The sequence below is a fragment of the Paenibacillus sp. NPDC057967 genome (assembly GCF_042887015.1).
Lineage (GTDB): Bacteria > Bacillota > Bacilli > Paenibacillales > Paenibacillaceae > Pristimantibacillus.
Map to the genome: position 1 here is coordinate 115,344 of NZ_JBHVQB010000002.1, position 56,557 is coordinate 171,900.

The following is a 56,557-nucleotide window of genomic DNA, read 5'->3' on the forward strand; positions in this document are numbered from 1 at the left end:
ATATCCTTGAAGCCCGCCGCTCCAGCTTGCAGGCCATTCTTGAACAGATACGACAGGCCTTGCTCGAAGCCGTCCGCCCATACGTTCATGGAGTGGCCTCCGTTCACGATGCGCAGCTCAGCCGGGCTGCCGGGGACATCCTCCCATTTCTCAAATGGATAGCCGAACACATTCGACCGGTGAAGCTGCTGATACAGCGACACGGCTTGCACTTCCATGTTGTAGCGGTTGGCATCCCTCGGCAAATCCTCTTGTTCGCTGAGATGGTTCCAATCGTCATCGCCTGCGATAATGTACATTGGCACAGGCAGCTTTTTCGACGCGTAGGCCTTCAACGCTTGCGGGTAATTCAGCTCCGCCCAGCGCACCGGATCGAACGGTTCGCCGAAGGAACCGCGTTCCACAGCACCCGACGTCGCAGGAGCTTCGCCGTCTTGAATCGCCGGGCTCAGCAAGGCAGCGCCGCCGAACAGCTCCGGATAGACGAGAGAATAGCGAAGCGCGCCGTATCCGCCCATGGAGAAACCGACCAGCCCGCGTCCTTCGCGGGATGCAAGGGTAGGGTAGTTGTCGTCGATGAGAGGGATAAGATCCTCTATAACAGCAGACTCGACATCTCCGAACTTGCCCGAATCGACCCAGTAGCTGTTGCCTGTGACAGGCGCTACCGCAATGACGGGCGGGATCTTCTTGGCTTCAATCATCGAATCGAGAATCGGCCAGAACTTATCCCAGCTTGTCTCCGTTCCGCCGCTGCCATGCAGCAGGTACATGACCGGATAGCGGGTTATCGCATCTTCGTTATAGCCATTCGGCAAGTAGAGCCGGTAGCTTAGCTCGGTCCCAATCGTGCCGTCTGCGTTGCCGGCTAGGCTATCCAGCCTTGCCGTCTCGGTTGTAACGGTGCCTTGGCGCATAGGCGCGTAGGCTTCCGCTTTGTAGGAAGGACTAAGTTCAGCGCTCTCGGGCTTGCCCATCATATAACGGAGGCCGTCCCGGAAGCCGGTCAGCCACAGGTCCGTATCATGGCCGCCATCGATAATGCGAAGCTCGGCAGGGCTGCCCGGCACGTCTTCCCATTTCTCGAATGGCAGTCCGAACAGATTCTTCCGGTGCAGCTCCTGGTATAGCAGGGCGGCTTGCACCTCCATGTTGTATTTATAGGCATCCGCAGGCAGGTCTTCCTTCTCGCTCAGATGGTTCCAATCATCATCCCCGGCGAAAATATAGACAGGCACACGATGAGGCTGCTTCACATAGCTTTCGATCGCTGTTGGATAATTGTTGGCTGTCCAGAGCGACGGGTCATACGGATCGCCGAACGAACCGCGCTCCACAGCGCCGGAAGTTACAGGAGGCTCATTCTTCTGAATAGCCGGACTGAGCAGCGTTACGGCTCCGAACAGGTCGGGGTAGGCCATCCCATAACGCAGCGCGCCATAACCGCCCATAGAGTAGCCCATGAGAAACCGTCCGCTGCGTTCCGCAATCGTGTTATGCTCGTTGTCGATCTTGGCGATCAGATCCTTCGTGACAGCTGATTCATATGCGCCGAACTTGTCGGAATCGACCCAATAGCTGTTGCCGGAAGCGGGAGCTACGGCAATGACCGGATCGATGGAACCGCTTTCAATCATGTCATCAAGCGTGCCCCAGAAATCGTCCCAGCCCTTTTCGTCTCCCCAGCTGCCATGAAGCAGATAGAGGACGGGATATCCTTCCTTGCGGTTTTCATCATAGCCTTTCGGAAGATAGAGCTTGTAAGTCAGTTCATCGTTGCCGGGCATACGGTCGCGGGTCAGCGCATCCGAGGCGAACGTGACGACTTCCGTCGTACGGCCGGTCTGTCCTGCGGCTTGCGCAGGGTTAACCTGGCCGACAACGGTGAACGTCATGACGGCTGCCAATAGCGTAGCCGCGAGCTTCTTCTTGCTGCGATACATGAACATCCCTCCAGTTGGCATTGTGGCATAATTGGGTCACCCAATTGTCCGATTACTATACTAATATGGCGAATATCTTCTGTCAACATGAAATGAAAGCGCTACATTTTAACTTGACAGGACAGGTAAGGAGCGTTTATTCTAGGGTTGCGGTTAATTGGGTGATCCAATTATGGACCAATCACCGCAAGGCGCATTACGAAGTGAGAGGGAATTCATATGACCATTAAACGGATTAAATACCATAGGGTGTACGAGGATGTTATCGAGCAGATCAAAAATCTCATTCTGGAAGGAAACCTGGCTCCGGGCGACGTGCTGCCGACGGAGCGGGAACTGGCTCAGGCTTTCGGCATCAGCCGGGGGACGCTGCGCGAGGCATTCCGCATTCTGGAGCGGGAAGGCTTGATCGACGCCAAGCCAGGCGGAGGAAGGTTCCTCAGCAAGGCGCTCGACGTTGCGGAAGATAAGAACCGGATTATGGACAATATCGAACGGGCGACCATTATGGAGCTGCTAGAAGCAAGGGAATTGTTCGAGACGGGAATTGTCGAGCTGGCAGCGAAACGCGCTACAGCGGAGGATATCGAGGAGATCGAGGCGGCTTTCGAGAAGTGGGGCCAGATCGATCAGGAGAGCGAAGACCGCTCCAAGCCGGATCAGGCGTTCCACTTGTCCATCGCCAAGGCGACCCATAACGTCGTATTGGTCAATATGATCGAACTGCACATGGATTTGCTGCAAAGAACGTTAAGCAAGACAGCGAAGATTCCGGGTCGCAAGAGCGAGGTATACGAGGAGCATCTGCTGATCGTTCAGGCGATCAAGGAAAGAGACCCCGTCAAAGCCAAGCTCGCTCTGCTTCATCATCTGGGCAAGGTTAAGGAGAATATTCAGAAAAACTACGTTCATGCTTGAGTAGGGGGAAATACGGCCCTCTCTTCATTTAATTGGATCACCCAATTATCCAAATATTGCATGAATGAATACGAAGCATAAAAGAGGGATTGCACATGAACACAGACATTCGGATTTTATCGCCATGCGGCATGCTGGGATACGGATTCCCGGAGCAATCCTTTTTAAGAGGCATGGAACAGGAGATTCACGGCATCGTCGTCGATGCGGGATCGACAGACGCAGGTCCTCATAAGCTGGGAGCCGGTGTATCTATTGTAAGCAAGCGCGCGGCGAAGAAAGACCTGGATATCATGATTGCCAGCGGCGTACCCCGGGGCATCCCGATTATTATCGGATCGGCCGGAGGTTCGGGCGCGGAGAAGCATGTGAACTGGACGCTGGACATTATACAGGAAATTTTGCAGGAGAGGGGCTTGCAAGCGGCAATCGCTGTCATCTGGGCGGATTTTACGCAGGAGGAAGTGTTGCAAGCGACCCGCGAGGGGCGCATTCACGCGCTAAGCCCCAACATTCCTCCGCTCGATGAAGCGGCCATTCGTGAGACGAACAGCATCGTCGCCCAGATGGGCCATGAGCCCATCGTGGAAGCGCTGCGCCAAGGAGCGGACATTATCGTATGCGGCCGCGCTTATGATCCTTCGCCGTTCGCGGCGATCGGCATCTATCACGGGAAGGACCCGGGGCTTTCCTATCACTTGGGCAAAATCCTGGAATGCGGCGCGTTATGCGCAGAGCCTGGCACGACTAAGGACAGCATTCTCGGCACGATTACCGATGATGCGTTCCTGGTACAGTCGCTGAATCCGGCGCGGAAGTGCAGCCCGACGAGCGTAGCGGCTCATACCTTTTACGAGAAAGAGCATCCCTACATCCTTCATGGACCGGGCTTCACGCTGGATCTGGAGCATTGCCGGTTCGAGGAGCAGGAGGAAGGCGTCGTACGAGTAACGGGCAGCCGGTACATCCCGGCTGAGACCTACAGGATCAAGCTGGAAGGCGCCAGGCTGGTTGCTTATCGCACCTTCGTCGTCGCCGGCATCCGCGATCCGATTCTGATCGGCAAGCTGGAGGAAGTAGAGGCGCTGGTGAAGCAAGGCGCGCAGGACTATTACAATGACATTCCTGAATCCGATTACAGCATTCATTTCTATAATTACGGCATGAATGGCGTGCTGGGGGACAAAGAGTCCGAGCGCTTCCGCGGCCATGAAGTTGGCGTCATGTTCGAAGTAGTCGCGAAGACGCAGGAGCTGGCAAGCAGCTTATGCGCCACTGTCCGGTCCACCTTCCTGCATTACGGCTACGAAGGACGGAAGTCGACGGCAGGCAATCTGGCCTTTCCATTCGCGCCTAGCGATATCGAATTTGGCCCGGTGTACGAGTTTTCGGTGTACCACCTGATGGAGATGACCAAGGAAAGCTTCCGCATCGAGCGGATTTGAGATTAAGGATTATGCTTACGAAGTAAATTTTGCCGTTGCAAAATTTTTTAGGAGTGAATAGAACATGACCCAACTCGGCCAGCTTGCGAAGGTGCTGAGGAGTAAAAACTCCGGCCCCTTCGAGCTCACATTAGACGTATTGTTCGATTCCGAAGAGAACTACCGAATGGTCAAGGCATCCGGGCGCATTACGAAAGAAACCGTCTGCGAGCTGTACGGTATTACGGAGGAGCAGATTCACCACCTGGTCTTTTTCGATCAGGCGCTTGGCTTTAAGATCACCATCTCCCGGGACATCTCATCCGGCACAGTCGGCGATCGTGACGTATACGGCGCCCAGCAGCATGCGCCTCTTATGATGCTTGCCATCGACACCGTAGAGGAGGGATAGACATGAAAGCTCTAAGACGCATGCGGCAGGATTGGGTGCTGTATGCCATGCTCGCTTTGCCCATGCTTTATTTTGTCATATTTCATCTCATACCGCTGTACGGCATGAAGCTGGCATTCCAGGATTACCGCATCCTTGGCGATCATGTCTGGGTCGGCTGGAAGCACTTTAACGTCCTGTTCAGCTCTCCCGCCTTCGCATCGGTGATGCAGAACACCATCATTATCAGCTTGATGAAAATCATCTTCGTCTTCCCGATTCCAATTGCGCTGTCGCTCTTGATTAACGAGGTGCGAAGCTCGAAGTATCGGAAGTATGTCCAGTCCGTCGTGTATCTGCCTCACTTTCTGTCGTGGGTCGTTATCGCGGGCATCTGGATCAGCCTGCTGAATCCGTCCGAAGGCGGCGTGAACCTGATCGGCAATTTCTTCGGTCTTCCGTCCGTCGACTATATGACAAGCAAAGACCATATTCGCTGGGTATTCGTCGTATCGGAAATTTGGAGAAGTGCCGGCTGGGACTCCATTATCTATCTCGCGGCGATCATGAAGATCAGCCCGGGGCTGTATGAAGCGGCGAAGATCGACGGAGCGACCAGGCTCCAGCAGATGACATTCATTACGCTCCCGCATCTATACAGCACAATTGTAACCGTCTTCATTTTGAACCTGGGCTTCTTCATGAATGCGGGCTTTGACCAAGTGTTCAACTTCATGAACGATTCCGTCATCAGCGTCGTCGATATTCTGGATACGTACGTCTACCGGATCGGTATCGGCAATGGCCAGTTCGCTTATGCGACGGCGGCCAGCTTGTTCAAAGGCGTTATCGGTATCGTACTTATTCTCGGCACACATTTTATCTCAAAACGCATCTCGGGCAAAGGCGTCTGGTAAAGGAGGGACTATGCAATGAGACGACTGGAACTATCGAAAATTATCATCTACGTCATTCTGTTTCTGTCCACGCTCGCCGTGCTGGTTCCGATCCTGAACCTGCTGGCGCTGTCTTTGACCGCACCTGGAAGAGCCCATCTGATGAGCGGCCTCGACATTATACCGAAGGGCTTCTCGCTCATGAACTACGAGCTGCTCCTGTCCAACCCGCTCATTACGGGAAGTATCGTCAATTCGGTCTGGATTACGGGCGTCGGCACCTTGCTTAACCTGATCCTGACGTCGATGGCGGCCTATGTGCTGGCCAGAACGAACTTTATCGGGAAGAAGTTCGTGCTGCTCTTCCTGATTGTCATCATGGTATTCGAGCCGGGTCTTATTCCAGAATACTTGCTGGTGAAAGACCTTGGGCTGATGAACAAACTAACGGCGCTTATCCTGTACAAAGCCGTGAACGTGTACTACCTGTTCATCCTCATGCGGTTCTTCCAGGACATTCCGGAGGAGATCATGGAGGCGGCACGAATCGACGGAGCGGGTCACTTCCGCATGTACACCAGAATCTTGCTGCCGTTATCCAAGCCGGGACTTGCGACGATGGGTCTGTTCTACGGCGTATTCCGCTGGAACGAATATTTCAGAGCTACCATCTACATCTCCGAGCCAAGCAAGTGGCCGCTGCAGGTGGTGCTGAGGCAGTTCGTTGTCCGGAAGGACAATACGTCCATTATCGGCAACCAGAACAATCTGTTCGACAGCTCCGTTGCCTTTGATTTTGCTTCCCTGCAAGCCGGTACGATAATGATTGCGATTGTGCCGCTGCTGATCCTATATCCGTTTATTCTGAAGTATTACGCGAAAGGAGCGCTTGAAGGAGGGGTGAAGGATTAGTAGCTCGGGAAGACTCTGCGAAAGCAGGAATGGAAGTGCCAATTTATTAAAGGGGAGAATCAACCATGAAAAAAGTAAGCCTGGTACTCATCATCGCAATGCTGGTTACGGTTATAGCCGCTTGCAGCTCCAACTCGAACTCGCCTGGCAGCAACCAACCGTCGAATGAACCCGGAACCGCTTCACCGAATCCTAGCGCCGATCCCGTAACGCTGAAGATCGTATACAAAGATGAAGGAACAGCTATCCCGGTGTCGGTCAAGTTTTTCGAGACGCTAGAGAAAGCGCTTAAGGAGGACGAAGGGCTGAACGTGAAGTTCGAGCTGGTCGACCTGGCGCAAGGCAGCTATGCCGAAAACCTGAATCTGCTCCTGCTCGGCGGCACAATCCCTGATGTTATCTACTTCCAAGGCGGTGATCAGCAAATCTCCGAGCAAGGGCTGCTGGAGGACCTGACGCCATATATCGAAAATTCCAAGTATGTCAAAGACATCATCGAGCCGCATAACGCAACAAGAATGGCGAGCTATCCGTACCTGATGTGGATCAAGCCGCTTGCGTCGAAGACGCCGGTCGTGCGCGCGGATTGGCTGAACGCGATGGACAGCTCCAAGGCGCTGCTCGAGAATCCGACAGTCGACAATTACTATGCCTTCTTCAAGGAGCTTGTAGAGAAGAAGCCTGGCGGCGACAAGCCTGGCTATGCGCTGACCGCTGCTGGCGATATCGCCGAGATAAACTTCATCTTCAACTCCGCATTCGGTCTGGATACCACTTGGCTGAAGAAGGAAGACGGCACATACGAATATTCCAAAGTATCGCAAAACGAAAAAGAAAAGCTGGCGTTCTACAACAAGCTGTACAACGAAGGTCTGCTGGACCCGCAATTCATCACGAAGCAATGGGATACGAAGGAAGACGCGTTCTACAAAGGCGATGCGGCAGTGATTACAGGCACAGCGGGCAAAATCATCGACCTGTATGACGGCAGAATGACAGAGCTGAACGGCGACGGCGCGAAGCTGGTTGTATTGCCGCCAGCCAAAGGCGAAGCGCAAGGCTTCGGTGCAACTGACGTAACGAAGGAATCCAGAGGTCTGGCCATCTCTTCGCAGTCGAAGCATAAGGACGTTGCGTTCAAAGTATTCGATTACCTCGCCAGCCCGAAAGGCCAAATGCTGGACCGTCTCGGCTTTGAGAACGAGCACTACACGGTGGTTGACGGGCAAATCGAGCTGAACGACAAATATTACAGCGAGTGGTACGCGCGCTTCTGGGAGCCGCTGGAGATGAAATCCGAAACTCCGCTGAAGACGCCATTGCTGGGCGAGCCAGGATCGAACTCGTTGCAGGCTGCATCTGACTTCTATACAGAAGACAATAACTTTATTATTCCGGAGCAATTCATTGCGAATTGGGATGCGATGAACAACCTGTACAAGGAATATGCGACCGACTTCATTACCGGCAAGAAAAACCTGTCCGAGTTCGACAAGTTCGTAGAAGCTTGGAATGCAGCCGGCGGAACAGACGTTACAAAATACGCTAACGAAAACATCAAGTAAGGAGCTAATGCCATGACTTCGTTTCGTGACCGAGTGAGAGGCGTGGTCGCATCGACCGCGCTGGGCGACGCAATGGGAGCGCCGATCGAGAAGCTGACCTATGAGGGGATCAAGTCGCAGTATGGCCGAGTGGAGTCGATTATGACCCGCTGGCATAAGATGGACCTGCCCGCAGACGTCCGGCTTGGGCGAGTGAGAGGCGACGGCATTGTAACCGACGATACACTCATGACGGTTGCGCTGATGAATGTGTATCTGACGGAAGGCCGTCATCTGGACGCCTACGACATGGGCAATGAATTCGTGAAGGAGATCGCCTTCCGGAAGACATTTGTGCCGGAGCTGAATCAGGAGACATACATTATCGACCGACTGTTTTACCCGGAAAAATATATCTTTATGCGCCACGTGCTTGCAAACTGCGATCCCAGAGAGGGCGGCATGGGTAATATGGTGAACTGCGGGGCGGCGATGTATATCGCCCCTATCGGGATCGTGAACGCAGGTCATCCGAAGGCGGCTTATGATGAAGCGATTCTGTTCGCCATGGGGCATCAGAACAGCTATGGGCTGGAGGCGGCGGGCGTACTCGCCGCTTGCGTAGCCAAGGCGTTCGAGCCGGGCGTGACGGTAGACGATATCGTAGAGACGGCGGTAAGCCTGGCAAAGGACGGCACGAAGGCTGCGATCAAGGAGCTGACAGTTAAGGCCAGAGCGTTGCGCGCCGAGCGGGACAATATGGACAAGGTGATCACCGAATTCCAGGCGATTATGCTTAAGTATTCGCCTATGGGCGACGATGTGAGCCGCCATATCGACAAGGTCGGCGTGCCGAGCAATCACTATACGCCAAGCCGCCTCTGGTCGATTGAGGAACTGCCGATGGCGCTTGCTTTTATCGTGCTCAATGACGGCGACTATTACCGCTCCATTCTGGACGGGGTCAATTCCGGCCGCGACACGGACTCCATAGGCGTGATGGCAGGCGTCATATTGGGAGCGATGTATGGGCATGAAGTCATCCAGGTATCCGATATTGAGCAGCTGAACAAGGTGAACCGGCTGGACCTGTTCGCCATTGCCGATCGATTCAGCGACATGGCGGCGAATATCATCAAGGACGATCTCCGTGCGCATGAAGCCAGAAGAGTCATACTGGATTAGAAGCTGATACCAGTGACAAAGAGGTTGGGGCTAACGCAAGAGGGACGGGAGTGAGAGAAATGATACCGAACAATTATGTAGAAACGATCTATGCCGGCTTTCTCGGCATGAATGTCGGCATCCGGCTGGGAGCGCCGATCGAGCCTGTCGTATGGACGCATGACCGCATTCGCGACGTATATGGAGATATCCGCAACTATGTGAAGGATTACAAGACATTTTCCGCGGATGACGACGCGAACGGGCCGGTCTTCTTCCTTCGCGCGTTATACGACGATGCTGTCGACCGCGAGCTGGAGCCTGATGATGTCGGAAAGGCGTGGCTGAATTACGCCAGGGAGGGCATTGGCATGTTCTGGTGGGGCGGTGAGAACGTCAGCACCGAGCATACCGCTTATCTGAATTTGCAAAGGGGCATTCCCGCCCCGCGTTCCGGCTCTATTGAGGTGAACGGGCTGGAGATGGCGGAGCAGATCGGCGGCCAGATCTTTATCGATTCCTGGGGCCTCCTGTTCCCGGGCAATGTTCAGAAAGCAGCGGACTATGCGGAAAAGGCCGCCAGCGTATCCCATGCCGGCAATGGTCTCTATGGCGCGCGGTTCATGGCCGCCTGTATTGCGAAGGCCTTCGAGACCAAGTCGATCGATGACGTCATCGAAGCCGGACTGAGCGTCATTCCGGCGGACTCTACCTATGCCAAAGTGGTGCATGCCGTAATGGAGTTCCATCGCGACAACCCGGCGGACTTCCGGGCGTGCTGGTACTACCTGGATGAGCATTGGGGCTATGACAAATATACGGGTGTCTGCCATATCATCCCGAATGCGGGCGTCTGCGTGCTGGCGATGCTGTACGGCGAAGGGGACTTCGCGCGTACGGTGGAGATTGCTTCGATGTGCGGCTGGGACACGGATTGCAATGCGGGCAATGTAGGAACTATACTGGGCGTAATGGCGGGGCTGGATGGCATTCCGGCGCATTACCGCAAGCCGATCAATGACTTTATCGTTGCCTCCAGCGTCTCGGGCTACCTCAATCTGGTCGACTTCCCGACGTTTTCGAAGGAGCTGGCGCTGCTCGGCTATCGGGTGAACGGCGTGGAAGCGCCGGAGCAGCTGGCCCAGCGAGTGAAGCCGGGAGAGGTCTGCTTCGACTTCGATCTGCCGGGCTCGACGCACGGGTTCCGTACAAGCAACAGCTTCAAGACGCCGGTCGTCCGTCATTCGGCGCAGCATACGAAGGATAGCCGCGGCTCGCTTGAGGTGGTGTTCGACCGCCTCGTAACGGGCGACAGCAGCAAGCTGTACTTCAAGCCGTTCCACCGCCGCGAGGAGTTCAACGACGAGAAGTACAAGCCGACCTTTGCGCCGCTTATCGCTGCGGGTCAGCAAGTATCGGCGACGTTCTACCTCGATCAATGGGAGGGAGAGCCGCTGAGGCTGACGCCTTACGTGCGGAATACGCATACGAAGGAAGAAGTAAAGCTTGCCTCGTTCGCGCCTGCATGCGGAGCGTGGACGGATGTTGTCTTTACTGTACCGGATACCGATGGAGCCGTGATTGACGAGATCGGCTGGGTGCTGGAGAGCGATTCTCCGCTCTTGAACCGCGCGATCGGCAGCCTGTTCCTGGGACGGTTCCATGTGACGGGAGCAGCAGAGTACGCCATAGATTTTGCGAAGCAATATAAGGAGTTTGGCTCGGTCACGCCATTCGCCCAGCACCGCGGCAAGTGGGAGCTGAAGGATGGGGCGCTGTATCGCGCCAGTGAGACGGACTGCTCCGCTTACTCCGGCAACTACTATGCCGGCAAGATTATTGTGGAAGCGACGGTTAAGCCGCTTGCCGGGGAAAGCCACATGCTTATTACGCGGGCGCAGGGCATTAAGCGACACTATCTGGCCGGTTTTGACGGAGCGGGCAAGGTCTCCTTCATCCGCGAGGACTTCGGGCAGGAGCGCTTGATTAGCGCAGCCTATGATTGGAGCCACGGTGAGGAATACCGGATGAAGCTGGTGGCGGACGAGGAGCATTTTACCCTGTACATTAATGGGATTAATGTGCTGGAATGCCGGGATAGCTACTTCGGAAGAGGCATGTTCGGATTCGGCAGTCTGGGTCCGGTCGAAAGTGAAATTCGTGATGTGAAGGTATATACAGAAGTAGAATAATAGGAATAAAGAGCAATAGGCTTAAGGAGAAAGGAGCATTGCAACGTTGCAGAAGCTGCTAGTTATCGGAAGCGTAAATATGGATGTCGTTAGCAACGTGAAGCAATTCCCGCTGCCGGGAGAGACCATTCACAGCAGCGGCACGAAGTTTGTACCGGGCGGCAAAGGAGCCAACCAGGCTGTTGCTGCCGCCAGAGCGGGAGCGGCGTGCGCCATGGTCGGTGCTGTCGGGCTTGATCCGTTCGGAGATACGCTCGTCGCTTCTCTCACAGAGAAGGGCGTGCTGGCAGAATCCGTCCTGCGCAAGGATGGGACGTCGGGCATTGCACTCATCACCGTAAATGAGGAAGGCGAGAATAATATCATTTTGTCCGCTGGCGCGAACGGGAAGGTGACAGAAGAGGATATCGTTTCTTCTGTGCAGAGGGACGGCGCTTATGCGGTACTGCTGCAGAATGAGATTCCGTGGGAGACGACAGTTGCCGCGATTCGCAGCGCGAATGCGCAGGCCGTACGCGTCTTCCTGAATCCTGCGCCGGCAAGAGAGCTGCCGGATGATCTGTTTCCGCTACTCGATACGCTGATTGTCAACGAGACGGAGGCGGCTGTCATCACTGGCGTGAAGGTGAGCGATGCTGCTACCGCTGAAGCATCGGCAGAATGGGCATTAGCCAAAGGCGCTGCCAGCGTCATTGTGACGCTGGGCGAGCAGGGCTGCTTCTACGCCAGCGCCTCAGGGGCTCGCGCGGCTGTTCCGGCGTTCCGCGTAAAGGCGGTTGATACGACGGCTGCGGGCGACACGTTCATCGGCGCTTATGCCGCGGCGTGCGCGGACGGCCTTGCGACGGAGGAAGCGCTCCGCTTCGCCGCCGCTGCTGCCGCAATCGCCGTCACCCGGCCGGGCGCGCAATCCTCCATCCCGGACAAAGCGGAGATTGAAGCGTTTTTGGCGAGCCAATCTTAACGATACGTATAGCAGCACTTATGAGAAGAAGCCTCCGAGCCTGCGTGAAGCAGACGGGAGGCTTCTTTAATTTGTTGGTGCATCCGTTAATTAATGAGCTTAAGGAAAGATTGCTCGATGTAGGAGATGTCCGCCGATCCGACGATAGCATCGATGGTTTCGCCATTCGGCGTAATGAAAAACATCGAGGGGAAGCCGTGGCTGCCGTAATTTGTATAAAGCTGATTCGATTGATCCAGCAGAACAGGATAATCGATGCTATGCTCCTCAACGTAGTCGATGACTTCAGAGAGTTCGTCCCGCTGAATGACATTTATACCGTACACGTTAATGAATTCCTTGTATTTATCGTGCAGCTCAACAATCTTCGGAGCGTCCTCGTTGCAGTAAGGACACCAGGACGTGAAGAACAGAAGCACAGTTGGCTTTTCGGAATAATCGATGGTCACTTGGCTGAGGTTGCTCAGGTCTTGCAGGATAATGGATTCGTCCAATTGGTAGGCGTATGCGGGAGCATAATTTTCAGTAAACTGATAGACAAGCACTCCTATTCCGCCTATGGCGAGAAACAATAGAGCATAAGTGACCCAAAAACGCAGCTTTTTCATGAATTTCGCACCCTGGCTTCAAGATTAAAAGCACTTTTACTATAAACGATAAAGGGAAGAAAATATAGCTTTTCCAGCTGGATTTTTCCAGATAAGGAGTCGTATAATAGTGGCAAGTCATTCAGGTAGAGGTGATTATTTGTTCAATCCCAAAGTCTTCTTCTATTAGTTGTGCCGATATCCATGGCCCTGCCATAATCTAACCCGGCACGACGGGGATGAAGATTGAATGTTGAGCAAACAGGTCTGACTGCATTTTTACTGAGAAAGCGTACGGGCACACAATCCACGCGGCTGAAGGAGCCGAGAGCCGAGAAGCTGAGAGAGCATCGGAAAGGCATTAAGGCGATTCACCGGGACAAAGAATTGAAGCCTGCCCGAAAGGCGGATTACCGGAATTACCGCACGATCATGAAGCGATTAATGCGCGCCGAGAAGTACGATCTGCTTCGCAAGCATCAGCATACCGGCGGCTGGATTACATGGTAATAGAATAAGAATATCAGCCTGCAACTAGGGCCAAGGGGAACCCGTTGTCTTGCGAGACATCGGGTTTCTTGCGCTTATTCGCCGCAAACTTGAAATCTGCCAAACTAGCTGATACGTTAATAGGAAAACTGGCTTAAGGAATGCGGGGAATGCAGGCATGAAGGTATATGGAGCGATAGAAGGCGGAGGAACCAAATTTGTATGCGGCATCGGCATGGAGGACGGAACGATACGAGAAACGGTGACGATCCCGACGACCACGCCGGAGGAAACGATGGGCAAGGCGATGGCTTACTTTGCAGACAAAAGGATTGAAGCGATCGGAATCGGGACGTTCGGGCCCGTCGATGTGAACGTTGACAGTCCCGCATACGGTTCCGTTACGAGCACGCCGAAGCCGCATTGGAGCGGCTTTGACATTGTTGGCTATGTGAAGCGGGAGCTGAACGTGCCGGTTGGCTTTGATACGGACGTCAATGCGGCAGCGCTGGGCGAGCTATTATGGGGAGCGGCACAAGGGCTGCAGAGCTGCCTCTACATGACGATTGGCACGGGTATAGGCGCAGGAGCCGTAGCGGAGGGTAAGCTCCTCCATGGCCTCACGCATCCGGAGATGGGGCATATTATCGTACGCCGCCATCCGGAAGACCGATACGAGGGGAAATGCCCGTTCCATGGGGATTGCCTGGAAGGGCTTGCCGCAGGACCAGCTGTAGAGGCGCGTTGGGGTGTGAAGGCGTCCGAGCTTGGCGAAGATCATGCCGCATGGCGCATGCAAAGCTATTATATGGCTCAGGCGCTCGTGAACTATATATTGATTTTGTCGCCGGAGAGGCTGATCCTGGGAGGGGGCGTCATGCATCAGTCGCATCTGTTCCCTCTCATTCGAGAGCAAGTAAAGGGGCTCTTGAAGGGATATGTCCATCATCCTGCTCTGGAGCAAGACATTGATAGCTACATTGTAAAACCCGGTCTTGGCGACAAGGCGGGGATTAGCGGCGCTCTGGCGCTGGCTGTGAAAGCGGCGAAGGCTTGAAGAAGCTAGCGAGCAGCCGCACGCTAGTCCAAGTCTATTGAACTCAAGAAGCCTCCGATACCGCAAGTTCAAGCGGGCTTGGAGGCTTCTGATTTGTGATGGCAGGTCGGTGCGGCAGGGTGGTTAGTAGCGGAACAGGCTTTCCGCCAAGCGGTCCGCCGCGAGCGATGTAGGTATGCCCTGGGCTTCGGCAAGGTCGTATATGCTGAATAGCGTACGGTAGATGGACTCTACGTTGCGCTTCGCCTCCGCAGCGTCTCCACCGCTCAGTTCCGAAGCGGTTACGATAATGCCGCCCGCATTAATGACATAGTCAGGGGCATACAGAATGCCGCGCTTCTGGAGCTTGCTGCCATGCCGTTCCTCCGCCAGCTGGTTGTTGGCTGCTCCTGCGACGATTCGGCAATTCAGTCTGCCGATTGCCCCATCGTCGAGCACGCCTCCGAGTGCACAAGGAGCGAGAACATCACACGGTGCCGAGACAATATGTTCCGGTCGGGCGACGGACGCTCCGAATTCCTTTGCGGCCATTCGGACTCGTCCGGCATCAATGTCCGCTACCGTGAGTCTGGCTCCAGCATCCTTTAAGTAACGGCAGAGGTGATAGCCTACCTTGCCTAGTCCCTGCACGGCGACACTTCGGTGCAGCAGCGATTCGGAGCCGAAGAGGCGCTTCAGCGATGCCTGGATGCCGAGACATACCCCGTAGGCAGTCATCTTGGCGGTCAGATCCCCGACTGCCCCCAGTGAGCCGCTGACGTCCGTGACGAAGGCCGTCTCTTCAAGCACCGTATCCATGTCTGCGACGGTTGAGCCCAGGTCCATGCCGGTAATGTATTGCCCCTGCAGCTTCTGGATATGCTTTCCTAATGTACGAAACAGAGCCTCGCGAGGTCCTGCTTCAGGGGAATCCAGAATAACAGCCTTGCCGCCTCCATAAGGAACTCCGGCCAGTGCGGATTTATAGGTCATGCTCCGGGCCAGTCTGAGCGCGTCTTCGACGGCTTCCTTATCGCTCGCGTATTGCCGAATCCGGCACCCGCCAAGCGCTGGGCCGAGCCTCGTATTATGAATGGCGACGATGGCTTTGAACCCGATCGATCGGTCCTGAAGGAATAGAAGCTGCTCATATTCGTCTCTCCATGCGTTCATACTCTCGCCCCTTTCGATATCCTACAGCTTATTCCGGCGGGCGAATCCTGGTTTGGACACGGACGCCCGGGCGTGGAGGGAGCGGTTCTTTTTTGGAGAGAAAGCTTTCTTTAATAGAGGGTGAAGATTCGTTTTTACAATAGAAGGGTTGGACAGGCATTGGACGAAGCTGCGATCTATGATTTATTCTATAGGTCTGATTGTTCAATGTTCGAGAGAAGGAGTTCATGCTATGGTATCATTCCTCTTAACCGTGAAGCGCCTGCTTAGCGGTCTCTGGCGGTCATTCAAGCTGAAAAACTTTCAAGCTTTGTTTATATTGGTCGTCGTCATGCTTTTGTCGGGTACGGTGTTTTTTGTCAGGAACGAAGGCTTGTCCATCATCGACGCGCTGTATGTCTGCGTCCTGACGCTCAGCACAGTAGGCCACCCTACATTTGAGCCTCAGACGGTTCTAGGTAAGTTGTTCATGATGCTCTACGTTATCGTAGGAACGGGACTGTTCCTTGGATTGATCGGGCACATCGCTTACTCGCTTATTAAGCAGCCTGAGCGCAAGCCGGGGAAGAAAGAAGAGGAATAAGCCGTAGGCGCCATGCCGGGGATATATCCATTATGCAGAAACAACAGGCACGCAATCCCGGATTGCGTGCCTGTTGTTTGAGGGCTAATGGTCTTGCGTTTTCTTCAGTTCGTTCATAATGGCGATAAGCGCATTGAAGCTCGGGCGCATGGCCGCGTCGGAGCCGAAGTTGAGCGCGATATGGGTATCGCTTGCAGGATCATAGTGAAGATGGGCGGCAGTAATGCCGAGATGTCCTCTTAGCCGGGGGTATCCCCGCAGCAGAAAAAATAACCTTTCGAAACGGATCTCCATCATCCCGAGCCCATAATAGATGCCGGGACGGAATTGATAGGGGAACGCCGCTAATTGCTGCAGCGTGGAGGGGGCGATCAGTTTCCCTCCATGGAGTGCTTTGCTGAAAGTGAGCAGATCGTCTGTCGTCGAGACGATTCCTCCCCCTGACCAGTCGCAGCTCAGGCTGTTGAAGCCGCTTATGTCCTGTCTTTTGAACCAGAGCGGAGAGATGGGGGGAGCAGGGACATTCATGGGCTCAGTATGAAACATCAGATAGGTGTCTCTCAGCTCCATCGGCTCAAAGATTTGTGTACGAAGAAGGCTGCCAAAAGAACGGCCGGACACTTTCTCGATAAGCTGCCCTAGCAGAATATAGCCGGTATCCGAATACAGGAACTGCTTGCCGGGCGGGCCTACTGCCTTTTGTCGCTCTCTTGTAAAGGCAATGAGATCGGATGGTTGCCATAGCCGCTCCGTATCGGACAAGATACTGTCGGCGAACAGCCGTCCGCTGGTGACAGGACCATCAAAATAATCGCCAATCCCCGATGTATGGTTAAGCAGGTGGCTGACCGTCACGTCTGAGGCATAGTCGCGTCCTTGGTAAAGGAACAATCGATCCAGCTCCCCTTGTTTGAAGTAAGAGGCGATGCGATTGTTTAATCCGATATGCCCCTGGTCAGCCAACATGCCTATAATCGTCATCGTAAAAAGCTTGCCGATGCTGGCGATATGATATGGTTTGGATTCGCCTGGAAAGCGGTAGTCGATGCCAAGCAAGGGAGAGCAGATCCGGCCCTGCACCTCAGCTTTATGCCCTTTAGGCACGCCAAATCCTTTTTGCTCATACTTTTGGAAAATGTGATCCAACCGCCCTGTAAGCTTGGGGTTGTTTAATGAGGTTAATCCTGTTTTTGCGGTCATGCTGCAACCTCCTGTCGTTCTTTTTCTTATCCCTAATAGATATATTGCTAATAGCGGTATTTGATTACTGCGGCAATCGGGACGGATCGGCGGTGAGGAGTTGGAGCATGTCATCTTGGGACTGTTGATGATTCAGAACCAGACCTTGTATGAGCTGCATCAAAGCTTTAAGCGGGGAATCTCCTTGTTCTACAGCGCGAGCTACGGCAGTTTGCAGACGGCGCTGAAGAAGCTGCTGGACAAGGAGCGGGTCGCTTGCGCGGAGCTTGTGGAGAACGGGCGTCTTAAGAAGGTGTATCGCGTGCTCCCGGCAGGCAGAGAGGAGTTTCTTCGCTGGATGAAGAGCGAGACGCCGGATCATAAGCTGGAAGTAACGGCGTTGTCGAAGCTGTTTTTTCTGGGGCATGTAGAAGATAGGACGGACAAGCAAAGCATCATTGATGAGATTTTGGTTAAGCTGGAGCGGACATGGGATGGTCTTAAGCGGATGGAATGGGAATTAGAGGGGGTAGAAGTGCCGGAGCCGTACCGGGGTATCTTCCGATATCAGCTGTTGACGCTGAATTATGGCCTGGGAGCGCATCGCTATGCAAGGGATTGGTTCGGGAGACTGAGGGAGGAACTGCAGGAATAAGGGCGCCGGAGTTGGGGGAATAGGTGCAAATTACGGAACATATTCGAATGTTTCTACTATTTTACACTTATTTGTGGTATCCTTAGACGCTATATACGATTACAACACATACGCGTGTTCAAATAGGAGAACGACACTAATGAATTTTCAAGAATTAAAGCTTATTCAGCCCATTCTGCAAGCCTTGAGCAAAGAAAACTATACAGCGCCTACACCGATTCAGGAACGCTCGATTCCGTCCGTACTGGCAGGCCGGGACCTGCTAGGCTGCGCGCAGACGGGAACGGGCAAGACAGCAGCATTTTCACTGCCGATGATTCAGCTGCTGAGCGGCAGCATGGAGCGGGTAAGGAGAGAACGCCCGATCCGGGGATTGATTCTGTCGCCAACGAGAGAGCTGGCGCTGCAAATCTCGGACAATATTCAAGCGTACAGCCAGTTCACGCAGGTGAGCTGCCTGGCGATCGTAGGCGGCGTCTCCCAGAGCGGACAAGAACGCGCGCTGGCCCAAGGCACCGATATTCTGATTGCTACGCCGGGCCGTCTGATGGACCTGCTGAACCAAAAGGTGATCCATCTGGGCGCGGTAGAGATGTTAGTCCTGGACGAAGCGGATCGCATGCTGGACATGGGGTTCATCAACGATGTCAAAAAAATCATTGCCAAGCTGCCAGCTAAGCGTCAGACACTGTTCTTCTCGGCAACGATGCCGCCGGAAATCGCGCATCTTGCAGACAGTCTGCTCACGGACCCGATTAAGGTGGAAGTAACGCCTGTATCGTCAACGGTAGATCGCATTCATCAATCGCTATATCTGGTGGACAAGGAGAACAAGCAGTCGCTGCTGAACGAGCTGCTCACGGATCAGTCGATCGTATCCGCGCTGGTGTTCACGCGCACGAAGCATGGCGCGGACCGCGTCGCCCGCGGACTGAACAAGCAGCGGATTACGGCGCAGGCTATTCATGGCGACAAGTCGCAGAATGCGCGCCAGAACGCGCTGAATAACTTCAAGAGCGGCGCGACTCGCGTGCTCGTAGCGACGGATATCGCAGCAAGAGGAATTGATGTGGAGGAGCTGTCGCATGTCATCAACTTCAATCTGCCGAACATTCCGGAGACCTACGTGCATCGAATTGGTCGGACAGGACGCGCAGGCCATGACGGAACGGCAATCTCCTTCTGTGAGACGGATGAGCTTCCGTATCTGAAGGATATTGAGAAGCTGATCAAGAAGAAGATTCCGGTTGTTCAGGATCATCCCTATCCGATGAAAGGAGCCGCCCCTGCTGCGGCAGAGCAGGCTCCTTCGAAGTCGGCTTCCTCTGAAGCAAAGTCCTCCGAAGGCGCTGCAGGAAGCGGCAAGAAACCTCGCCGGAAGAAGAGCAAGCCGCAAGGAGCGGCAGCATCCGCAGTTGCGAGTGGGGCCGAACAGGCGAAGTCGCAGCCTAAGTCACAAAAGGCGGCATCGGGTGCCAGTGCGGCCGGTCAATCGAAGCCGCAGAATAAGCTGCAAACCGGGGAAGTCCGGCAGCCGGAGAACAAGCCGAGCCGCTCGAACGGTCCTAAGCCACAGGAGAAGAAGGAACAAGCGAAGCCGCAAGGGCAAGCCCCTGCGAAGCCGAGCCAGCCTCGTCCTGCAAAGGAAGACCGTCCTCGCGAGGGTCAAACCCAGCGGCAAGCGGGCAAGCCGGCTAGAACGCAGCAGCAGTCGAAGAGGCCGACTACAGCTGACCGTTATGCGAAGCCGCAGCTGCGTCAAGAAGTACACCAGGATTCGGGCAAGATTATATCGATTCTGCCTTCGCCGTGGTCGTCATTCTCCTCCAAATCAAAAAAATAGCTTGCCTCGATACGTGGCTGCTCGAAATATCCATAACAAAAAGCATTTGGGTTTTACCCAAATGCTTTTTTGTCATATTTAGGAGTCGCATAGCGGCAGGGATTGACTCTCTAAGCCTAATTTCTCGGCTTGCAGCTTCCTCGCGCGTTGCTGCGCTGGCGAACAAATCTTTAGCAGCTTATCATTTGTCGGATTTGAAACAAATCCGGCAGCTATCTTCGTCTATCGTTGCATAGGGGGGATAAGATGAGAAAACCGGTTTGGCTGACGATGGTTGTGTTAGCGTATTGGCTCCTGCTGCCTGGTCAAGCGATGGCGCTTTCTTGCGTGAAGCCTGGTCCAATCGAACAGCGGTATGAGACATATGATGGAGTTATTGTGGCGAAAGTGTTGAATGTAAAAGCGGGTCAGGAGGAACACACCATTCAATTGGAGGTTAAGCAAAGCTTCAAAGGGATCGAGGTTGACCGCCTAACGATTCTGGAAGATCGATATTGGGAGACGGACAGTCGCGTGAGCAAGGAAGGCGAGGAGTATCTGTACTATTTTAAAAATATCGACAGTCAGTGGGAGAATCAGCTTTGCTCGCCTACCGTAAAGTTATCGTTGGCAGACGCAGAGCTGGATTACTTGAAAGATAAGGAGCGTCAACTCCAACCAGCAAGCGAGCTGCCGACTGCAGATGCATCCCATGCCCCTGCAGCAACGGACACGACGGATGATGACGCAGAGAGCCGTCCGATCGCAAGCGATTCGGAAATGGGGCAGTTATCAGATTCGGGGAGGAGTACTTCAGCCGGGCTGATGGTCGGCTTGATTGCGGCCATAGTCATTATTCTAATTGTTGTACTGTTGGGAATGAGAAGAAGGAAATAAACGATTGACTTTTTCGTCAGAAAATTTATAATAGTCAGTAAATATTTGGATGTGTAACTGGCGAGAACGTAGATCACTACGGGGGAGCACATCTGTCATACAAGCCGTTCGCCTGGGCAAAGCATTTGATCATCGATCGAATGCTTTTTTATGTTCAAAGGAGCGATAATGATGGGAAAAGCTAAACAAGTAGCGGTGTTGATGTATGAGGGAGTGGATACGCTTGATCTGGCCGGGCCTTTTGATGTGTTTGCAGTAGCGAGCAATTGGGGACAAGATTTCTATGTCTATACGGCGGCTCTGGAGAAGAGGGAATGCCGCTCGATTAGCGGGATTACGCTTGTTCCGAGCTACAGCGCAGAGGATTGTCCGAGACCGGATATCCTGATCGTGCCGGGGGGCTGGGGAGCGCGCACGGAGATGCATAACGGGGCGATGACGGATTGGATTCGGAGCTTATCGAAGCAGGCTGAGCTCACGATATCTGTCTGCACCGGCGCGTTGCTGCTGGCTAAAGCGGGCTTACTGGACGGCCTGTCGGCAACAACCAACAGCCGCGCCATGAATCTGCTCCGTGAATCGGTGCCTGCCAGCACCCGCATCGTGGAGGGAGTGCGTTACGTGGACAACGGCAACATCATCCTCTCTGCAGGCGTGACGGCGGGCATCGATGCGGCGTTGCATGCGGTGGCGCGGTTAGCGGGAGAAGAGCGGGCGCTCGATACGGCAGCGAAGCTCGAATACCTATGGAATCGCGAAGCTCCTGTTCTGAATGCGCCATCTTCGCGAGCCATCCGCAGAGCGACCGCGGAGGATGCGGTGAAGCTGCGGGGCTTGTTGGAGGGAGCGGCCAGATGGATTCATTCGGCGCACGGCTTGCGGCAATGGCGCGAGGAGGATTTCACCCAAGAGACGGTCGACACATTCATCGGAGAGCAAGAGGTGTTCGTAACGGAGCGCGGTGAGGAACTGGTCGGCTGTTTCTCAGTTCACTGGTCATACGAAGAAATCTGGGGAGAGCGGTATCATGATGACGCAGGTTATGTTCATCGGCTGGCTGTCTCTCGGCGGTATAAGGGAGAAGGAGTCGGTCAAGAGCTGCTGGAATGGGCGGAGGGATACATCCGCAGCAAAGGCAAGCGCTGGCTTCGTCTCGACTGTATGGCGGACAATCCTGGTCTGAACCGGTATTATCAAAGCCAAGGCTTTGATCTGCAAGGACGCTTCGATGGAGAAGGCTGGAGCGCGAATCTGTATGAACGGAGAATCGCGGACTAACCATACGGACGCCGCAGGATGGTCATCAGGCTTTTCGAACAAGCATCTAATCTGCTGCGATTATATGATGATGACCATGCCGCTCTGTCGTGCGCTGAAAGCTGCGAATTATGCGAACGAATTAACCCGGTATGCTTGCAAGACCCGGTGCCTGCTGGCGCCGGGTTATTGTTGTTTGTGTGCATTTCACCCCATCCTATATGCAACTGACCGTGCAAGGCCTTGAAGTGCGGGCCAAAGATGGTATTCTGAGTTACAGAAAAGCGGAATCGGCAAGCCGGGGAGGAGCTGTAAGTTTGAAGCTTATTATAGACCAGTCATTGGAGCATCAGGACGTCGAAATTACGATTAAGTGCGGCATCATAGACGAAAATTTGGAGCGTCTTATTGCTCAGATCAGATTGTATTCATTCTCCATTACAGGCAAGAAGGATGGACGCAGCCATCTGATACGGCTGGAGGATGTCTATTACTTTGAATCCACGGATAACAAGACATTCCTATACCGCGAAAAGGATGTATACGAATGCCATTACAAGCTGTACGAACTGGAAGAGCATTTGGCGAACAGCCATTTTGTACGCATAAGCAAGTCCTGCATCCTGAATATTGCGATGTTGGCTAATGTGCGGGCGCTGTTGAACGGCAAGTTCGAGGCGCAGCTTGTGAATAAAGAGAAGTTGATCATTAACCGCCATTATGTGCAGGCGATCAAAGACAAAATGCAGTTTTGAGGAGGGATGACATGTCTACATTTAAGAGTTATTTTACGATCAACTGTTATGCCTTTACGATCATTACGATTATTTATTCGATTTTGGTAAAAGCGGGGCTGTTCACACCGATGTCGGTCGATGACGTCTTTATCTACTTCCTGATGACTGTTAGCTTGTCGATCCTCATTGCGATTATCGATCTGCTGCCCATCAGAAGTTATGCTCTGACTTCCTTGATCCGAATAGCAGGCATTGTGGCGGTTGTGTTCACCATTGGGTATTCCTTTGAAATGTTTTCGTTTGAATGGAGATACGTAGGTCCGATACTGGGCATGATTCTGTTTACGTATTTTGCCGTTAGCGCCTTGCTGATGATTAGGGATCAAGCTGATGCCAGAGCGATTAACAAGCAGCTGTCGCAGCGTAAGCTGAATACGGAGCAGGTAAGGGGAGAGAAGCATGAATAAAATAATTGAAGTGAGTCAATTACGGAAATCGTTCGGCGAGCTGCAAGCTGTGAAGGGCATCGACTTTTATGTGGAGCAAGGCAGCATGTTCGCATTCCTGGGGCCCAATGGAGCCGGAAAGTCGACGACAATCGATATGCTGACGACGCAGCTGGAACCAGACGGCGGGGAAGTAAGCGTGGGTGGCTACAGGCTGGGCAAGGAGGATGACGGCATCCGCTCATCCATCGGTATCGTGTTCCAGGACAGCTTGCTCGATCCGTTCTTAACGGTGAAGGAGAACCTTTTCGTTCGGGGAAGCTTCTACAGGCTCCCGCGCAAGGAGCTGAGGGCATCGGTAGCGAGGGCAGTCGATGTGGCCGATGTCGGCGGATTCCTGGATCGGCCTTACGGCAAGCTGTCCGGTGGCCAGCGCAGGCGGGCCGATATTGCACGGGCGCTTATTCATGCGCCTTCCGTCCTGTTTCTTGACGAGCCAACTACCGGTCTGGACCCGCAGACGCGCAAGCATGTATGGACGACTATTCGCCAGCTGCAGAAGGAGCAGGGGATGACGATCTTTCTGACGACACATTACATGGAAGAGGCCGCTCAAGCTGATTACATTACGCTGATGGATCATGGCAAGCTGCTTGCCAAAGGAACGCCAAGCGAACTGAAGGATCGCTACGCCACCGATGTGCTGAAGCTGATACCGAGCAGCCCGGCCGAGCTGACCCAATATTTGAATGAAAGATCGTTGCCGCATGCGGTGCAAGGGGGCGTCTATCATATCCCGCTGAAGCGTACAGTAGATGCGCTGCCGCTTATTGAGGAATGCAAGGGAAATATTGCCGGCATTGAGATTATAAGCGGTTCAATGGATGATGTGTTTCTTAACTTGACAGGAACGGGGATGAGAGCGTAATGAATGTCATTGCCAGTCGTAATATCAAGCTTTTTTTTCGCGACCGCAGAAACGTGGTTATGTCCTTTATGTCCGTATTTATTATTCTCGGCCTTTATATTTTGTTTCTTGGAGATACGCTGAAGTCAGGCGTACCGGATTCGCCAGGCATCGGATTTCTGCTGGACAGCTGGGTGATGGCGGGCATTCTGGCGGTCACATCCGTCACCGCTACGCTTGGCGCGCTTGGCATTATGGTCGAGGATCGCACGCAGAACATATTGAAGGACTTCAAGGCCGCGCCAATCAAACGTTATGATCTAGTTGGAGGCTATCTGCTAAGCGCCTTTACGATCGGAGTTGTGCTTAGTCTTGTTACGCTTGTGCTGGCAGAAATTTATATAGTGGCGCAAGGCGGAGAATGGCTGCCTTTTGTTGCCTGGTTTAAGGTGGTTGGTCTTATTCTGCTATCGGTGCTCGCAAGCAGCTCCATCGTATTTTTCATTACATCGCTGTTGAACAGCCGCAATTCTTTCTCGACGACAGGTACGATTATCGGTACGCTCATCGGCTTCCTGACGGGGATCTATATCCCGATCGGGTCGTTGCCGGAGCCTGTGCAGTGGATGATTAAGATATTCCCTGTCTCGCACGCAGGTGCCTTAATTCGCAGCGTCATGGTGGAGCGGCCGATGGAAGCGTCGTTCGCAGGAGCGAGTGCGGAGGCGGTGCAGCAATTCAAGCTGGATATGGGCGTGGTCTATCAATACGGGGATACATTCTCATCGACAGCTCTTAGTATCGCGGTGCTGGTGGGTACGACGGTTCTGTTCTATTTGCTGTCCATTGCAGTTATGTCTAGGAAGTCGAGGTAGCGGGAAGGTCTGTAGCCTAACTAATGAAGCACGGAGGAGTTTTTAAAGAAAAACGCGGAGTAGTTTATTATGTAAAGTGCTGAGGAGCTTATACGGTAAAGTACTGAGGAGTTTATAAAGTAAAGCTCTGCGTATTGTATAAGCGATTCGGGTCATACGGCTTACTAAAGTCGCTCCGAATGAAACGATAGGTTGTCTGAAGTAAGCAAATTTCTAGCTCCATAGCTACTTAAGTGCCTCGCTCAAGGTCACATGCATGGGAATAAAAGATTAGATCATAATAGCCGATAAAGCCGCGAGTGGCTTTATCGGCTATTTGTGCGGCAGATGAGCTGGGGGTGTTTCGTGCGCATGGGTCCTTGGCTTCATGCCAATGAGCCCATGAGGCTCTAAGCCGCGCGAAGGAGCTGCAAGCCGAGAAACTCGGCTTAGAGCGCCCGCGAGCACGAAGGAGCTGCAAGCCGAGAAACGCGGCTTAGAGCGTCCGCGAAGCCGCGCGAAGAAGCTGCAAGCCGAGAAACGCGGCCTTAGAGCGTCCGCGAAGCCGCGCGAAGGAGCTGCAAGCCGAGAAACGCGGCTTAGAATGCCCGCGAAGCCGCACGAAGGAGCTGCAAGCCGAGAAACTCGGCTTAGAGCGTCCGCGAAGCCGCGCGATAGAGCTGCAAGCCGAGAAACTCGGCTTATAGCGGCTTCATTTACGCGCGAGCGCTCGCGTCGCCAGCAGCTCCACATGATTCACGGATAATCAGCTCTGGGGAATGGTTGATGCTGAGCATTTCCTCAGAGCCGTTAATGGCGCTAATGAGCTGCATAACGGCCATGCGGCCCAAATATTCATTGTGCTGATCCAGCGACGTCAGTCTAGGGATGCTGAAGTCACTCTGGAGGAATTGGTCGCAGCTTGCGATCGCAATATCGCCGGGACAATCCAGGCCGCGATCCTTCATGGCGCGAATGGCGCCAATCGCCACCATATCGTTAATTGCAATCACCGCAGTCGGCAAACAGTCGGCTGAAGCGTCCAGCAATTGAGTCATAGCAGAATAGCCGTCTTGCGCGTAGTAGTCGGATGTGACGATATGACGCTCGTCTACCGGTTTGTTCAGCACTTGCAGGCTGTGCTTGAAGGCATCGATCCGCGCGGACGTGATGCGGATGCCGGGCTCGCCTCCGATGAAGCCGATGCGCTCATGACCGAGCGCGATAAAGTGGTGGACGATCGACGTAACGCCTTGCCTCAAATTCCGCTCGATAAAGAGACAGTCGCAGTCGTCGATCTTGGAGCCGACAATGACGACAGGCACCCGGCGCTGCAATTGATTGAGCGCATGGATGAACGTATCGGATACATCTTCCTTATCTATGCTGCCTCCCAGGATCAGAACGCCGTCCACTTGCTTCTCCAGAATCATTTTGAAATAATCCTCTTCGGTCAGATGAAGCTCATTCTGCAGCTGATGGCGGACGAACATCGTGTTGAACAGCAGGGTGGCATATTGATTTTTCAGCGCGAAATTCTGTATCTCCAGGAACAAGGAAGCGAAGTAAGGGTTCGTGATGTCCGGCAAAATAATGCCAATGTTCTTCGATGTGTGATTGACCATGCCTCTGGCGAACACGCTTGGCGTATAGTTGTATTCGTCGATAATTTGCTGAATCTTCTCCCTCTTCTTGGGAGATACGGATGGACTATTGTTAAGCACGCGCGAAACAGTGGACACGGAAACGCCGCTTTTTTGGGCGATTTCCTGAATGGTCATTTTCGTTTTCAACGGGGCACATCCTTTGGCCGATGCTTTGTTTATAGCTAAATTTTAACCCAAGTACGGGTTTTATTCAACACAAGAATGGTATCGTTACCAATCTTTTATTTGGTGTATGATCTAACGAAGTATATGACAGTTTAAATAAAAAACCGCGAAATTATGCTGTTGACACCGTCTTTTTCATTTGTTAATCTCATGACAACAACAAAATATTCTAATCATTTTTGGTAACGATACCAAATAGAATAGGAGGTGCAGCTGTGGAACAGCAAATTCCGCAATCTATACTTGCAGTCGATCTGGGCGGAACATCGATTTTGCTCGGAGAAGTCACATTGGATGGCAAAGTGCTGCATACGCAGTCGTATCCAACCAATACGGCGACACAAGCAGCTGCCATGGAGAATATACAGAAAGCCATATCAGACTATCTCGGCACAGCGCCAAGAAAGGCGCGCGAACTCATCGCGATTGGTATCGGTGTAGTAGGCCGGGTAGACCGGGCAAGAGGCGTGTGGATGGAGATTCAGCCGGGCAAAACAAACCCGACTAACGTAAGGCAAATCATCGAGCAGCAATTCGGCCTTCCTTGCGGAATCGACAATGATGTATCTTGCGCTACGCTGGCGGAGCTGAAGCATGGCTGGGGCAGGGATTCAAAGGACTTTATTTACCTCAACGTTGGCACTGGCATTGCGGCGGGTTTCGTCGTCAATGGCGCGATCATCGAAGGCTCGCACTTTAATGCGGGAGAGATCGGGCACATGGTTGTGGACATGAACAGTGACGCCATATGTGCCTGCGGCCGCGTAGGTTGTGTCGAACGGTTATCCTCCGGCCTAGGCTTGCATGAGCGTGTGATCAGTCTGAGCAGCCAATATCCGGATACCAAGATCGCTATTAAAGAAGCCAAGCGAGTAGCGGCCGAGACTATCTTCGAACAAGCCCAAGGGGGTGACGCTCTGGCGAAGCGGGTCACCGACGAGGGGGCTAGGGCGCTGGCTGCTGCGATCATGAACATGGTGCGCGTATCCGATCCGGATACGATTGTGCTTGGCGGCGGAGTAGGCGGCAACGTGTATTTCAAGGAGCTGGTCGAGCAGCATCTTAATCCGAAGACGATGCGATTTGTTACGAATGGAATTGCAAGCACGAAGCAAGGGACACCGGAGGCGGGGCTTGTAGGCGCAGCCATGGTGGGATTGGAAGCATGGACTATGAAGCAGAGGAGTGTTGGCTCATGATGAATGAAAGCTTCAAGCAGGATATCAGAAAGTCGGGTTATCTTCACCGTCCGTTGCCCATCTATCATGAACGTTCGATGGAGAAGGAACAAGCGGAGCAAGCTGTACTCTCGCGGGAGACGTTGTTCAATGCGGCTTCCGGGGAAAGTCATCAATGGGTCCACCACGGTGTAGGGTCGCTAAGAACAACCGGTCAAACGATCCAGCTCGTATCTCCTTCCATTATGCCGCATTGGCCGGAAGGGGCGCCCGCTGACGGAGATTATACGAACTTCGGCAGCGCGTGGATGACCTTGAAGCTTCCGAAGGTGAACTGGGAAGCGTTCAATCGTGTCACGCTTAAGCTGCGTCCTGATTTTCACGGCGTGCCTAACGCCTACATCATGATCAAGTTTAAGAACGAAGGCGCCATTCCGATCCCTGATTTGTATCACCGCGAGGGCGTTCACGGCGTGAACATGGACAATCATGATTGGAACATGGTCCATCTGGATATTCAAGAGCTTCCTAGAGATGTTATTACGGAGCTGACAATTGGTTATTACTTGAACGGCAAGGAAAAAGCGACTGGTGATGCGATTGAGCTGGCGCTTAAAGATATTACGCTGGAGAAAGTGGACGGTCATCATGTGTCCAAAGGCTGGGTGCCGAAGCAGGGGGAGATTGTGTATTCCCATAGCGGCTATTCGGCCGACGGGAGTAAAACAGCCTTTGCTGTCGGTCTTAAGGGAGAGCGCTTTCAACTTCTGCATGAAGTCAGCGGAGATGTCGTATTCACTGGCAAGCTGGGCGAGTTGGAGACGGAGTGGGGAACGTTCCAGGTGATGGACTTCTCCGAGTTCAAGCAGAACGGCCGTTATACGCTAAGCGCAGGCGGCGCGGCGACAGAGAGCTTCGCGATTGGAGCGGCGCCGGGCGTATGGCATGCTTCCGTATGGAAATCGCTGAACTTCATCTTCTGCGAGCGTTGCGGCTATCCGGTTCCAGGCATCCATGGCAGCTGTCATGCGGATGTTGTGGCGAATCATAAGGGAACGCTGCTGTCGTTCAACGGCGGCTGGCATGATGCGGGCGATGTCTCGCAGCAGCTGATCCAATCGGCAGAGGTGACGCATTCGCTGTTCGAGATGGCGGATCAAGTGAAACCCTACGACGAGGATCTCTATCTTCGCTTGCTGGAGGAAGGCGAGTGGGGACTTGATTTTATATTAAAAACACGGTTCGGCGACGGCTACCGCGCTACAAGCGCAGGCATGACCCGGTGGACGGACGGCCGAATTGGCAATATGGATGACGCTGAAGCGCGCGTTCATAACCAGGCGTACGAGAACTTCTTCTGCTCAGGCATCGAAGCTTACATCCATAGCCGGATACCGCATCATCCTGCGTTATCGAAGCGGCTGCTGGAGATTGCCAAAGAAGATTTCCAATATGCGCTGGAAGAGTTCAAGAAGCATGGCTTTGATCAAAAGCCAATTTTCTGGGAGCACACGTACCAATCATCCGAGAGTCTGTACATGGCGACGGCATCATGGGCTGCATCCATGCTGTATAAGGCGACCAAGGACAGCTTCTATGCAGAGAAGGCAGCCGAATTTATTGCCTTTGTAAGAAGGTCCCAGGAGCTTGAGGGCATCGAGGTAGAGGGCGGCGTCAGGTTGAGCGGCTTCTTCTACCGGAATCCAAGCAAAGAGGTCGTACAGCACTTCAACCACCAGGCGCGCGAGCATCTCTATATGATGGCGTTCACGGCCATCCATGAATCGCAGGGCGATCATCCCGAAGCGGGCGATTGGCTGGCCTCGATCGAGGCTTACGCGGAATACGTCAAGCGCCTTGCAGCATACACGCTGCCGTATCCGATGCTGGCAAGCGGCGTCTACCATGTGAACGAGCATCAGGACGACAAGAGCTTCAATTATCAGCATTTGCTGATCGACCATCAAGCGAAAGAAGATTACAGCGACCAGCTTAAGGCAGGCGTGAAACTGAATGAAGCATATTATTTGCGCAGATTTCCTGTTTGGTTCTCGTTCAGAGGCAATAACGCGATCATGCTGTCGCAAGGGAAGGCGGCTTCCGCAGCGGGTCTTCACTTGAAGGATAAGGCTTTGCTGGACATTGCGGAGGGGCAGCTGCGTTGGATTGTAGGGCAAAATCCGTTCGGCCAATCCATGATGCATGGCGAAGGCTATCGTTACGCGCAGCAATATTCGGTGCTGTGCGGCGAGATGACGGGCGAATTGCCGGTCGGCGTACAAACCTTCGGCAATGAGGATGAGCCGTATTGGCCCCAATTCAATAACGCAACTTATAAAGAAGTATGGACCGGCGTAGCGGGAAAATGGATGTCCATCGTAGCCGATCTATACGCAGCGGAGGTGTAGACTGTGAAACCGACCATGATGACTTATATCAACGAAGAGAAGGAGATGTCGGAGGGTATTCTCGCCGCATATCCGGACAATGTGCAGAAGTTCGCCGAGCTTGCTTCGGGCAAGCAGGACTGGCTGCTCGTCGCAACGGGCTCCAGCTATAATGCGGCGCTTAGCGCCAAGTATGCCATTGAACGATGGGCAGGCGTCCGGGTTGAGATCAAGGAACCGTTTCCGTTCACGTATTATGACAAGCTGAGTCCTTATACGGATCTGGCCATTGGCATCTCCCAGAGCGGACACAGCACATCGACAATCGGAGCGTTGGAGCGTGTCCGCAAGGAGGCAGGTCTGCCTACGATCGCGATGAGTGCCGATACCGCAAGTGCGATTGGCGAAGTCGCCGACTTGACCATCGATATCGGCTGCGGCGAGGAACGGGTTGGCTATGTAACGAAGGGCTTCCTCGCGACTGTCCTTACTTTGATGCTGGCGGGCCTGCGCACAGGCGAGATGAACGGCAGCTTGAGCGCTGTCGAGGTACAGGTGCAGTTGGATTCGCTGAAGCGCGCAGCGGCAGCCATTCCGGCAACGATTGCCCGCACGGAGACATTCTTCGAGACTTTCCGCGAGGAGCTTGCCAGCGCGCCCCGGTTCACGGCGGTCGGCTACGGGCCTGCGGTAGGGACGATCAAGGAGTTCGAGACCAAGTTTGTCGAGACCGTCAGAGTGCCTTCGCAAGGTGTAGAGGTGGAGGCGTTCATGCATGGTCCGTATCTGGAGGTCAATCCGGAGCATCGCTTCTTCTTCGTCGAGACGGAAAGCCCAGTCAAGGATCGTCTGGAGCGTCTGCGCAGCTACGAAGAGCGTATCTCCAATTACGTCTACACCGTGACGACGAGAAGCTCGTCCCAAGCCAATGTGCTTGGACTGAATCTCACGATTGACGAATTCGCCGCGCCTTTTGCGCTAATCATACCTTTTCAAATTCTGGCCCATCATATTGCGGGAGCGAGAGGCATCGACCTGACGAACCGCATTTATACTGATTTCGGTATGGCCATGAAGAGCAAGACGCAGCCGGGCAACTACGCCTAGACAGGGGCAAGCAAAGATAAGAGGGTTGGCACATCAACATCCGGGCACCAGACAACATCGTGAACATCGTGCTGATCGAATTTGCTGAACACGTAATATCCCAATGGTTTAAGGCGGTTTTCGCTTTGGACATATAACATCATATGGAGAGGGGTAATACAAGCATGACGAAAGCCAGAAAGACCACGATGCTCATCGTGTCCGCGATTCTCGTATGTGGCACCATTCTAGCAGGCTGCAGCAGTTCCAAGAAGACGAACTCGGAGCCTGCTCCAAGTCCGTCCGCTTCTGCAGCGGAATGGGAGCTGGGTTCAGAGCCATTCGAGTTCACCATGTACGGACACTATGACTGGTACGATGTACCGGCATGGGACAGTACAGTAGCGGGAAGATGGATTAAGGAAAACAAAGGGGTTAACATTGTTCCGATTGCGGCAAGCGGCAACGCTGACCAGAAGCTGAGTACGATGATTGCTTCGAACACATTGCCGAATGTCATGTGGATGGACCGGGGTGCAGAGGTAGAGAGACTGCGTGAAGCAGGCATGCTCGTTCCATTCGATGATTATCTGGACAAATACACGAACCTGAAAACCTGGATGGGCGACAACATGAACTTGCTTCGTTCCTCAGACGGCAAGCTGTACCAGTTCCCGAACTGGTATACGAATCGTCCGAACGGCAACGCCGGTTATGTTATTAACAAGAAAGTCTATGGCGAGCTGGGTTCGCCAAAGCTCGAGACAACGGACGATCTGTACGACTATCTCGTAAAAGTAAAGGCAAAGTATGGAGAAAGCATCATTCCGTTTGAGCCGCATCTGGCGAAGGATATGCAAGGACTTGGTGTTCTTTATACGGGATTTGCTGAAAACAATCTCTACGAATATTTGGGCATACGTGCCGTGCCGCAAGGCGATAAGCTGACGTCCCTCTTCACGGACCCGACCTTCCGCGAGGCTCAGCAGTATATCTCCAAGCTGTACCGCGAGAAGCTGATCTCCCAGGATGCATTCACCCAGACGCTGGATCAGATCGAAGAGAAGGTTATGCAGGGCCGAGTGGCGGTCTATGCCGGCTCTAACCCGATTGCGATGGATGCCCATCAGGAGCTGTCGAAGAACGATCCGGAAGCCGGTTACTTTATGATCTGGCCAATCCATAAGCCGGGACTGGACAAAAACAAAATCTTCACTGGGACTTACTCAGCTCTTGGATGGAACGTAAGCGTTATCACGAAATCCGCGAAGGACCCTGAGAAGATCTTCGCATTCCTTGACTGGTATACAGGTCCGGAAGGACAGGCGCTTCTCTTCTTCGGTCCGGAGGGCAAGAACTGGAAGGGCTTTGACGAAGACGGCCATCCGATCTATACGGATGAATATGATGCCAAGGAAGTGCTGGATCTTCAGCAAGCGCATGACCGCATCATGTGGAATGGCAACACAGGCTACATCGATCCTGCTAAAATGAAGTACGAAAGCAAGCTGCCGCCGGAGCAGCAGAACTGGGCAGCGCGTTATCAGAATGAAGTGACGTGGCCGACTCAGGCCGACGTTACGGAATTCATCAACCTTGATCCGGAGCCGAACAGTGATCTTGGCCTTGTCAAACAGCGCGTAGATGATATCTTCACGCAGGCTTATGCGCAAAGCGTTATGGCGAAGAGCGATGACGAAGTGCTCAGTATTCTGGACAAAGCAGAGCAAAACGCTCAGTCCGCAGGCTACGACAAGCTTCTGGAATGGCGTACAGAGGCTTGGCAAAATAACAAAAGGCTGATTGCCGGGGAATAATACAGTTATTCGCCTAAGAGTAAGTCAAAGGGCCGTCTCTTCGTAGAACTTTTTACGGGAGGCGGCTTTTTCGTGATGATAATGATTGTTTGATATGAGTTTTAAAAAGGGATTGTCCGTTCGCACGGTGTCAGGTATAATGGGCATACCTTTCACAGAATCGACACTTTTTAGCCTTGCATTCTCCGCAAACTTTGTTTTCTTATTCCGATGTGAATAATGCGAGATGTAATCGCTATGGCCGAGTAGAAGGAACCTTTTTTTATGAAAAGGTTCTTTTTATCTTTTTATATACCATTAAAGACGTTGGGAGCGGGTATGTATGGAGCATTTTCTGTTTGCGCAGTTGGCTTTTGTTCGAGGCGGCACGTTAAAGGCGGCAAGCGGAGTTTCCGAGGAGATGGCGGATCTCATACCGGACGGCTTCCGCAATTCGATTCGCTGGAATGTGGGACATGTCTATGTTGTGCTGGAGCGGTTCGCCTTTCAGTACATCGGGCTCCCGCAGCATTTGCCGGACGGCTTTAAGGAACGATTCGAATACGGCACGTCTCCTTTGGAGAGCACCAGCACTGCACCTGTTCCGTCTCTGCTCGAGCTGGAGCGGTTGCTTGGCGAGCAGAACGCGCGCATTCAGGCGGCGCTGAAGGACCGGTTACAGGAGAAGACAACGCCATATACAACCTCAACGGGCTTTACGCTGGATTCACCGGAGCAATTCTTAAGCTTGGCTCTTTATCATGAAGGTTTGCATCAAAGTATCATTAAATTATATAAAAATTTGCTGAACCGATAGCCTGAGCAGGTGACGGTAAATTAAAGCATCGCATCCCAAGGATCGTATCGTACAGCAAGAGAAAGAAGGGATTCGATGTTTCGTCGTTTCTTCGGGACGGTTACCCAGTACCATCCCATTGTTCAAGTGCTGCTAGCTGGCACCATCTTCGCCAGAATCGCCAGCTCCATGAGCTTGCCGTTTCTCGCGATCTACTTACTGGCCGCGACCGATATGAGTCCGACCATGATTGGTGTTACGATTGGCATCGGCTCGCTTGCGGGCATGCTTGGCGGCTTCTTCGGCGGCTACCTGTCCGACCGGTTCGGCCGCAGAATCATTATGCTGACGGCAATTTATATGTGGGGCTTTGTCTTTTTGGGATTTGCTTTTACGGGTATTCCGATCATATTCGCCTTGCTTAATGCCATTAACGGGTTATGCCGTTCCTTCTATGAACCTGTTTCTCAGGCGTTGATGGCCGATCTAACGGAGAAGGAGAAACGCTATCACGTCTTCTCCCTTCGTTATATGGCCATTAATATTGGCGTATCGGTCGGTCCGCTTCTCGGAACGCTGTTCGCTGCGATGAGCGGCAGCTTACCGTGGATCATTACCGGCTGCATCTATCTATGCTACGGCGTCCTGCTTCACGTGCTGCTGAACAAATTCGGTATTCGCCGAATCGAGGGAGAGAAGAAGGAGCCAGTTACGATCGGGCAGTCTTGGAGCGTCATTCGGAGAGACAGGGCATTCCGGTATTTCATTATCGGGGGCGTAATTAGCGCGATCTCTTACTCACAAATGACGTCAACCTTATCTCAATTTGTGGACGGGCAGTTCGCAAGCGGGGTTACATTGTTCGCTTGGATGATGAGCATTAACGCGGTGGTCGTCATTGCCTTCCAGCTTCCGTTCTCCAAGTGGGCGGAGAAGAAGTCGCCGATGACGGCGATTACGGTTGGCAGTATCAGCTATGCAATCGGCCATATCGGTTTTGCCTTTAGCGACAGCTGGTGGATGCTCATTGTATCCATGATTATTTTCACTTGGGGCGAGATTCTGACGTTCCCTGCCGGAGCGATCATTATTGATCGGCTGGCGCCGGACAAGATGCGAGGAACGTACTTCGGAGCTCAGACTTTTACGAATTTAGGGCATTTCCTTGGTCCATGGCTTGGCGGCATGCTGCTGCAGGGCTACGGCGGGCAAAGCTTGTTCATCACCGTCGCGGTCGTCTCCATCGTCTCCGTCTGGTTCTACCGGCTCGGCGAGAATCGGACAATGAAGCCTGATGTGACGGTCGGCGCATAATGCCGTTGGTTAGGAAGGCACTCTGACATAAGTCGTCAGGGTGTCTTTTTTACGAGCAAAAAAAGGGTTACATTACCAAAATAGGTGTGTTAGAGTGAAAAAGTCCATGAGCCGCAGGACGATGGTTAACAGCAGTAGTGATTAGGGGCAATGAAGTTTTGAAAGGGGGCGTGGCAGTATCTATGGCCTTGCAATTGGAATTCCCTCAGAATGTGATATTGATTATGGCTACCATCTTGGGATGGGGTGTCGTATTTTATTTGATACTTCGCCAATATAAGAAGATGAAGGAGAAGCCCGTCCTCTGGAAGATGCTTTTTGCTTCGTTAGTTGGCATATTCTCTACCTCCGGAAATTTCATCATATTAGCAACTCCCGTTAAGATTGCTTTTTTGCCTTTGGGCGTGTGGCTCTTATACTTTTTTTTGAGAAATGGCTCTTGGAATACCTATCGCAAGTTCGCATGGATTGGATTTCTCTCCAATTATACTTTTTTGGGGACGACGCTGCTTGCCATTATGCTGCATCAAGCGGTTTACGATCAGTCCAATCCTTCCACGTACTTGGCAAATACAGAAAAAGCTCAAATCGTAAGCATTCATCCATCAGCAAGCGATGTGAATTGGGATTATATTGTGTTTGAGAACCGAATGCACACTCTTGAGTTAAAACAATCCCAAAACACGTTGAACTGGTATTATGACTCTAACGTGGTGAGTGAAGTTAATTATGGGAATGAGAGATTCCCTTACGCATTGATTGGAGCCAAGTCGAGTTGGGGAAGCGGATATGATACATCCGTGTACCTGGAGTTCGACGGCAGAGGTGTATTGATTCAAACGCCGGAACGCCATTACTATTTCCGCAGTGAAGAGCCTCTTATGGATGTGGAGGTGACAGCTCGTGAAAATTAAAGTGCTTATCGTTGTGGCAATAGGAGTAGTAGCTGCTTCAGTCTACTGGTTCAGCCAGTGGGATGGTAAGCCGGGATCGCTTCCCAGCGAGCAGGCTATGATAAACGCCATTGATGGAATGTCTAATGAAATTAAGGTCAAGCAACTGGCTGCTGTCGATCTACTGGACAGCAAGCATGCTTTTGTGCCGTTTATATCTTTGTACGGCGAGCATGGCATGAGCTTCTGGGAGTGGAAGAAACATGAATGGCGATTGACTCGGATAGACAACAACGGCATGCCGCATATTTGGAAGCTTGATGTTAAAGATCCCCGTAAGCGGGTGCTTGTCTATCATATTGATCCAAAAGATGAGATGGAGAAGCTTACCTTCTATCTGCTGCGAGATCGGAACGCTTACTCACGGCACGAACATTATTTCTACGTGCCACGCATCCAGATAGAGTTGCCAGTCTCTCTGGACGAACAAAATTATGGAGTCATACCGTTCCCGGAGGATTGGGTGCAGCTTATGGAAGCGGACAGGAAGCAATTCCGTCCTGCAGGAGACGCGTATAACTCCATATTCAGCATACACCAGCGCTCGTTAATGTATGTAGGCTGGCTGCCGGAATACAAAGGTGGGACCGCTCCTGCTGGTCGCGGCAGCTATTCGAAGAGTGGTGCAGTAGACGTGGAATTTATTCCTATCCTCAATGCAGTAGTGCTGGAGCTCCCGCATAACATGCCTTAAGCAGGCATTAATGTCTCAAGATAATTCATGCTGTCAAAACCAAGTACAAGAAGTGGAGGGAGAGTCGGTATTTGCGATTCTCCCTCTTTCATCTATACCAGTATCCATCCTCGTTAGGTGTATGAATTCATTCGATCGTGTGTTGAAGGTTCAATCATGTCGACGAGCGCCTGATACAGATTCTCCGGATGCTCCGCTATACGATGGCATACGTACAGATACCATTCCTCTCCGTAAGGAAGATAGACCTTGCAGCGGCTGCCTTCAGCTCGAAGCTCGCTTAACCGTTCTGGCCGAATGCCGTACAGCATCTCGAATTCGGCATGGGGTGGCAATACACCGTACCGGAGCGACCATTCCTGCAGCAGCGACTCATCATGTGTGGCTAGCGATACAGGATGCCCGCTCTCCAAGAGAACATCAGCCATTTCCAAGTATCGAAGGTTCAGCTCTGGTGAGCGGGGCAGGGCAAGCTCGAGGGGCTCTCCATACGCCCCCTTCACCAATCTGATCTTGCCAGGGTAGCGGAGCAGCTCCTGGAGGTCGGCGGGAGAGCGATGGAGATGGGCCTGAAGCGTTACTCCGACCGCGGGGATTCTCTCGGATACTTTTTTGTAAATGTGCAGAATAGCATCCGTCTTGGAGGACTCTTCCATCCCGATCATGAGGGAGATGCCGAAGCGCTGAGCGATTTCAGCCAGCCTGCTCAGGTTGTCATATGCGAGCTCGCTGCTGATGGATAATCCGATATGGGACAAGTCAAGCGACACCGTCTCTTCCAGCGAGTGATGGCCGAAAGCCTCAATTATGGATTGGAACTCTGCGGTGGCCTTCAAGCACTCTGCTTCGGTAGAGGTGTTCTCTCCGATGTACTCCACCGTCACACCATAACCGTTCATCGTTATCCTTTTCGCTGCTTCCAGCGCTTCTTCGCGCGTATCGCCAGTGACGAACCTTAGCGCGGCTCTCCGCAGAAGGGGATACAGCTCGCTGGACTGCCGGATATAGGACTTAATGGTTTCATTGCGGGAAATTGATTTTAGGGCATGGGCAGCTTGTTCTTGCGGTTGAATCATCGGTTGCACACTCCTTCGTTCTGTATGTCCTCAATCTATCATGTTAAAATGGTTTGCAAGAGATCCACTATTACGCTATTTTCAAGGTACCACTTAGTGTTGTAGGGCCTCTTAGCTGGGCCGGCATACTGGTGCAGCCTGAACGACTATCTAAGGAGAAATGATGATGAATATACGGATGCTGCAAGCGGGGGAACAACCGCCGATGGATTTGCTTCTATTGGCTGATCCTTCTCAGAAGCTGGTCGAACAATATTTGAGCAGAGGGCAATGCTTTATCGGAGAATCAGAGAATGGCGTAATAGTAGGCGTCTATGTCTTGCTGCCCACAAGGCCAGAGACCGTTGAGCTTGTGAATGTAGCGGTAGATGAAGGCTGTCAGGGCAAAGGATTCGGCAAGCAATTGGTGAACCACGCCCTCGAGCAGGCCAGACTTACGGGTTATACAACAATTGAGATCGGAACCGGCAATTCGAGCGTAAGCCAGCTGGCGCTCTATCAGAAATGCGGCTTTCGGATTACAGGCGTAGATAGGGACTTCTTCATCCGGCATTATGAGGAAGAAATAGTCGAGAACGGGATACAAGTCGTGGATATGATTCGTTTGTCGCAGGATCTATAATGGCTTGTTGCCTGATAGGAAAGGAAACCAGCGACTATGCTTTGGATACCCGTCGATCGTAATTTGGACATGGCCTTGAACCGGCAATTATATGAGCAAATCCGTGATCGGATATTAAGAGGGGAGCTGCGTCCTTGCGATAAGCTGCCCTCCACGCGCGAGCTGGCGAAGGAGCTCCATCTGTCGCGGAATGTGGTGCTTGAGGCTTACGATCAGCTGTTGGCAGAGGGTTTCCTTATGGCAGAGCGAGGATCAGGCACGTATGTAGCGGAAGGGGCCTATCTGGAGGAGGCGCATGGACATTATACAGCCGAGGACTTCCTCGAAGCAGAGGAGTCGGCTGCAGAACATGCGGTCATTGACTTCCGTTCCGGCATACCGGCACTTGACGCGGTTCCGCGCAAAAGCTGGGGCAAGCTGTCTCATGAGGTTTGGCTTGAAACGTCAGCGGCGGCTTTCGGCTACGGCGCTCCGGAAGGTCGTTTGGAATTAAGAAGGGCACTGGCACAGTATCTATCCAAAACAAGAGGAGTGCGCTGTCTGCCGGAGCAAATTGTGATGACCTCAGGAGCGACGCAGGCGCTGACGCTGGCCGCGAGGCTGCTACTTTCAGCGGGTGATCCAGTGATAATAGAAGACCCTATTACGCGGGATATTCAGACCATCTTCAAGCAGTCGGGCGCCGAGCTGTATCCCGTACCTACCGATGAGCATGGCATGAGGACATCCCTGTTGCCGCAGGAAATGAATCCTGCATTTATTTTTCTAACCCCGTCGCATCAGTTCCCGCTTGGCGGCACATTATCGATTCAGCGCCGTATCCAACTGGTCCACTATGCGCGGGAGCGGGGATGTTATTTGGTAGAGGATGATTATGATATCGAGTTCCGCCACGAAGGGCCCCCAATCAGTTCGCTGCAGGGATTGGAGCCGGAACGTGTGCTATACATCGGTTCGTTCAGCAAAATATTATCGCCTGCGCTTCGACTGGGCTATCTGGTGCTTCCCCGTTATTTAGTTGAGGCGTGCCGCAGCTTGAAGTGGTTTTCGGATCTGCATACGTCTTCCCTTGATCAGCTTGTCCTGGCTCGCTATATCGAGAGCGGAGGGCTTGAACGCCACATTGCCAAAATGAAGAAGCTGTACCGGAGCAGGAGAGATGTATTGCTTCGCGCGCTGAAGGAAGCGTTCGGGGATGAGATAGAAGTAACGGGACAGTCAACGGGATTGCACTGTGTCGTTTCATTCCGGGGCATCAGCTTTACGGAAGAACGGCTGGCGAGTCTGCTAGACGATGGCGTAAAGGTCTATCCGGTAGAATATCATACTCTGGTGAAGGGCAGACATAAGCACCGCATTATATTGGGCTATGGTCATCTTGATGCGGAGCAATTGAGGGAAGGGGTTCGCCGGTTGAAGCAGGGACTGTCGGAACTCAGGCCATATGCCGCGGGCAGAGGTGGATAGAATAAAAAAATCCCTTGCCGGCAGCAAAGGGAAAGAGTTTCACTTAAGGTTACGAGTGAGCCGCATGGTTGTTGTTGCGCTTCTGAATGCTGTGCACGCCCATAATGACGGCAACCAGCTCATAGCTGTCAAGCTCGCTAGCGTCATTAAGCAGACGGAATGCACCGGGTTGGAGCCAGCCGCTTACCTTCTGGAACGTGGCAACGGTCGTCTCGCTCCGGTCTAATATGGCATAATCCTGAGAAAAGGCCGGAGATTCAATCGTATAAATGCCGCGGTAGCCCGCATCATATTCGTATCGCTTGCTGAATAAGGAAAACTTGGCCCGCAGCGTGCCCAGCTCTTCACCAGCAGCGCCCGAAACCTCCCACGTATTGCCCATAAATCGGAACTTGCCGGTGCAGCGCAGACTGGAGCCCTGTCCGAAGACAGAGATGGAAGAGGTCAGCATACTCTCCAGATCCAGCATGCCAGCCGGCATTCCTCCTTTATCCATAATGTCGGTCTGGCCCGTGCTGAAGAATCGATCGTTAAAGTACAACTCCACTTCATATCCGCTCCCTTCGGTTGCTAGTCTTATGGAATAGTACGTTGGAAGAGGCGAAGATGTTGCATCGGAAAATGAAACGGACCAGGAGGATTTCTATGATTGATTTTCAAGTGTTTGCGAAGCGCGGCCGTTTGGTTGATCTCGGTTTGGCGTCATTGGTATTTGTGCTGATTGGTGTTTTAATGGTTGTGTTGGCTCCACAAATAAATAAGCCGGGCGAAGGGGTGCTGCTAACCGTCTTCGGTATCATCGGTTTGTTGTTAAGCAAACCCCATTAAACGTCTGACCTCATTGGCGTTGTCGGCATTTGTCAGCTTTTCAAGCAGCATAAATGCGACGTCGAAAGCGGTAGAGGGATTATAGGAAGTGATGATATTGCGGTCAACGACAATGCGCTCATCTGGAACAACCAATGCTCCCATCTCCTCCAGCATAAGCTGGCGCCTGCGATTGTTCAGGTTATACGTCGTTGCCCGCCTGCCCTCCAGCACCCCGCTTTTGCCAATCATAAGCGCGGCTACGCAGATAGATGCGATCCACTTGCCTTGGCGATCAAATTCTCTAATGAAGGCCAGTACATCCTCCCGGAATGCATCCTCGTAAAATCCAGCCGTTTCGAATCCCCCAGGCAAGGCGAGCGCATCGAATTCATCGACGCTCACATCAGCCAGCAGCTTCTCCGGCAGAACGGTAAAGTTCCACGTGCAAGCCAGCTTCTCACGAGTTCCGACCGTCACGACTTCGGTTGATCCATCCCCTTCCTCCCGGTTCCACCCCAATACATCGGTAAATACGCTTGCCTCAACAGCTTCGAAGCCATTCGGCAGCAATAGGCAAATTCGGCTCATGCTTCTATCTCCTATCTGATTTGAATTCGTTGAATTCATGATAAAATAGAAACTATTATTAGTAAAATTGAAACATTTCAAGGATATATTCAGCATTTCTGATAAGAAGGAGCGATGAGGATGGATATACGGCAGTTTCAGACGTTCAAATCGGCAGCCGATCTCGGCAGCTTTACGAAGGCGGCTCAGGCTTTGCAATATTCGCAGGCTACGATTACCTCCCATATTCAGCAACTGGAAGAGGAGATCGGCTATCCCTTATTCGACCGATTAGGGAAGCGAATCGTGTTAACGGAAGCGGGGAAGGAGCTGTATCCTTATGTCGTGGAGCTGCTTACGGCTTATTCGAAAATCAAGCATATCTCTGAGGACAATCATACGGTTCGGGGAGAGCTGCGAATCGGCGCGTCGGAGACGATGACCGTCTACAAGCTAGGGCCGGTCTTGTCGCAGTTCAAGAAACAATATCCGGAGGTTACTCTGTCTCTCATAAATGACAACTGCATGCCGCTGCGAGAGATGCTCCACACCGGGGAGCTGGATATTGCCGTTACGCTGGAACCGCATGTCGATGATCCGCAGCTTATCGCCATCCCATTCTTGGAGTCGCCTCTGGTCTTTGTTGGCGGCAGCCATCTGGCCGCCCGCTCAATGGGAGAATTGCAGGACGAATGCATCATCTTCAGCGAAAAAAACTGCTCGCTCCGCCGAACCTTCGAGTCGTATATGGAGCGCAAAGCTTGGACAGTCGGCAGCCATATGGAGTTCACCAGTATGGAGGCGATGAAACAGTGCGTCGTCAGCGGCCTGGGCATCAGCCTCATGCCTTATATGAGTGTGGAGGGGATGCTGAGGAGCAAGGATATGGCTGCTCTTCAGACGGACGATGAGCTGACGTTCTACGGACAAGTCTGTTATCACAAGAACAAATGGCTGTCCCGTGCTCATCGGACTTTTATGGAGATGGTGCTAGGGCAACAGGATACAGGGAACCAGAGGGGAGTACAGCTATGAAGAAAAAAGTGTATTGGGGAATCGGAATAATAGCACTCTTAGTTGTAGCGTACGGCTGGCTAGCGGGTTACCGCTTCACTATGTCGTCGGCAATCTCGGCGGGCTTCCACAAGGATTACAGAGTTATTCTGTCCGAGGATATGCCTGGCGGCAAGGCTGTGCTTTATGAGGATACCTTCCATGGAACCTTCGGCGTGGGCAAGCTGCATACGCTCTGGGGCTTGCTGTACGCTCATGGAGGCGAAGGCGGCAGTCTTCGCGCTCAAGAGGATGGACAGCCGTTCGAGTTGGCCGGATATGGAAGCGGAGGCGACGATATATGGTTTCTGGTCGGCATTCGGGTGAGGGACGATTCGCAGATTCGCTATCTGTCGGCAGGCAATCATCTGAAGGATCTGGCCTATGATGAGCCTTATACGATGACTCTTGATGATGTAAAAGCCAATCCCAATCACTACGAGTGGGAGGAGGCCACGGGCAGATATGCGCTACTGGTGCTGGATGATTATACGGAAGAGAACTGGACCATCCGTGCCCTCGATCAGGAAGGGAAGCTGATAGCGGACAAGCCATTCGCAGCGCAGCCGCGATATCTCGACCAGCAACAACCATAATACGTACGCTGTTATCATTTGAATATAATTGATCTTTCCGTACCGGAGTCTGTGGGGGATATGGTAGGTTTAATCTATATCTATAAGGTGTCGGGGGAGAACGAATTGAACATCACGTTGAAAGAATGGATGGTAGAAGCCGATATCATGAGCCTGCAATCGGCAATGGAATCGGGCCGGATCAGCTCAGAGGAGCTGACTTTGGCGTACATAGATCGGATAAGGGAGATCAATCCCCTTATTAACGCCGTTCTGGAGCTGAACCCGGATGCGATAGACATTGCCCGGTCGCTTGATGCGGAGCGGAAGGAGAGAGGAAGCCGGGGGAAGCTGCACGGGATTCCGATTCTGCTGAAGGATAATATCGACACGGGAGACCGCATGCATACAAGCGCCGGCTCCATTGTGTTAGCGAATAGCATAGCGGCGAAAGATGCTTTCATTGCAGCCAAGCTGCGGGAGGCGGGTGCTGTGCTGCTGGGAAAAGCCAATATGACGGAATGGTCGAACTTTATGTCCAGCCGCATGCCGGCGGGCTACAGCTCGCGGGGTGGACAGGTGCTTAATCCTTATGGTCCGGGCGAGCTGTTCGTCAGCGGCTCCAGTTCTGGATCAGCAGCGGCGGTCGCCGCAAACCTCGCGGCAGCTGCAATCGGAACGGAGACGGCTGGCTCCATTGTAGGACCTGCTGCTCAGCATGCGCTGGTAGGCATCAAGCCTACAGTGGGACTTGCCAGCAGATCGGGTATTATCCCAATCTCAATTAATCAGGATACGCCGGGGCCGCTTGCCCGAACAGTCGCGGATGCGGCTATCCTGTTAGGAGCAATCGCAGGATGGGATGAGCACGATACGCTGACGGAGGTTAGGGAAGAAGCGGCTTGCCTGGACTACACGGCATTCCTGGATGCGTCGTATGTGTCTCATGCGAGAATCGGAATTCCGCGTCCCTACTATGAGCATCTGGACGAGGAACGGCTCGCGATTATGGAAGATGCCATCGCGGCGCTGAAGCGCGAGGGTGCAACGATCGTCGATAATATCCCTTTGCCGGTGGAATACAGCAATTGGAATCAAGGCGTCGTCGGTTATGAGTTCAAGCAGGGCATCAACGCTTATTTGTCGCGCTTGGATGAATCCTCGCCAGTGCATTCCTTAACGGAATTAATCGCTTATCATCGGGACCATGCCGAACAGACGTTGAAGTATGGTCAGGACACGCTGGAGCAGTCGGAGTCCGTGATGACGAAGGAGCAGTACGAGCAGGAGCAGGCTTCGTATAAGGAGAGGGCGCGACGTCAAGGCATCGAGTATCTGATGAAGCGGGAGCGGCTGGATGCGCTTCTTCTGCCTGGCGATGCCGATGGCAAATATATGGCGGCCCGAATGGGTTATCCGCTAATCTGCGTTCCGGCAGGATATTCGGCGAATGGCATCATCGATGAGGATGGCGATTCGACGAAGGGGCCGTTCGGCGTCATCTTCTCCGGCCTTGCCTTTAGCGAGCCGACACTTATTAAGCTGGCTTACGGATTCGAGCAGGCGACACGCCATCGTATTCCGCCAAAGCTCTAGAATAGGATGTGAATGGAATGAACAAGGTGTACAGCCTGCCCATTACTTTTGAACATGGCGGACAACGGCAGACCATAACGCCCGTCATATTGCGGGATGATCGCCATATGGTGCTTGTCGATTGCGGCTATCCCGGCTTCGTGCCGTTGCTGGAGGAAGCGGCTGGCCTGCAAGGATTGACGCTCCAGCATATGACGCATATATTTGTCACTCATCACGATATGGACCATATTGGAGCGCTTGCGGAATTGCAGAGGGCTTACCCGCAGGCAGAGACGATCACCTATGAGCTGGAGGCGCTATATGTGTCGGGCAAGCGCAAGTCGCTAAGGCTAATCCAAGCCGAGGCTTCTCTGGAAGGAATGCCGGAGGAGGCAAGAACGCAGGCGGAAGATTTTATCGCCTTTCTGAAGAGCATGGAGCCTGCTCTGGTGCATCGTACGGAGGCCGACGGAGCGCTGCTTCCGTGGTGCGGGGGAACGGAGGTTGTCCATACGCCAGGACATATGCCGGGGCATGCATCTCTATTCATCAGGGAGAGCGGTACGATGATTGCAGGAGATGCGGTTGTGATCGAAGAGGACGGCAAGCTTGGCATTGCCAATCCGCAGTTCACGCTGGATATGGAAGCGGCTCTAGGCACCGTCGAACGCATGTTGACGTACCCGATTCGGAAGCTGGTCTGCTATCACGGAGGCCTGTTCCAGGGGGATGCCAGAGCCGCCCTGATTGAATTGATGAGAGAGAGCGGCTTGGCGCCTTCGGAATAATGCAGCAGCTGGCGTTGGGGAAAGTAGAGAGTATAGTTAAAGGAAGTGAATACCGTGCGATTAGCTAATCAGATAGAAGCAATTGTACAGGACTTTAATGATAAGGCCGCAATGTCGTTCTCCGGATCGCTAAGGGTGAACGCGAACGGCGAGCGGTTCGAGCAGAGCTACGGTTTTGCCAATCGCAGCGAAGGCATCCGCAATAACGCCGATACGCGTTTCGGTATCGCATCCGGCTGCAAAATCTTCACCGCTGTGGCGATTGCGCAGCTTGTAGAGCAAGGAAAGCTGGCTTACGATTCCTTGCTGAAGGATGTTGTGGATCATTCCTTTCCGGCATTTGATCCCCGTGTCAATGTTCATCACTTGCTTACTCATACCTCAGGTGTGCCGGATTACTTTGATGAGGAGACCATGAGTCACTATGAGGACTTATGGAACACAATACCCACGTATCGCATAAAGTCGCCATCGGACTTTCTGCCGCTATTCGATACGCAGGAGATGAAGTTTGCCCCGGGAGAGCGATTCTCTTATTGCAACTCAGGCTTCGTTCTGCTCGGTCTGATCGTGGAGAAGATAAGCGGTCAGAGCTTCACCTCTTATATCGAGGAGCATATTTTCCGTAGCTGCGGGATGGACGATTCAGGTTATTTCGCCATGGACCGGCTGCCGGAACGGACAGCGCTCGGCTATATCGGTACAGATACCGATTGGCGCACGAACCAGTTCTCCATCCCGATCATAGGAGGGGCGGATGGCGGCGCTTATACGACCGTTCGCGATCTGGACCGATTCTGGGATGCGCTGCTGAGCTTCCGGCTGCTGTCTGAGGAGTCAACGGCTCTTTTGCTGCATCCGCATGCGGCTTCGAATGAGCATACCTCCTACGGCTATGGCGTGTGGATAACGATCATAGACGGCAAGCCGTTCAAGTATTTTGTGATGGGAAGCGATCCGGGTGTAGTCATGCTGTCTTCGGCCTATCTGCAGTCGGGCGCTTACGCGCATGTGCTGGCCAATGTGGAGCGGGGGTCCGGGATCATTGCCTCTGGCATTGATCGGCTACTGAAGGGTGAACGGTAGGCCAACCGGTTTCTGAGTTTTTTCTCATGGGAAGAGATGATTCATCCTGAGAAGGTTGGGTTAAGTAGGGATAGGAGACGCTGAGCTCCATACCCTAAAACGATCAATCAGGAGGAAGATACAATGAATAAGCTCGCAAAAAAGCAACGCATGACAAAGGTGCTGCTGACAGCTACGATGTGTGCAATTATGATTTTCACAGCCGCAGCCTGCAACAGCGACACGAACGGGACATCCAACAACTTGAATAATAACGCACCGATTGTGACGGATGATCCGCTTGCAACAGAACCAATCGTGCCTGGCGATGCCGACGATACGGTGACGGAATAATCATAGATGAGACAGCTATAGAAACCTCCCTGAGACAGGGAGGTTTTCTTCATGTCTGGCTAGATTGCGGTTGGGCATAAAACGCAAAAAACCGCTTGAAGAGCATGCTCTTCAAGCGGCTTCTGCCGTATCCCTCTTAGAAGAGAGGGAATACAAATCGGACGAGGAAGTACAGGATGCCAAAGACGATTACGATGTATGCGGTATATTTGATAAGGGTAGACAGAACCTGGCTTGAATCCGACTTCTTCTGAACATGCCGTTCTTCGATTTCCACGTTGCGCTGCGGAATATTCGTATTCATAATGATACACTCCTTTATAAAAGGTATAGCTCTCCTTACCCATGGATTGAACGGTTGAATCGGATGAGAACTGTCAAAAATTATACATGCTTCATTTGTTTCAAGGCGGACTGATTGGGTTAAGAACAAGCAAGCCGGCGAGCACAATCGCCGACAATCAGAAAGGCGGTGATTCCTATGCTGGGATGGGCATTAATGTTTTTCATTTTCGCTCTGGTAGCTGGAATCTTCGGGTTCATGGGCATAGCTTCCGCTATGGCGGGAATAGCCAAGGTCCTATTCGTTATCTTCGTAGTTTTGTTCTTGGCTTCCCTGATTCTAGGCAGAAGAAAAGTCTAATGATACCCAGGCAGTATGCTTAAGGAAACGACCATTCACATCATTCATTTCAGGAGGGATTTATCATGAAAACGGCAAATACAGAACAAACCAAAGTACGTACAGTCATGACACGCGATGAAGTGCAGGAGCAAGTGAGACAATTCCGCCATGAAGGTTATGCGGAGGATCGGGTCTTCGTACTGACTCATGACAAGACAAGGACGAAGCGTCTGGCAGAGCGTACAGATGCGGAAGAGATCGGAGTAGCGGAGCAAGGGCTAGGCACATCGATTGCCAATATATTCCGATCGACGGGCGATGGCCTCAGAGCCAAGATGAGATCGCTGGGCGTGGCGAAGGACGAAGCGGAAAGGCTGGAAGCCGCGATGGACCGGGATGCGATTGTCGTCATCGCCTGGGGCGGCAGGGAGTATTATGACGATGACTTCGACAGAGAAGTCTACTTCTACCCTTACACTTATCCGATGCATAACCAACCTCCGTACAAATAGGTTGAAATAGCCTGCCCGCAAGGGTAGGCTATTGCTATATACCTCTTCAGCAACTTGTCATAGGAGGACAATTCACTTGAGTATTATAATCGTAGACGACAATGTGACGAACCAGATGATTATAAGAACGATATTAACCAAAGAAGGATATTCCGATCTGCGCATCGCTTCATCCGCCCGACAATTATTCGGCATGCTGCATCTGGATTCGGAATGCCGTGCCGAGGAGCCGGTAGACCTTATCCTGCTGGATATGATGATGCCGGAGATTGACGGGCTGGAAGCCTGCAGAACCATTCAAGCGGATGATCGCTACCGCGATGTGCCGATTATATTCGTGACGGCGGTCGGCGATTCCCTTAAGCTGGCGGAGGCGCTTGATGCAGGCGCAACCGATTATGTCATGAAGCCGATCAATAAGCTGGAGCTGATGGCGCGTATTCGTTCTGCGCTCCGGTTGAAGCATGAGAAGGATTGGCATAAGGAGCGGGACAAGCGCATTCGCTATGAGCTGGAGTTGGCCAAGCAAGTGCAGCGGAGCGTCCTTAGCTTGCCTATTCAGAACGAGCAAATCAGCATCTTGGCTGATTACCGTCCTTCCTTTGAGCTGGCAGGAGACTACTATGCGTGGTTCCGCATCGACCGGGACCGTTATGCCGTCATTCTGCTGGATATGATGGGTCATGGCATCTCATCATCGCTTGTATGCATGTTCATCTCCTCGGTACTGAAGGATATGATGATGCGCATCACTGATCCGGAGGAGGTCATCCTGGAGCTGAACCGGTATATGGGGCAGCTCTATCGCTCCGACGAGCTGATGAACTATTACTTTACGGCCGTCTTCGTCCTGATTGATACCGCGAATCATACGGTCGAATACATCAATGCGGGCCATCCGCCAGGTCTCGTCGTAACGGACGATTCTCTGGTGATGTTAAGTCCCAGCGGCCCGGCTATCGGATTGTTCGAGCATATCCGTGTAAGCAAAGGCATGGTTCCTTATACGCCGGGTACGGTCATTGCGCTTTATACGGATGGACTGCTGGAAGCGATGGGCACGGAGGAAGACGATACGCTTGTCACACGCATTGCGGAGAGCATTCGGAAGTGTCCCGGCGCAGAGCCGGGAGAGATCGTAGAGGCCTTAATGCAGAACGAGGATGGCAGCAGCAGGCAGCGCGACGATATTTGCTTATTGCAGATTATGCTGAAGTAGCGACAATCCGTATGTTTCAAATGACAGAGAATGGTTTATACATGATCATAGGAACCTTGAAAGCTAAGTGAAGCATAAGCATCCATAGCGGGAGGGAGTTTCATCATGAGAGCAATCATTCTGTATGTCTTTATTATAGTGAGTGTTGTCGCAATGGGGATTCAGTCGTCAGAGCAGCAGGCTGATGCACAGATGCCGTTGAGGCATGTTGCAGGAGCGTCGCTGGCTATTGTGCCGGCTATCTATGATACAACTGGACTTATGAATCATGCGGAGGAAGCGTCTATGTATGTGCAGGCGGAAGACGAGGATCCTGCTGCAGAGCCGCAGACGTCGGAAGCGAGCATTGCTTTATCCGAGGGCAACGGGTTTGAACTGGATAGTGTAAATGGAATTAGCCTTTACGATACCCCTGAAGCCGTCGTATCCAAGCTGGGCGAACCCGTGAGCAAGTCGGTGGACGATCTATGGGGCGATCTGGAGGTATATGAATATTCGGATATGGAAATCGCCTTCTACGGTGAATTCATCCAGTATGTCAACATCGAGGCAGACAAGGCCTTGCAGGTAGACGGCGAGACATTGTCCATTACAAAGTCTGCTTTGACGAAGGCATTCGGCCAGCCCGATTATACCGCAGAGGACGGCATCGTATTCCAGCGGGATGACGCTGTATTGAAGCTGTTCCTCGATGAAGAAACGCATGAGCCGCAGTATGTAAGCTACTACCATATCGCAACGGTATAGCTTGTCTATTCAGGATTCAATTGATAGGATCAATATAAGGTCAAATAGAGCGGAGTGAATGGGAAGAATGAAAATGGAACCTTTTCGTATGGAACAGTATGAGACGAATGAACAGTTTGTATTAAAGCTTGGCGGGGAGCTCGATCTGGCTGTCGTTCCCCAACTGCAGGCGGCAGTAGACCCTTATTTGCGGCGTACGGATCTGGCTATGATTCTGGATCTTGAGGGACTGAAATATATCGACAGCACGGGCATCGGTATTATCGTCTCGATTCTGAAGACGAGGGATAGCGTGAACGCGCCGTTCTATGTGCGCAATATTCCGTCGACTGTGCGGAGATTGTTCGATATGACAGGTTTAACGGGCTACTTGAAGGAAGAGGCAGGGGCATGAAAGCTGTACACTTGCAAATACCGGCAGATGCGGACTATATCGATCTGGTCAGGAATTGTCTCTTGGGCGTTGCGACCAAGCTGGGCTTCTCTTTCGAGGACATTGAGGATATGAAGGTAGCGGTATCTGAGGCTTGCAGCAATGCGGTACTGCATGGCGCGGAGAGAGAGCAGGCCGGTGACGGTGTGATCGATGTCGCCTTTGAATCCGATGCTAACAGTCTGGCGATTCGCGTCGTGAATTACGGCATTCCCTTTGCGCATTCCGATGCTCGGAAGGCGGCTTCCGGCATCCAGGGCAACCATCCCAGCGAGCTGCGCGTGGGCGGTCTGGGCATTTATCTGATGGAAGCCTTAATGGATGAGGTGCAGATGAATTCCGATGAGCAGCGGACGGAAGTTCGACTCATGAAATACCGGGGATGAACACAAGAGCCTCTGTGCCTCGCGGCGGATGGAATGTAGAGGATGCTATTATACATGAGAATATAAAATGGCGTGCGCTTGGTTGACCGAAGCGACACGCCATTTTGCTGTGTGGAAATGGTAGGATGCTATCTGATTTGCAAGGGAGAGCTCGGAGGTGTTATAGCCATCCGAGTCTTATAGCTTGCGGAAGATCCTCTCTTCTGGCGTATATTCGGCGAACTTGGACTTATGAGGGGAGAGGAAGGATTCCTTGCTCCCCAGCGCCAGAAAGCCGCTGGGCGCCAGACTGTCCGTCAATACGCGATGTACTCTGTTTTGAAGCTCGGCATCAAAGTAAATCAACACATTGCGGCACAGAATCACATGAAATTCGTTAAAGGAACCGTCTGTCGCGAGATTATGCTCGGCGAACATCATATGCTCCTTAATTTCAGGCGGGAAGAAGGCATAGGAATGGTCTGTCTTGTAATAGGCGGAAAACTCGCGCGTGCCGCCTGCCTGCAAGTAATTGCGGGTATAAGCCTGCATGCGCTTGAGCGGGAACTTGCCTTGCTTGGCTTGAGCAACAGCTACCTTGCTCATATCCGTCGCATAGATGGTGGAGCGGTCCAGCAGACCTTCCTCCTGCAGCAGAATCGCCATGGAGTAGACCTCCTCGCCAGTGGCACATCCTGCATGCCAGATCCGCAGCTCATCCAGTTCCCGAAGATGAGGCACGACCATCTTGCGGAAGGCCAGGAAAAACTCCGGATCGCGGAACATCTCCGTCACCTTGATGGAGAAATCCTCTAGCAGCCTCTCCAGAAATCCTTCCTCATGCAGTACCTTGCCCAGCAGCGCCGAGATGGTCGGGAGTTTCTCCAGATTCATCCGATGCCTTACCCGTCTGCGCAGGGAGGAGCGGAGGTAATGGCGGAAGTCAAAACCCCTTAGCCGATAGATGGCCTCCAGCAGCAAATCCAGCTCAAGCTCTTCAATCTCTCCGTAATCAGAGGGCTCATCATCTAAGTCTCGCAAGGAATCGCCCTGTCGCAATTCGCCGTCATCCACCATGTTAATGTTCCACCTGCTTTGTCAGCCAAACCCTCATCAGCGAGAACAACTGCTCCATTTGGATTGGCTTGCTAATATAGTCGGACGCGCCGGCTGCCAGACAGCTCTCTTGATCGCTCTTCATCGCTTTGGCTGTCAAAGCGATAATTGGCGTGCTTTTCATCAACGGATGCTTCTTCAGCTCTTTGGTCGTCTCGAAGCCATCCATGACAGGCATCATGATATCCATCAGGACCAAATCGTAGTTAGAGTCGGTATCGACTATTTCCAGACATTCCTGTCCGTTGCGTGCAACCGTTACTTCCAATCCCTTCGTCTCCAGCGCTCTAACTAATGCGAAGACGTTGCGTGCATCATCCTCTACGAGCAGCACGCGCTTATTCAAGAATGCGGAGTCACCTTCATGGTACTCGGATTGTTCCTCTTCTCTGTGCGAAGGAGCTGCCTCCACAGCCGGTATAGCTGATGGAGGGTCGATTCTATCTGTATGTCTTGCCGTTATTCCGCTTGGAGCGGCAGCCGCGGCCTCCAGCATTGCCTGGTTAAGCTCAAACTGCGCTTCGTTAATCTGAAACGGCAAATACAACGTAAAGGTGCTTCCCTTGTGAAGCTCGCTGTCGACGACGATGCAGCCGCCCAGCAGATGGGCAAATTCGCTGCATATCGACAAGCCAAGTCCCGTTCCGCCGTAGAGGCGGTTCGTATTGCCGTCGACTTGCTGGAACGCTTCGAAGATAAGCTCCTGCTTATCCTTCGGTATTCCAATGCCGGTGTCGATGACCGAGAAGGCGATGAAGCTCTCTGCGTCTGTATCCGGCAAATGCTCTTGTATGGTCGACGGATCGGCCTGATGAAGCTTCAACGTGACCGTGCCGCTTTCGGTAAATTTGAAAGCGTTGGACAGCAGGTTCTTCAAAATTTGCTGCAAGCGCTGGCCATCCGTCCGGATAATCGGCGGCAATTCGCGTTGCTGCTCAATCAAGAAGGAGAGCCCCTTCTTATCGGCAATCGGATCGAAGCTAAGCTTCAGCATTTCCGGAACTTCCGAGACGTTGACTTCATCTACGATCAGGGCGATTTTGCCGGCTTCGATCTTGGATAAGTCAAGAATATCATCGATTAATGCCAGCAGGTCGTTGCCAGAGGAATGGATGACACGAGCATAGCCTTCCTCCTCGGGAGAGAGCGACTTGCTGTCGTTCTCGTACAGCATTTGGGACAGAATGAGAATGCTGTTGAGCGGCGTGCGCAGCTCATGGGACATATTCGCCAGGAAGTTGGTTTTGTATTGCGCGCTTTGCCTCAGCTTCTCCGCATAATCCTCCAGCTCTGCCTTGGCCAGCTCCAGTTCCTTCGTCTTCTGTTCCGCATATAGGTTCTGCTCTTCCAAGTGCTCAGTGGTCATGCGCATCTCTTCCTGCTGCATCTGCAGCTCCTCGGACTGCGCTTGCAGCTCTTCTGTCTGCGCCTGCAACTCCTCCGTCATCGCTTGGGATTCGCCGAGAAGCCGCTCGACCTCCATGCGTCCCGCTACATTGTCGATGGCGACGCCGAAGTGGTCTTCGATCGCCTCCAGCAGCTTCAGATGCTGGGCGAGGAAGGGATCGAGCGACGCAAATTCGATGACGGCAATGACTTTGCCTTCGAATTCGACAGGGATGACGAGCACGCTTCTTGGCTTTATCTCCGTTAATCCGGTCGTGATGCTGGCATTGTAATGCTCAGGCTGGTTGAGCAAGAACGGCCGCTTGTCCTGCGCGCATTGTCCGACCAGCCCTTCGCCGAAGCGGAAGCTGCCCTTCGCCGTCTCATCTCCGCCAGCGGCATACGCTGCGAGCTTGTCCATGCGCAACTGCTCTCCTGCTCCCTTGCGGTAGTAGAAGACGCCGTAGGAGGCGCCGATCATAGGCGCGACCTTGCTCAGGAACGAAGAAGCAAGCTGCTTCAAATCTTTGACACCGTGGTTCATGGTCGCCACTTCGGCGACATGGGTTTGAACCCAGGACTGAGCTTCAAGGCTCTCCAGCAACACGTTGGTCGCGTTGGCCAAATCTCTGATTTCGTCCTTTGAATTGACTTTAATCCGTTTGGTCAGATCCCCTCTGGAATCGGCGATCTCGGTGATCGTAGACGATACCTGGCGTATCGTTCGTACGATGGCGTTGGATACGTAAGCGACGATAATGAATGAGACGACAGCGACGGCAATGAGTATGCCAATTAAGCTGAACGTCAGCAGCTCGTTCCGTTTCTCCAATTCCCCGATATAAATCCGATTGGTCTCCAAATGCTTAAGGCGCAGCTGCTCCAGATGATCGCGCAGCTGGTCGACGTCTTCTTTGCCGGGATCGTTTTTGAAATAATCGATAATAGCTTCGGTTTTGTTTTCCCGCTTGAGCGCAATGGTCGGTTCGCCGGATACCTCAATCCAATGCTGAATGGTGGCCTTTATATTATCCAGGTCTCTCCGTTTCTCGTTATCGTTGTTAAAAAAGCCGCTGAGACGGTTCAAATTGTCTTCCCACTCGGCTTTGCTTTCCGTATACGGCTTCAAGTAGTTTTCGTCACCTGTCAGCAGATAGCCCCGCTGGCTGGTCTCCATGCTGATGACATTGTACCGGATGCTCGTAATTAAGTTATGAATGTTCATATCTCTCGATGTAATCGTCTCAATCTCGTTCTGAAGCGATTGGATTCGCTCGGACACGGCAACGACTGCTGCGCCCAGGCAGCAAATGATGAGTATATAGCCCACCGCTATTTTGAATCGAATGCTAATATTGCGTGGTGTAAGCATAACAGCCTCCTTCTTGTACAGCCTCATATCGAAAAGCCCGTACTTCCCAGGCGAGGATTCTTCTTTCTACTTATTATAGCATGCGAGGTCCAATCGGAAAAATTTGAGTGATTCTGGATTTTGTCGTTTCAACCTTTGCTGTGGGGGGTAATACGGGAGAAAGGATACTTTGGAAGGGGCCGTGATCCTATGAATTTAGTTGTGGAAATTAGTATAGTCGTGGTGGCAATAGCCACAGTACTCATGCTCTTGGCTGCTTTCAAAACACTGAAGCTGGCGGGAGCGGCGATCGAAGACGCCAAAAAAACGCTTGGCGATTTGAGAACTGAAATATTGCAAATCAGCCATGATGCCCGTGAGGTTGTCCGCAATACAAATGCTGTAACGGTAGATGCGCAGAAAAAAATGCAGGAACTGGACTCATTATTTTCCAGCGTGAAGGAGATTGGCCAAGCGACCCATGTGGTGACGCAATCGGTCAAGGAAGCCGCAGCAGGAGCGGCATCAAAGGTGAAACGAAACAGTCGGGATATTCAGAAGCCGGAGGGCGGGACCATTGCTGCCATTGCAGACGGCATCGCCTCTACCATTCGAATATGGAACCGGCTCAAGCAAAATTAAGTTATAATTGAAAGTGTGAGAAAGGATCGTGGAACATGAATCCGTTACCTATTATTATTCGTATTCCGGCAAGAGCCGATTATCTGGACATTGTCAGAGCTGCTTTGTTCGCCATTGCGAGCAAAGCCGGGTTCTCGTATGAAGCTATAGAAGATATGAAGGTTGCTGTAACTGAGGCGTGCACGAATGCCATTCGGCATGCCTATGAGGAAGGATTAGACGGAATGGTCGAACTGTCCTTCCTGTGGGATGAACAAGTACTGAACATTACAATCAAGGACGATGGAAGAGGGAACGTGGTAAGGGCTGCACAGAGCGCAGCACCATCCGTTCTACACCAGTCGCCGATTTCCGATGTCGCTGTCGGCGGTCTGGGCATCTTTTTGATGGAGGCTCTGATGGATGAGGTTCACGTACGCTCCGAGAATGGTACGGAGGTTGTACTCATTAAGCGCATGAGCAGAAACGAGGAGATGGTATGAATGTACAATCCTCGGGATTGACGCCGGAGCAGGCATCGATGCTCATGGAGCGCTACCGTATGCATGAGTGTAACGATAGCGCGACGCAGCTCCTCCTTCATTATGAATCCATCGTCCGTATGGCGGCAGGCAAGCTGTCCAGAAGCAGACCCGACTTGTACGAGGATCTGTTCCAGGTCGGACAGATGTCTATGCTTAGACTGTTCAAGCAATTTGATTCGGAGAAGGGTATTCCGTTCGAAGGCTACGCCATGAAGAGTGTCATTGGCCATTTGAAAAATTTTCTTCGCGATAAGTCCTGGTACATTCAAGTGCCGCGGCGTATTAAGGAGAAGGGACTGCTGCTGCAGAAGGCGATCGACGACCTGACGGTCAGGCTGGGCCGATCGCCTAAGATCGAGGATATTGCAGAGAGTCTGGATCTGAGCGTCGAAGAAACGATTGAAGTGATGACGTCGCGCGAGGCGTATCAATATGTATCGCTGGATATGCCTCTGTCTTCGGAAGGGGAGAGCGCGGCGACCGTCGGTGATATGATCGCCGGCGAAGCCGACGGCTTCCAGGCGCTTGAGGGCCGGATGGACCTCCGAGTAGCGTTCGAACGTCTGAAGGAGCAGGAGCAGCATGTGTTAACCCTTGTCTATACGCACGGCTTGTCGCAGCGCGACGTGGCCGAGCGGCTAGGCGTCTCGCAGATGAGTGTCTCCCGTATACAGCG

At 52.7% G+C, this 56,557-nt stretch carries 57 protein-coding genes and 1 riboswitch (2 of these 58 only partly in view); of the genes, 46 read left to right on the forward strand and 11 right to left on the reverse strand.

Annotation, left to right across the window (positions count from 1 at the left end; all coding sequences use genetic code 11):
• Positions 1-1,943 carry the 5' portion of an alpha/beta hydrolase-fold protein gene (locus tag ACFVSO_RS04975; RefSeq protein ID WP_387470743.1) on the reverse strand. 529 nt of this gene lie to the left of the window's left edge, so only the first 1,943 of its 2,472 coding nucleotides appear in the window; it begins with the start codon at positions 1,941-1,943; its stop codon lies beyond the left edge, outside the window.
• 219 nt (positions 1,944-2,162) lie between these two features.
• On the opposite strand from ACFVSO_RS04975, the gene ACFVSO_RS04980 reads away from it, so the two are divergent.
• From ACFVSO_RS04980 to rbsK, 9 genes are all read left to right on the forward strand, one after another.
• Positions 2,163-2,861, forward strand: a complete 699-nt coding sequence (locus tag ACFVSO_RS04980; RefSeq protein ID WP_387470745.1) for a FadR/GntR family transcriptional regulator — start codon at positions 2,163-2,165, stop codon at positions 2,859-2,861.
• 95 nt (positions 2,862-2,956) lie between these two features.
• Entirely contained in the window at positions 2,957-4,306 is a 1,350-nt protein-coding gene (locus ACFVSO_RS04985) for an acyclic terpene utilization AtuA family protein (protein ID WP_387470747.1), read from the forward strand.
• 64 nt (positions 4,307-4,370) lie between these two features.
• Positions 4,371-4,697, forward strand: a complete 327-nt coding sequence (locus ACFVSO_RS04990; protein WP_387470749.1) for a DUF4387 domain-containing protein — start codon at positions 4,371-4,373, stop codon at positions 4,695-4,697.
• A 2-nt stretch (positions 4,698-4,699) separates the two neighbouring features.
• Positions 4,700-5,593, forward strand: a complete 894-nt coding sequence (locus ACFVSO_RS04995; protein ID WP_387470751.1) for an ABC transporter permease — start codon at positions 4,700-4,702, stop codon at positions 5,591-5,593.
• A gap of 15 nt (positions 5,594-5,608) precedes the next feature.
• On the forward strand, positions 5,609-6,484 hold the full coding sequence (locus tag ACFVSO_RS05000) for a carbohydrate ABC transporter permease (protein WP_387470753.1): 876 nt from the start codon (positions 5,609-5,611) through the stop codon (positions 6,482-6,484).
• A gap of 65 nt (positions 6,485-6,549) precedes the next feature.
• On the forward strand, positions 6,550-8,049 hold the full coding sequence (locus ACFVSO_RS05005) for an extracellular solute-binding protein (protein WP_387470755.1): 1,500 nt from the start codon (positions 6,550-6,552) through the stop codon (positions 8,047-8,049).
• Positions 8,050-8,061: 12 nt separating this feature from the next.
• A complete protein-coding gene (locus ACFVSO_RS05010) occupies positions 8,062-9,213 on the forward strand; it encodes an ADP-ribosylglycohydrolase family protein (RefSeq protein WP_387470757.1) in 1,152 nt (383 codons plus the stop codon).
• A 59-nt stretch (positions 9,214-9,272) separates the two neighbouring features.
• The gene (locus tag ACFVSO_RS05015) at positions 9,273-11,384 is read left to right on the forward strand and encodes an ADP-ribosylglycohydrolase family protein (RefSeq protein WP_387471629.1); all 2,112 of its coding nucleotides are present in this window, start codon (positions 9,273-9,275) and stop codon (positions 11,382-11,384) included.
• A 46-nt stretch (positions 11,385-11,430) separates the two neighbouring features.
• Positions 11,431-12,348 (forward strand): ribokinase, encoded by a 918-nt coding sequence (gene rbsK / locus ACFVSO_RS05020; RefSeq protein ID WP_387470759.1) that lies wholly within the window; start codon positions 11,431-11,433, stop codon positions 12,346-12,348.
• Positions 12,349-12,434: 86 nt separating this feature from the next.
• On the opposite strand, the gene ACFVSO_RS05025 is transcribed toward rbsK, so the two are convergent.
• Positions 12,435-12,956: a TlpA family protein disulfide reductase gene (locus ACFVSO_RS05025; RefSeq protein WP_387470761.1), complete on the reverse strand. Its 522-nt coding sequence runs from the start codon at positions 12,954-12,956 to the stop codon at positions 12,435-12,437.
• Between the two features lie 225 nt (positions 12,957-13,181).
• Here ACFVSO_RS05025 and ACFVSO_RS05030 point away from each other — a divergent pair, with 225 nt between their 5' ends.
• Entirely contained in the window at positions 13,182-13,445 is a 264-nt protein-coding gene (locus tag ACFVSO_RS05030) for a hypothetical protein (RefSeq protein ID WP_387470763.1), read from the forward strand.
• A gap of 157 nt (positions 13,446-13,602) precedes the next feature.
• Positions 13,603-14,481: an ROK family protein gene (locus tag ACFVSO_RS05035; RefSeq protein WP_387470765.1), complete on the forward strand. Its 879-nt coding sequence runs from the start codon at positions 13,603-13,605 to the stop codon at positions 14,479-14,481.
• Positions 14,482-14,604: 123 nt separating this feature from the next.
• On the opposite strand, the gene ACFVSO_RS05040 is transcribed toward ACFVSO_RS05035, so the two are convergent.
• Positions 14,605-15,633 carry a Leu/Phe/Val dehydrogenase gene (locus ACFVSO_RS05040; RefSeq protein WP_387470767.1) on the reverse strand — a complete coding sequence of 343 codons (1,029 nt, stop codon included), beginning with the start codon at positions 15,631-15,633 and terminating at the stop codon, positions 14,605-14,607.
• Between the two features lie 232 nt (positions 15,634-15,865).
• On the opposite strand from ACFVSO_RS05040, the gene ACFVSO_RS05045 reads away from it, so the two are divergent.
• On the forward strand, positions 15,866-16,216 hold the full coding sequence (locus ACFVSO_RS05045) for a potassium channel family protein (protein ID WP_387470769.1): 351 nt from the start codon (positions 15,866-15,868) through the stop codon (positions 16,214-16,216).
• An 84-nt stretch (positions 16,217-16,300) separates the two neighbouring features.
• Here the strand turns inward: ACFVSO_RS05045 and ACFVSO_RS05050 are convergent, their stop codons facing one another.
• Entirely contained in the window at positions 16,301-17,416 is a 1,116-nt protein-coding gene (locus tag ACFVSO_RS05050; RefSeq protein ID WP_387470771.1) for a serine hydrolase domain-containing protein, read from the reverse strand.
• A gap of 115 nt (positions 17,417-17,531) precedes the next feature.
• Between ACFVSO_RS05050 and ACFVSO_RS05055 the strand changes: the two genes are divergently transcribed.
• From ACFVSO_RS05055 to ACFVSO_RS05090, 8 genes are all read left to right on the forward strand, one after another.
• Positions 17,532-18,050: a PadR family transcriptional regulator gene (locus tag ACFVSO_RS05055; protein ID WP_387470773.1), complete on the forward strand. Its 519-nt coding sequence runs from the start codon at positions 17,532-17,534 to the stop codon at positions 18,048-18,050.
• Positions 18,051-18,189: 139 nt separating this feature from the next.
• Positions 18,190-19,893 carry a DEAD/DEAH box helicase gene (locus ACFVSO_RS05060; protein WP_387470775.1) on the forward strand — a complete coding sequence of 568 codons (1,704 nt, stop codon included), beginning with the start codon at positions 18,190-18,192 and terminating at the stop codon, positions 19,891-19,893.
• Positions 19,894-20,139: 246 nt separating this feature from the next.
• Positions 20,140-20,769, forward strand: a complete 630-nt coding sequence (locus tag ACFVSO_RS05065; RefSeq protein ID WP_387470777.1) for a hypothetical protein — start codon at positions 20,140-20,142, stop codon at positions 20,767-20,769.
• 43 nt (positions 20,770-20,812) lie between these two features.
• Positions 20,813-20,894: riboswitch (ZMP/ZTP riboswitch) on the forward strand.
• Positions 20,895-20,937: 43 nt separating this feature from the next.
• The gene (locus ACFVSO_RS05070; RefSeq protein WP_387470779.1) at positions 20,938-22,047 is read left to right on the forward strand and encodes a GNAT family N-acetyltransferase; all 1,110 of its coding nucleotides are present in this window, start codon (positions 20,938-20,940) and stop codon (positions 22,045-22,047) included.
• A gap of 296 nt (positions 22,048-22,343) precedes the next feature.
• Positions 22,344-22,781: a LytTR family DNA-binding domain-containing protein gene (locus tag ACFVSO_RS05075; RefSeq protein WP_387470781.1), complete on the forward strand. Its 438-nt coding sequence runs from the start codon at positions 22,344-22,346 to the stop codon at positions 22,779-22,781.
• An 11-nt stretch (positions 22,782-22,792) separates the two neighbouring features.
• Positions 22,793-23,230, forward strand: coding sequence for a hypothetical protein (locus ACFVSO_RS05080; protein ID WP_387470783.1), 438 nt, complete (start codon positions 22,793-22,795; stop codon positions 23,228-23,230).
• Complete coding sequence (locus tag ACFVSO_RS05085) at positions 23,223-24,137, forward strand: ABC transporter ATP-binding protein (RefSeq protein WP_387470785.1); 915 nt, start codon at positions 23,223-23,225, stop codon at positions 24,135-24,137. The genes ACFVSO_RS05080 and ACFVSO_RS05085 overlap by 8 nt, the downstream gene beginning before the upstream one ends.
• Positions 24,137-24,991, forward strand: coding sequence for an ABC transporter permease (locus ACFVSO_RS05090; RefSeq protein WP_387470787.1), 855 nt, complete (start codon positions 24,137-24,139; stop codon positions 24,989-24,991). Before ACFVSO_RS05085 ends, ACFVSO_RS05090 begins: the two co-directional genes overlap by 1 nt.
• A gap of 695 nt (positions 24,992-25,686) precedes the next feature.
• Here the strand turns inward: ACFVSO_RS05090 and ACFVSO_RS05095 are convergent.
• Positions 25,687-26,751 (reverse strand): LacI family DNA-binding transcriptional regulator, encoded by a 1,065-nt coding sequence (locus tag ACFVSO_RS05095; RefSeq protein WP_387471631.1) that lies wholly within the window; start codon positions 26,749-26,751, stop codon positions 25,687-25,689.
• A 266-nt stretch (positions 26,752-27,017) separates the two neighbouring features.
• Between ACFVSO_RS05095 and ACFVSO_RS05100 the strand changes: the two genes are divergently transcribed.
• The 8 genes from ACFVSO_RS05100 (at position 27,018) to ACFVSO_RS05135 (ending at position 37,006) form a co-directional block, all read left to right on the forward strand.
• Positions 27,018-28,001, forward strand: a complete 984-nt coding sequence (locus ACFVSO_RS05100; RefSeq protein ID WP_387470789.1) for an ROK family protein — start codon at positions 27,018-27,020, stop codon at positions 27,999-28,001.
• Positions 28,001-30,388 carry a glycoside hydrolase family 9 protein gene (locus ACFVSO_RS05105; RefSeq protein ID WP_387471633.1) on the forward strand — a complete coding sequence of 796 codons (2,388 nt, stop codon included), beginning with the start codon at positions 28,001-28,003 and terminating at the stop codon, positions 30,386-30,388. The genes ACFVSO_RS05100 and ACFVSO_RS05105 overlap by 1 nt, the downstream gene beginning before the upstream one ends.
• 3 nt (positions 30,389-30,391) lie before the next feature.
• Positions 30,392-31,474 (forward strand): SIS domain-containing protein, encoded by a 1,083-nt coding sequence (locus ACFVSO_RS05110; RefSeq protein ID WP_387470791.1) that lies wholly within the window; start codon positions 30,392-30,394, stop codon positions 31,472-31,474.
• A gap of 164 nt (positions 31,475-31,638) precedes the next feature.
• Complete coding sequence (locus ACFVSO_RS05115) at positions 31,639-33,270, forward strand: extracellular solute-binding protein (RefSeq protein ID WP_387470793.1); 1,632 nt, start codon at positions 31,639-31,641, stop codon at positions 33,268-33,270.
• A 322-nt stretch (positions 33,271-33,592) separates the two neighbouring features.
• Complete coding sequence (locus tag ACFVSO_RS05120) at positions 33,593-34,066, forward strand: DinB family protein (protein ID WP_387470795.1); 474 nt, start codon at positions 33,593-33,595, stop codon at positions 34,064-34,066.
• 75 nt (positions 34,067-34,141) lie between these two features.
• Positions 34,142-35,359: an MDR family MFS transporter gene (locus tag ACFVSO_RS05125; protein ID WP_387470797.1), complete on the forward strand. Its 1,218-nt coding sequence runs from the start codon at positions 34,142-34,144 to the stop codon at positions 35,357-35,359.
• Positions 35,360-35,541: 182 nt separating this feature from the next.
• Entirely contained in the window at positions 35,542-36,273 is a 732-nt protein-coding gene (locus ACFVSO_RS05130) for a hypothetical protein (RefSeq protein ID WP_387470799.1), read from the forward strand.
• Complete coding sequence (locus ACFVSO_RS05135; protein WP_387470801.1) at positions 36,263-37,006, forward strand: hypothetical protein; 744 nt, start codon at positions 36,263-36,265, stop codon at positions 37,004-37,006. Before ACFVSO_RS05130 ends, ACFVSO_RS05135 begins: the two co-directional genes overlap by 11 nt.
• A 113-nt stretch (positions 37,007-37,119) precedes the next feature.
• Here ACFVSO_RS05135 and ACFVSO_RS05140 read toward each other — a convergent pair whose 3' ends face one another.
• A complete protein-coding gene (locus tag ACFVSO_RS05140; protein ID WP_387470803.1) occupies positions 37,120-38,082 on the reverse strand; it encodes a proline dehydrogenase family protein in 963 nt (320 codons plus the stop codon).
• Positions 38,083-38,248: 166 nt separating this feature from the next.
• On the opposite strand from ACFVSO_RS05140, the gene ACFVSO_RS05145 reads away from it, so the two are divergent.
• Entirely contained in the window at positions 38,249-38,704 is a 456-nt protein-coding gene (locus ACFVSO_RS05145; RefSeq protein WP_387471636.1) for a GNAT family N-acetyltransferase, read from the forward strand.
• Positions 38,705-38,740: 36 nt separating this feature from the next.
• Positions 38,741-40,171 carry a MocR-like pyridoxine biosynthesis transcription factor PdxR gene (pdxR, locus tag ACFVSO_RS05150; RefSeq protein WP_387470805.1) on the forward strand — a complete coding sequence of 477 codons (1,431 nt, stop codon included), beginning with the start codon at positions 38,741-38,743 and terminating at the stop codon, positions 40,169-40,171.
• A gap of 49 nt (positions 40,172-40,220) precedes the next feature.
• Here pdxR and ACFVSO_RS05155 read toward each other — a convergent pair whose 3' ends face one another.
• Positions 40,221-40,718 (reverse strand): LURP-one-related/scramblase family protein, encoded by a 498-nt coding sequence (locus ACFVSO_RS05155; RefSeq protein WP_387470807.1) that lies wholly within the window; start codon positions 40,716-40,718, stop codon positions 40,221-40,223.
• A 98-nt stretch (positions 40,719-40,816) separates the two neighbouring features.
• Between ACFVSO_RS05155 and ACFVSO_RS05160 the strand changes: the two genes are divergently transcribed.
• Positions 40,817-40,999, forward strand: a complete 183-nt coding sequence (locus tag ACFVSO_RS05160) for a hypothetical protein (RefSeq protein ID WP_387470809.1) — start codon at positions 40,817-40,819, stop codon at positions 40,997-40,999.
• Here the strand turns inward: ACFVSO_RS05160 and ACFVSO_RS05165 are convergent.
• Positions 40,982-41,569 carry a DJ-1/PfpI family protein gene (locus tag ACFVSO_RS05165; RefSeq protein ID WP_387470811.1) on the reverse strand — a complete coding sequence of 196 codons (588 nt, stop codon included), beginning with the start codon at positions 41,567-41,569 and terminating at the stop codon, positions 40,982-40,984. The two genes, ACFVSO_RS05160 and ACFVSO_RS05165, sit on opposite strands and share 18 nt — an antisense overlap.
• 120 nt (positions 41,570-41,689) lie before the next feature.
• On the opposite strand from ACFVSO_RS05165, the gene ACFVSO_RS05170 reads away from it, so the two are divergent.
• The 6 genes from ACFVSO_RS05170 to ACFVSO_RS05195 all read left to right on the forward strand — a co-directional run bounded on the left by ACFVSO_RS05170 (position 41,690) and on the right by ACFVSO_RS05195 (position 46,961).
• Complete coding sequence (locus tag ACFVSO_RS05170) at positions 41,690-42,583, forward strand: LysR family transcriptional regulator (protein ID WP_387470813.1); 894 nt, start codon at positions 41,690-41,692, stop codon at positions 42,581-42,583.
• Complete coding sequence (locus ACFVSO_RS05175) at positions 42,580-43,197, forward strand: hypothetical protein (protein ID WP_387470815.1); 618 nt, start codon at positions 42,580-42,582, stop codon at positions 43,195-43,197. Before ACFVSO_RS05170 ends, ACFVSO_RS05175 begins: the two co-directional genes overlap by 4 nt.
• A 60-nt stretch (positions 43,198-43,257) precedes the next feature.
• Positions 43,258-44,772, forward strand: a complete 1,515-nt coding sequence (locus tag ACFVSO_RS05180; protein ID WP_387470817.1) for an amidase family protein — start codon at positions 43,258-43,260, stop codon at positions 44,770-44,772.
• Between the two features lie 17 nt (positions 44,773-44,789).
• Entirely contained in the window at positions 44,790-45,542 is a 753-nt protein-coding gene (locus tag ACFVSO_RS05185; RefSeq protein WP_387470819.1) for an MBL fold metallo-hydrolase, read from the forward strand.
• 54 nt (positions 45,543-45,596) lie between these two features.
• On the forward strand, positions 45,597-46,628 hold the full coding sequence (locus ACFVSO_RS05190) for a serine hydrolase domain-containing protein (RefSeq protein WP_387470821.1): 1,032 nt from the start codon (positions 45,597-45,599) through the stop codon (positions 46,626-46,628).
• 123 nt (positions 46,629-46,751) lie between these two features.
• Positions 46,752-46,961, forward strand: coding sequence for a hypothetical protein (locus ACFVSO_RS05195; protein ID WP_387470823.1), 210 nt, complete (start codon positions 46,752-46,754; stop codon positions 46,959-46,961).
• Positions 46,962-47,097: 136 nt separating this feature from the next.
• Here ACFVSO_RS05195 and ACFVSO_RS05200 read toward each other — a convergent pair whose 3' ends face one another.
• On the reverse strand, positions 47,098-47,265 hold the full coding sequence (locus ACFVSO_RS05200) for a hypothetical protein (RefSeq protein ID WP_387470825.1): 168 nt from the start codon (positions 47,263-47,265) through the stop codon (positions 47,098-47,100).
• A gap of 177 nt (positions 47,266-47,442) precedes the next feature.
• Between ACFVSO_RS05200 and ACFVSO_RS05205 the strand changes: the two genes are divergently transcribed.
• The 6 genes from ACFVSO_RS05205 (at position 47,443) to ACFVSO_RS05230 (ending at position 50,883) form a co-directional block, all read left to right on the forward strand.
• Positions 47,443-47,604 carry a DUF1328 domain-containing protein gene (locus ACFVSO_RS05205; protein WP_387470827.1) on the forward strand — a complete coding sequence of 54 codons (162 nt, stop codon included), beginning with the start codon at positions 47,443-47,445 and terminating at the stop codon, positions 47,602-47,604.
• Positions 47,605-47,669: 65 nt separating this feature from the next.
• Positions 47,670-48,098 (forward strand): YflT domain-containing protein, encoded by a 429-nt coding sequence (locus ACFVSO_RS05210; protein ID WP_387470829.1) that lies wholly within the window; start codon positions 47,670-47,672, stop codon positions 48,096-48,098.
• 76 nt (positions 48,099-48,174) lie between these two features.
• Positions 48,175-49,317: a SpoIIE family protein phosphatase gene (locus ACFVSO_RS05215; protein ID WP_387470831.1), complete on the forward strand. Its 1,143-nt coding sequence runs from the start codon at positions 48,175-48,177 to the stop codon at positions 49,315-49,317.
• A 105-nt stretch (positions 49,318-49,422) separates the two neighbouring features.
• Positions 49,423-50,064 (forward strand): hypothetical protein, encoded by a 642-nt coding sequence (locus ACFVSO_RS05220; protein ID WP_387470833.1) that lies wholly within the window; start codon positions 49,423-49,425, stop codon positions 50,062-50,064.
• A gap of 73 nt (positions 50,065-50,137) precedes the next feature.
• On the forward strand, positions 50,138-50,458 hold the full coding sequence (locus ACFVSO_RS05225; protein WP_387470835.1) for an STAS domain-containing protein: 321 nt from the start codon (positions 50,138-50,140) through the stop codon (positions 50,456-50,458).
• Positions 50,455-50,883, forward strand: a complete 429-nt coding sequence (locus tag ACFVSO_RS05230; protein WP_387470837.1) for an ATP-binding protein — start codon at positions 50,455-50,457, stop codon at positions 50,881-50,883. Before ACFVSO_RS05225 ends, ACFVSO_RS05230 begins: the two co-directional genes overlap by 4 nt.
• 177 nt (positions 50,884-51,060) lie before the next feature.
• Here the strand turns inward: ACFVSO_RS05230 and ACFVSO_RS05235 are convergent, their stop codons facing one another.
• Both ACFVSO_RS05235 and ACFVSO_RS05240 read right to left on the reverse strand, forming a co-directional pair.
• The gene (locus ACFVSO_RS05235) at positions 51,061-51,939 is read right to left on the reverse strand and encodes a CheR family methyltransferase (RefSeq protein ID WP_387470839.1); all 879 of its coding nucleotides are present in this window, start codon (positions 51,937-51,939) and stop codon (positions 51,061-51,063) included.
• Position 51,940: 1 nt separating this feature from the next.
• Positions 51,941-54,736 carry a response regulator gene (locus ACFVSO_RS05240; RefSeq protein ID WP_387470841.1) on the reverse strand — a complete coding sequence of 932 codons (2,796 nt, stop codon included), beginning with the start codon at positions 54,734-54,736 and terminating at the stop codon, positions 51,941-51,943.
• Between the two features lie 189 nt (positions 54,737-54,925).
• On the opposite strand from ACFVSO_RS05240, the gene ACFVSO_RS05245 reads away from it, so the two are divergent.
• The 3 genes in view from ACFVSO_RS05245 to ACFVSO_RS05255 are tightly spaced (at most 35 nt apart) and all read left to right on the forward strand, a layout consistent with a single transcriptional unit that may run on beyond the window.
• Positions 54,926-55,357: a DUF948 domain-containing protein gene (locus ACFVSO_RS05245; protein ID WP_387470843.1), complete on the forward strand. Its 432-nt coding sequence runs from the start codon at positions 54,926-54,928 to the stop codon at positions 55,355-55,357.
• A gap of 35 nt (positions 55,358-55,392) precedes the next feature.
• A complete protein-coding gene (gene rsbW / locus ACFVSO_RS05250) occupies positions 55,393-55,839 on the forward strand; it encodes an anti-sigma B factor RsbW (protein WP_387470845.1) in 447 nt (148 codons plus the stop codon).
• On the forward strand, positions 55,836-56,557 hold the 5' portion of the coding sequence (locus ACFVSO_RS05255) for a sigma-70 family RNA polymerase sigma factor (protein WP_387470847.1). It continues 61 nt past the right edge of the window; only the first 722 of its 783 coding nucleotides appear in the window; its start codon is at positions 55,836-55,838; the stop codon falls past the right edge of the window. Before rsbW ends, ACFVSO_RS05255 begins: the two co-directional genes overlap by 4 nt.

Excerpts from the sequence above, each read along its gene's own strand:
- ACFVSO_RS05025 (WP_387470761.1), bottom strand. The coding sequence starts at position 12,956 with ATGAAAAAGCTGCGTTTTTGGGTCACTTATGCTCTATTGTTTCTCGCC.
- ACFVSO_RS05240 (WP_387470841.1), bottom strand. The coding sequence starts at position 54,736 with ATGCTTACACCACGCAATATTAGCATTCGATTCAAAATAGCGGTGGGC.
- ACFVSO_RS05095 (WP_387471631.1), bottom strand. The coding sequence starts at position 26,751 with ATGACCATTCAGGAAATCGCCCAAAAAAGCGGCGTTTCCGTGTCCACT.
- ACFVSO_RS05105 (WP_387471633.1), top strand. The coding sequence starts at position 28,001 with ATGAATGAAAGCTTCAAGCAGGATATCAGAAAGTCGGGTTATCTTCAC.
- ACFVSO_RS04980 (WP_387470745.1), top strand. The coding sequence starts at position 2,163 with ATGACCATTAAACGGATTAAATACCATAGGGTGTACGAGGATGTTATC.
- ACFVSO_RS05220 (WP_387470833.1), top strand. The coding sequence starts at position 49,423 with ATGAGAGCAATCATTCTGTATGTCTTTATTATAGTGAGTGTTGTCGCA.
- ACFVSO_RS05065 (WP_387470777.1), top strand. The coding sequence starts at position 20,140 with ATGAGAAAACCGGTTTGGCTGACGATGGTTGTGTTAGCGTATTGGCTC.
- ACFVSO_RS05200 (WP_387470825.1), bottom strand. The coding sequence starts at position 47,265 with ATGAATACGAATATTCCGCAGCGCAACGTGGAAATCGAAGAACGGCAT.
- ACFVSO_RS04995 (WP_387470751.1), top strand. The coding sequence starts at position 4,700 with ATGAAAGCTCTAAGACGCATGCGGCAGGATTGGGTGCTGTATGCCATG.
- ACFVSO_RS05160 (WP_387470809.1), top strand. The coding sequence starts at position 40,817 with ATGATTGATTTTCAAGTGTTTGCGAAGCGCGGCCGTTTGGTTGATCTC.
- ACFVSO_RS05050 (WP_387470771.1), bottom strand. The coding sequence starts at position 17,416 with ATGACCGCAAAAACAGGATTAACCTCATTAAACAACCCCAAGCTTACA.
- ACFVSO_RS05210 (WP_387470829.1), top strand. The coding sequence starts at position 47,670 with ATGAAAACGGCAAATACAGAACAAACCAAAGTACGTACAGTCATGACA.
- pdxR (WP_387470805.1), top strand. The coding sequence starts at position 38,741 with ATGCTTTGGATACCCGTCGATCGTAATTTGGACATGGCCTTGAACCGG.
- ACFVSO_RS05040 (WP_387470767.1), bottom strand. The coding sequence starts at position 15,633 with ATGAACGCATGGAGAGACGAATATGAGCAGCTTCTATTCCTTCAGGAC.
- ACFVSO_RS05125 (WP_387470797.1), top strand. The coding sequence starts at position 34,142 with ATGTTTCGTCGTTTCTTCGGGACGGTTACCCAGTACCATCCCATTGTT.
- ACFVSO_RS05170 (WP_387470813.1), top strand. The coding sequence starts at position 41,690 with ATGGATATACGGCAGTTTCAGACGTTCAAATCGGCAGCCGATCTCGGC.
- ACFVSO_RS04990 (WP_387470749.1), top strand. The coding sequence starts at position 4,371 with ATGACCCAACTCGGCCAGCTTGCGAAGGTGCTGAGGAGTAAAAACTCC.
- ACFVSO_RS05235 (WP_387470839.1), bottom strand. The coding sequence starts at position 51,939 with ATGGTGGATGACGGCGAATTGCGACAGGGCGATTCCTTGCGAGACTTA.
- ACFVSO_RS05045 (WP_387470769.1), top strand. The coding sequence starts at position 15,866 with ATGGTATCATTCCTCTTAACCGTGAAGCGCCTGCTTAGCGGTCTCTGG.
- ACFVSO_RS05165 (WP_387470811.1), bottom strand. The coding sequence starts at position 41,569 with ATGAGCCGAATTTGCCTATTGCTGCCGAATGGCTTCGAAGCTGTTGAG.
- ACFVSO_RS05145 (WP_387471636.1), top strand. The coding sequence starts at position 38,249 with ATGAATATACGGATGCTGCAAGCGGGGGAACAACCGCCGATGGATTTG.
- ACFVSO_RS05005 (WP_387470755.1), top strand. The coding sequence starts at position 6,550 with ATGAAAAAAGTAAGCCTGGTACTCATCATCGCAATGCTGGTTACGGTT.
- ACFVSO_RS05060 (WP_387470775.1), top strand. The coding sequence starts at position 18,190 with ATGAATTTTCAAGAATTAAAGCTTATTCAGCCCATTCTGCAAGCCTTG.
- ACFVSO_RS05180 (WP_387470817.1), top strand. The coding sequence starts at position 43,258 with ATGGTAGGTTTAATCTATATCTATAAGGTGTCGGGGGAGAACGAATTG.
- ACFVSO_RS05185 (WP_387470819.1), top strand. The coding sequence starts at position 44,790 with ATGAACAAGGTGTACAGCCTGCCCATTACTTTTGAACATGGCGGACAA.
- ACFVSO_RS05225 (WP_387470835.1), top strand. The coding sequence starts at position 50,138 with ATGGAACCTTTTCGTATGGAACAGTATGAGACGAATGAACAGTTTGTA.
- ACFVSO_RS05070 (WP_387470779.1), top strand. The coding sequence starts at position 20,938 with ATGATGGGAAAAGCTAAACAAGTAGCGGTGTTGATGTATGAGGGAGTG.
- ACFVSO_RS05130 (WP_387470799.1), top strand. The coding sequence starts at position 35,542 with ATGGCCTTGCAATTGGAATTCCCTCAGAATGTGATATTGATTATGGCT.
- ACFVSO_RS05015 (WP_387471629.1), top strand. The coding sequence starts at position 9,273 with ATGATACCGAACAATTATGTAGAAACGATCTATGCCGGCTTTCTCGGC.
- ACFVSO_RS05120 (WP_387470795.1), top strand. The coding sequence starts at position 33,593 with ATGGAGCATTTTCTGTTTGCGCAGTTGGCTTTTGTTCGAGGCGGCACG.
- ACFVSO_RS05035 (WP_387470765.1), top strand. The coding sequence starts at position 13,603 with ATGAAGGTATATGGAGCGATAGAAGGCGGAGGAACCAAATTTGTATGC.
- ACFVSO_RS05205 (WP_387470827.1), top strand. The coding sequence starts at position 47,443 with ATGCTGGGATGGGCATTAATGTTTTTCATTTTCGCTCTGGTAGCTGGA.
- ACFVSO_RS05085 (WP_387470785.1), top strand. The coding sequence starts at position 23,223 with ATGAATAAAATAATTGAAGTGAGTCAATTACGGAAATCGTTCGGCGAG.
- ACFVSO_RS05175 (WP_387470815.1), top strand. The coding sequence starts at position 42,580 with ATGAAGAAAAAAGTGTATTGGGGAATCGGAATAATAGCACTCTTAGTT.
- ACFVSO_RS05230 (WP_387470837.1), top strand. The coding sequence starts at position 50,455 with ATGAAAGCTGTACACTTGCAAATACCGGCAGATGCGGACTATATCGAT.
- ACFVSO_RS05245 (WP_387470843.1), top strand. The coding sequence starts at position 54,926 with ATGAATTTAGTTGTGGAAATTAGTATAGTCGTGGTGGCAATAGCCACA.
- ACFVSO_RS05195 (WP_387470823.1), top strand. The coding sequence starts at position 46,752 with ATGAATAAGCTCGCAAAAAAGCAACGCATGACAAAGGTGCTGCTGACA.
- ACFVSO_RS05115 (WP_387470793.1), top strand. The coding sequence starts at position 31,639 with ATGACGAAAGCCAGAAAGACCACGATGCTCATCGTGTCCGCGATTCTC.
- ACFVSO_RS05140 (WP_387470803.1), bottom strand. The coding sequence starts at position 38,082 with ATGATTCAACCGCAAGAACAAGCTGCCCATGCCCTAAAATCAATTTCC.
- ACFVSO_RS05080 (WP_387470783.1), top strand. The coding sequence starts at position 22,793 with ATGTCTACATTTAAGAGTTATTTTACGATCAACTGTTATGCCTTTACG.
- ACFVSO_RS05090 (WP_387470787.1), top strand. The coding sequence starts at position 24,137 with ATGAATGTCATTGCCAGTCGTAATATCAAGCTTTTTTTTCGCGACCGC.
- ACFVSO_RS05010 (WP_387470757.1), top strand. The coding sequence starts at position 8,062 with ATGACTTCGTTTCGTGACCGAGTGAGAGGCGTGGTCGCATCGACCGCG.
- ACFVSO_RS04985 (WP_387470747.1), top strand. The coding sequence starts at position 2,957 with ATGAACACAGACATTCGGATTTTATCGCCATGCGGCATGCTGGGATAC.
- rsbW (WP_387470845.1), top strand. The coding sequence starts at position 55,393 with ATGAATCCGTTACCTATTATTATTCGTATTCCGGCAAGAGCCGATTAT.
- ACFVSO_RS05000 (WP_387470753.1), top strand. The coding sequence starts at position 5,609 with ATGAGACGACTGGAACTATCGAAAATTATCATCTACGTCATTCTGTTT.